40 protein-coding genes, 1 tRNA gene and 1 pseudogene (1 of these 42 running past the window's edge) are annotated in these 44,742 nt (G+C 57.4%); 21 read left to right on the top strand and 21 right to left on the bottom strand.

The genetic code is table 11. The annotated features are described in order from the left end of the window. Positions 1-114: 114 nt before the first annotated feature. The 10 genes from ACJ5NV_RS16230 to ACJ5NV_RS16185 all read right to left on the bottom strand — a co-directional run bounded on the left by ACJ5NV_RS16230 (position 115) and on the right by ACJ5NV_RS16185 (position 10,189). Positions 115-885 (bottom strand): SDR family oxidoreductase, encoded by a 771-nt coding sequence (locus tag ACJ5NV_RS16230; protein ID WP_411645372.1) that lies wholly within the window; start codon positions 883-885, stop codon positions 115-117. A 3-nt stretch (positions 886-888) separates the two neighbouring features. Further along, on the bottom strand, positions 889-2,130 hold the full coding sequence (locus ACJ5NV_RS16225; protein WP_411645379.1) for an acyl-CoA dehydrogenase family protein: 1,242 nt from the start codon (positions 2,128-2,130) through the stop codon (positions 889-891). A gap of 273 nt (positions 2,131-2,403) precedes the next feature. After that, complete coding sequence (locus ACJ5NV_RS16220; protein WP_411645370.1) at positions 2,404-3,261, bottom strand: IclR family transcriptional regulator; 858 nt, start codon at positions 3,259-3,261, stop codon at positions 2,404-2,406. A gap of 258 nt (positions 3,262-3,519) precedes the next feature. Beyond that, on the bottom strand, positions 3,520-4,203 hold the full coding sequence (locus ACJ5NV_RS16215) for an ABC transporter ATP-binding protein (protein WP_411645369.1): 684 nt from the start codon (positions 4,201-4,203) through the stop codon (positions 3,520-3,522). Beyond that, entirely contained in the window at positions 4,196-5,464 is a 1,269-nt protein-coding gene (locus ACJ5NV_RS16210) for an ABC transporter permease (protein ID WP_411645367.1), read from the bottom strand. Before ACJ5NV_RS16210 ends, ACJ5NV_RS16215 begins: the two co-directional genes overlap by 8 nt. Before the next feature lie 174 nt (positions 5,465-5,638). Then, positions 5,639-6,247, bottom strand: coding sequence for a DUF2937 family protein (locus ACJ5NV_RS16205; RefSeq protein ID WP_411645366.1), 609 nt, complete (start codon positions 6,245-6,247; stop codon positions 5,639-5,641). Between the two features lie 193 nt (positions 6,248-6,440). After that, entirely contained in the window at positions 6,441-7,001 is a 561-nt protein-coding gene (locus tag ACJ5NV_RS16200; protein ID WP_411645364.1) for a peroxiredoxin, read from the bottom strand. After that, positions 6,998-8,338: a proline--tRNA ligase gene (proS, locus tag ACJ5NV_RS16195; RefSeq protein WP_411645362.1), complete on the bottom strand. Its 1,341-nt coding sequence runs from the start codon at positions 8,336-8,338 to the stop codon at positions 6,998-7,000. The genes ACJ5NV_RS16200 and proS overlap by 4 nt, the downstream gene beginning before the upstream one ends. 115 nt (positions 8,339-8,453) lie before the next feature. Beyond that, complete coding sequence (locus tag ACJ5NV_RS16190) at positions 8,454-9,557, bottom strand: sterol desaturase family protein (RefSeq protein WP_411645361.1); 1,104 nt, start codon at positions 9,555-9,557, stop codon at positions 8,454-8,456. Beyond that, positions 9,554-10,189, bottom strand: a complete 636-nt coding sequence (locus ACJ5NV_RS16185; RefSeq protein WP_411645360.1) for a phosphatase PAP2 family protein — start codon at positions 10,187-10,189, stop codon at positions 9,554-9,556. The genes ACJ5NV_RS16190 and ACJ5NV_RS16185 overlap by 4 nt, the downstream gene beginning before the upstream one ends. A 516-nt stretch (positions 10,190-10,705) precedes the next feature. On the opposite strand from ACJ5NV_RS16185, the gene ACJ5NV_RS16180 reads away from it, so the two are divergent. The 6 genes from ACJ5NV_RS16180 (at position 10,706) to ACJ5NV_RS16155 (ending at position 17,677) form a co-directional block, all read left to right on the top strand. Next, a complete protein-coding gene (locus tag ACJ5NV_RS16180) occupies positions 10,706-11,170 on the top strand; it encodes a hypothetical protein (protein ID WP_411645358.1) in 465 nt (154 codons plus the stop codon). Between the two features lie 130 nt (positions 11,171-11,300). Next, positions 11,301-11,876 carry a YceI family protein gene (locus tag ACJ5NV_RS16175; RefSeq protein WP_411645356.1) on the top strand — a complete coding sequence of 192 codons (576 nt, stop codon included), beginning with the start codon at positions 11,301-11,303 and terminating at the stop codon, positions 11,874-11,876. 275 nt (positions 11,877-12,151) lie between these two features. Then, the gene (locus ACJ5NV_RS16170; protein ID WP_411645355.1) at positions 12,152-13,213 is read left to right on the top strand and encodes an AI-2E family transporter; all 1,062 of its coding nucleotides are present in this window, start codon (positions 12,152-12,154) and stop codon (positions 13,211-13,213) included. 1 nt (position 13,214) lies between these two features. Then, positions 13,215-13,874, top strand: a complete 660-nt coding sequence (locus ACJ5NV_RS16165) for a P-loop NTPase family protein (protein WP_411645353.1) — start codon at positions 13,215-13,217, stop codon at positions 13,872-13,874. Between the two features lie 50 nt (positions 13,875-13,924). Continuing rightward, positions 13,925-16,093 carry an RNA degradosome polyphosphate kinase gene (locus ACJ5NV_RS16160; protein ID WP_411645352.1) on the top strand — a complete coding sequence of 723 codons (2,169 nt, stop codon included), beginning with the start codon at positions 13,925-13,927 and terminating at the stop codon, positions 16,091-16,093. Between the two features lie 36 nt (positions 16,094-16,129). Beyond that, entirely contained in the window at positions 16,130-17,677 is a 1,548-nt protein-coding gene (locus ACJ5NV_RS16155; protein ID WP_411645350.1) for a Ppx/GppA family phosphatase, read from the top strand. 110 nt (positions 17,678-17,787) lie between these two features. On the opposite strand, the gene ACJ5NV_RS16150 is transcribed toward ACJ5NV_RS16155, so the two are convergent. Beyond that, entirely contained in the window at positions 17,788-18,681 is an 894-nt protein-coding gene (locus ACJ5NV_RS16150) for an AraC family transcriptional regulator (RefSeq protein WP_411645348.1), read from the bottom strand. A gap of 296 nt (positions 18,682-18,977) precedes the next feature. Between ACJ5NV_RS16150 and ACJ5NV_RS16145 the strand changes: the two genes are divergently transcribed. Beyond that, positions 18,978-19,778 (top strand): SDR family NAD(P)-dependent oxidoreductase, encoded by an 801-nt coding sequence (locus tag ACJ5NV_RS16145; protein WP_411645346.1) that lies wholly within the window; start codon positions 18,978-18,980, stop codon positions 19,776-19,778. Between the two features lie 242 nt (positions 19,779-20,020). Here ACJ5NV_RS16145 and ACJ5NV_RS16140 read toward each other — a convergent pair whose 3' ends face one another. Continuing rightward, positions 20,021-22,150, bottom strand: a complete 2,130-nt coding sequence (locus ACJ5NV_RS16140) for a GumC family protein (RefSeq protein WP_411645344.1) — start codon at positions 22,148-22,150, stop codon at positions 20,021-20,023. 444 nt (positions 22,151-22,594) lie between these two features. Here ACJ5NV_RS16140 and ACJ5NV_RS16135 point away from each other — a divergent pair, with 444 nt between their 5' ends. Continuing rightward, positions 22,595-24,211 carry a polysaccharide biosynthesis protein gene (locus ACJ5NV_RS16135; protein WP_411645342.1) on the top strand — a complete coding sequence of 539 codons (1,617 nt, stop codon included), beginning with the start codon at positions 22,595-22,597 and terminating at the stop codon, positions 24,209-24,211. Position 24,212: 1 nt separating this feature from the next. Here the strand turns inward: ACJ5NV_RS16135 and ACJ5NV_RS16130 are convergent, their stop codons facing one another. Beyond that, positions 24,213-25,109 (bottom strand): metallophosphoesterase family protein, encoded by an 897-nt coding sequence (locus tag ACJ5NV_RS16130; protein WP_411645340.1) that lies wholly within the window; start codon positions 25,107-25,109, stop codon positions 24,213-24,215. Positions 25,110-25,146: 37 nt separating this feature from the next. On the opposite strand from ACJ5NV_RS16130, the gene ACJ5NV_RS16125 reads away from it, so the two are divergent. The 5 genes and pseudogenes from ACJ5NV_RS16125 to ACJ5NV_RS16105 all read left to right on the top strand — a co-directional run. Continuing rightward, positions 25,147-27,291 carry a YjbH domain-containing protein gene (locus ACJ5NV_RS16125; RefSeq protein ID WP_411645339.1) on the top strand — a complete coding sequence of 715 codons (2,145 nt, stop codon included), beginning with the start codon at positions 25,147-25,149 and terminating at the stop codon, positions 27,289-27,291. Continuing rightward, positions 27,288-27,917: a YjbF family lipoprotein gene (locus ACJ5NV_RS16120; RefSeq protein WP_411645338.1), complete on the top strand. Its 630-nt coding sequence runs from the start codon at positions 27,288-27,290 to the stop codon at positions 27,915-27,917. Before ACJ5NV_RS16125 ends, ACJ5NV_RS16120 begins: the two co-directional genes overlap by 4 nt. 133 nt (positions 27,918-28,050) lie before the next feature. After that, positions 28,051-28,260 carry a hypothetical protein gene (locus ACJ5NV_RS16115; protein ID WP_411645337.1) on the top strand — a complete coding sequence of 70 codons (210 nt, stop codon included), beginning with the start codon at positions 28,051-28,053 and terminating at the stop codon, positions 28,258-28,260. Between the two features lie 126 nt (positions 28,261-28,386). Continuing rightward, on the top strand, positions 28,387-29,733 hold the full coding sequence (locus ACJ5NV_RS16110) for a polysaccharide biosynthesis/export family protein (protein ID WP_411645335.1): 1,347 nt from the start codon (positions 28,387-28,389) through the stop codon (positions 29,731-29,733). A gap of 158 nt (positions 29,734-29,891) precedes the next feature. Continuing rightward, positions 29,892-30,068, top strand: a pseudogene (locus ACJ5NV_RS16105) (IS3 family transposase); the annotation flags it as partial. 57 nt (positions 30,069-30,125) lie between these two features. On the opposite strand, the gene ACJ5NV_RS16100 reads toward ACJ5NV_RS16105, so the two are convergent. Continuing rightward, positions 30,126-30,215, bottom strand: a tRNA-Ser gene (locus ACJ5NV_RS16100). Between the two features lie 245 nt (positions 30,216-30,460). Between ACJ5NV_RS16100 and ACJ5NV_RS16095 the strand changes: the two genes are divergently transcribed. From ACJ5NV_RS16095 to ACJ5NV_RS16065, 7 genes are all read left to right on the top strand, one after another. Further along, positions 30,461-31,375 carry an SPOR domain-containing protein gene (locus ACJ5NV_RS16095; protein WP_411645333.1) on the top strand — a complete coding sequence of 305 codons (915 nt, stop codon included), beginning with the start codon at positions 30,461-30,463 and terminating at the stop codon, positions 31,373-31,375. Between the two features lie 31 nt (positions 31,376-31,406). Beyond that, positions 31,407-32,594 (top strand): D-alanyl-D-alanine carboxypeptidase family protein, encoded by a 1,188-nt coding sequence (locus ACJ5NV_RS16090; protein ID WP_411645377.1) that lies wholly within the window; start codon positions 31,407-31,409, stop codon positions 32,592-32,594. Beyond that, positions 32,591-33,199 (top strand): dTMP kinase, encoded by a 609-nt coding sequence (tmk, locus tag ACJ5NV_RS16085; RefSeq protein WP_411645331.1) that lies wholly within the window; start codon positions 32,591-32,593, stop codon positions 33,197-33,199. Before ACJ5NV_RS16090 ends, tmk begins: the two co-directional genes overlap by 4 nt. After that, on the top strand, positions 33,196-34,302 hold the full coding sequence (locus ACJ5NV_RS16080; protein WP_411645329.1) for a DNA polymerase III subunit delta': 1,107 nt from the start codon (positions 33,196-33,198) through the stop codon (positions 34,300-34,302). Before tmk ends, ACJ5NV_RS16080 begins: the two co-directional genes overlap by 4 nt. 12 nt (positions 34,303-34,314) lie before the next feature. Further along, complete coding sequence (locus ACJ5NV_RS16075; RefSeq protein WP_411645328.1) at positions 34,315-35,103, top strand: TatD family hydrolase; 789 nt, start codon at positions 34,315-34,317, stop codon at positions 35,101-35,103. Beyond that, positions 35,100-35,903, top strand: a complete 804-nt coding sequence (locus tag ACJ5NV_RS16070) for an MBL fold metallo-hydrolase (RefSeq protein WP_411645326.1) — start codon at positions 35,100-35,102, stop codon at positions 35,901-35,903. The genes ACJ5NV_RS16075 and ACJ5NV_RS16070 overlap by 4 nt, the downstream gene beginning before the upstream one ends. A gap of 67 nt (positions 35,904-35,970) precedes the next feature. Continuing rightward, a complete protein-coding gene (locus ACJ5NV_RS16065; protein ID WP_411645324.1) occupies positions 35,971-36,900 on the top strand; it encodes an AEC family transporter in 930 nt (309 codons plus the stop codon). Positions 36,901-36,908: 8 nt separating this feature from the next. Here ACJ5NV_RS16065 and ACJ5NV_RS16060 read toward each other — a convergent pair whose 3' ends face one another. The 6 genes from ACJ5NV_RS16060 to ACJ5NV_RS16035 all read right to left on the bottom strand — a co-directional run bounded on the left by ACJ5NV_RS16060 (position 36,909) and on the right by ACJ5NV_RS16035 (position 43,554). Continuing rightward, the gene (locus tag ACJ5NV_RS16060) at positions 36,909-38,138 is read right to left on the bottom strand and encodes an ABC transporter permease (RefSeq protein WP_411645323.1); all 1,230 of its coding nucleotides are present in this window, start codon (positions 38,136-38,138) and stop codon (positions 36,909-36,911) included. Positions 38,139-38,142: 4 nt separating this feature from the next. Next, positions 38,143-39,807 (bottom strand): ABC transporter permease, encoded by a 1,665-nt coding sequence (locus tag ACJ5NV_RS16055; protein WP_411645321.1) that lies wholly within the window; start codon positions 39,805-39,807, stop codon positions 38,143-38,145. Continuing rightward, positions 39,804-40,097: a DUF1330 domain-containing protein gene (locus ACJ5NV_RS16050; protein WP_411645319.1), complete on the bottom strand. Its 294-nt coding sequence runs from the start codon at positions 40,095-40,097 to the stop codon at positions 39,804-39,806. Before ACJ5NV_RS16050 ends, ACJ5NV_RS16055 begins: the two co-directional genes overlap by 4 nt. Before the next feature lie 70 nt (positions 40,098-40,167). Next, positions 40,168-41,283, bottom strand: a complete 1,116-nt coding sequence (locus ACJ5NV_RS16045; protein ID WP_411645375.1) for an extracellular solute-binding protein — start codon at positions 41,281-41,283, stop codon at positions 40,168-40,170. A 79-nt stretch (positions 41,284-41,362) separates the two neighbouring features. Continuing rightward, positions 41,363-42,463, bottom strand: coding sequence for an ABC transporter ATP-binding protein (locus tag ACJ5NV_RS16040; RefSeq protein WP_411645317.1), 1,101 nt, complete (start codon positions 42,461-42,463; stop codon positions 41,363-41,365). Between the two features lie 368 nt (positions 42,464-42,831). Continuing rightward, the gene (locus ACJ5NV_RS16035) at positions 42,832-43,554 is read right to left on the bottom strand and encodes a hypothetical protein (protein WP_411645316.1); all 723 of its coding nucleotides are present in this window, start codon (positions 43,552-43,554) and stop codon (positions 42,832-42,834) included. A 148-nt stretch (positions 43,555-43,702) separates the two neighbouring features. On the opposite strand from ACJ5NV_RS16035, the gene hisB reads away from it, so the two are divergent. Further along, a complete protein-coding gene (hisB, locus tag ACJ5NV_RS16030; protein ID WP_411645314.1) occupies positions 43,703-44,290 on the top strand; it encodes an imidazoleglycerol-phosphate dehydratase HisB in 588 nt (195 codons plus the stop codon). 82 nt (positions 44,291-44,372) lie between these two features. On the opposite strand, the gene ACJ5NV_RS16025 is transcribed toward hisB, so the two are convergent. Next, positions 44,373-44,742: the 3' portion of a DUF2306 domain-containing protein gene (locus ACJ5NV_RS16025; RefSeq protein WP_411645312.1), read on the bottom strand. Its footprint extends 251 nt past the window's final position; the window shows 370 of its 621 coding nt (coding positions 252-621); the start codon falls outside the window, past its right edge; its stop codon occupies positions 44,373-44,375.

Below are 44,742 nucleotides of genomic sequence, written 5' to 3'. Positions count from 1 at the left end.
TATCTGCGCCAAGCATAGGGAATCACATCATACGTGATCTGGGAATCCTGAATCTGAAAACACGCGACACGCTCTAGAAAACGCAAAGGGTCGAGGGAGTGCCACTTTACTGCTCTATCGCGGATTGAACTGCCTGTTTAGCTTGCGCATCCCGCCAATCCAGCGGTCATAATCTTCGCCCTTTTTGCGGAAATAACCCAGCACCTCTGGATGCGGCAGGACAAGGAATGTGCCGTCGCGGATCGCCTGCACGCAAGCCTCTGCGACCGGTTCGGGTTCCAGCAGTCCATCAAGCGATGCGACGGAATCCCCCAGCCCGCGCGTCATCTCTGACCGGACCGCCTGCGGACAAAGAACCGACACGCCGATCCCGTCATCGCCGTGGGTCAGGGCCAGCCATTCCGCCAGCCCCACGGCGGCATGTTTGGTGACACTGTAAGGGGCAGACCCCACCTGGCTCAGCAATCCGGCAGCAGATGCGGTGTTCAGCAGATACCCCCCGCCCCGCGCGATCATCCGTGGCACCACATGGCGCGCAGCCCAGACATGGGCCATCACGTTGATATCCCAGATGCGTTGCCAGTCCGCGTCCGGCACCTCTGCCCCGCCCTGCACCATGATCCCCGCGTTAGAACAGAAAAGGTCGATGGGCCCGACGTCGGCCTCGACCTGAGTGATCAGCGCCGCGATTTCAGCCTCTACCGCCACATTGACCTGATAGGCTACGCCGCCGCAGGCCGTAGCGACCTCTTGTGCGCCCGCGCCGTTCAGATCGACGCAAACCACCTGCGCCACGCCTTCCTGCGCCAGCCGCAACGCAAGCGCGCGTCCGATGCCGCTGGCCGCCCCGGTGACGACGGCGATCTTGCCTGCCACATCGAACATAGCTCAGCGGCCCCGCGTATTTGACGCTTGAAACGCCTTCACCTCGGCACGGGCGACAACAGCGTGATGCACCTCATCCGGACCATCGGCAAAGCGCAGGGTGCGCTGATGAGCATACATTTCCGGCAGGTCCGTCCATTGCGACATGCCGGTCGCACCGTGTATCTGGATCGCCTGATCAATGATCTGGCAGGTTTTTTCCGGCACCATCGCCTTGACCATCGACACCCAAATCCGGGCCTCTTTATTACCCAATACATCCATTGCCTTGGCGGCCTTCAGCACCATCAGGCGCATCGCCTCAATCTCGATCCGGGCGCGGGACAGGGTTTCCATATTCTTGCCAAGGTCGATCAGGTCCTTGCCAAAGGCCTGCCGGTCCAACCCGCGCGCAATAAACATGTCAACGGCTTTTTCCGCCATACCGATCGAGCGCATGCAATGGTGAATACGGCCCGGTCCAAGCCGCAGCTGGCTGATCTCAAACCCGCGCCCTTCGCCCAGCAGGATATTGTCCTTGGGCACCCGCACATTGGTCAGACGCAGATGCATATGGCCATGCGGCGCGTGGTCGGCGCCAAACACAGTCATGGGGCCAACGATTTCCACCCCCGGCGTATCCATCGGCACAAGGATCTGCGATTGCTGGTGAAATGTGTCCGCATCGGGCGAGGTTTTCACCATACAAATCATAATCTTGCAGCGGCTGTCACCGGCACCCGAGATATAATATTTCTCGCCGTTGATGACCCATTCATCGCCCTCAAGCACTGCGCTGGTCTGAATATTGCGCGCATCCGATGACGCATGCTGCGGTTCGGTCATCGCAAAGCAGGACCGGATATCGCCGTTCAAGAGCGGCGTCAGCCACCGCTCTTTCTGCGCCGGCGTGCCGACCCGTTCCAGTACTTCCATATTGCCGGTATCCGGGGCAGAGCAGTTCAAGGTTTGCGATGCCAGCGGGTTTTTTCCCAGTTCAAAGGCGATATAGGCGTAATCAAGATTTGAAAGCCCCTCGCCCGTTTCAGCATTCGGCAAAAAGAAGTTCCACAACCCTGCATCCCGCGCTTTTTTCTGGGCCGCTGCCAGAAGCTCTGACTGGCGAGGTGAAAGCGACCAGCGGTCATCGCCGGAATTGGCGCTTGCCTCGAACTCTTCCGTGATCGGGTCGACATTTTCGGCGATATGCCGGACCACACCGGCCAGCAACGGCTTCGCTGCATCTGACATTTCCAGATTATTCATCCCGAAAGGGGTATCGCTCTGTGCCATGCGGGCTCCTTGCATATGCGTCTAGGTGGGACCTAAGCGACCGGATCAGGGTAAGGACACGCGCGCGCGGCCAGCTTCCGCCGGGTCCTGCATACGCTTTCTCCTCCCCGCAGGCACGAAGCGTCACCTGCAAATCCGGCACGCTTGATGCCCGATAGGAGGAGACTAGCCAGCGCTCAGGCCCTTGCCAATGCCGCTTTGCGAAATATTGTTTCGCGGCATTGCGACACCCGCGAGCATGCACCCCTATTTCGGCGGTTCAGCCTTATTCGCAGGGGTGGCTGCGGCACTGCGATAGGCGTCATGCGACAAGCGCCGCGTCGCATCAAGGATGCGGGGGCCATAGGCATCAATCAGTTCCGCAGGTTCCACCAGAAATGACGGGCCGCCCACATTCATCCCATAAATCCGGTCCCCGTTCAGCGAATACACCGGTGCTGCGATGCCATTCACCTCTGGCAGCCATTCCCCGAAAGAGGTGCAAAATCCGTAGGCAGCGTAATCCTCAAGCGCACGGCCAAGGCTATCATTCAGCCGCCCCCGGTCATTGGGCCGCTCGGATGTGGCAAGTTCGAACAGCCCATTGCGTTCGGCGACCGGCATCGTCGCCAGCATCACCCGCCCGATCGCACTGTGAAACAGCGGCAGACGGGCACCGATATTATTGCTGAGTGCGACCGCCTGTTTGCTGCGGCGCACAGCAGTATAGACCACCGACATGCGAAAACGCTCGCCCAATGATGCCGTCAGATGCGGGTTTGGACCGTCGCAAAGGTACAGCAGTTCATCGGCTGCACGCTCTGACATTTCCATTCCCGACAACACACCAAACCCCAGCGCGAGCACACCAGCACCCAACCGATAGGTCCCTGTACGTTCGGAATAAACAAGGTATTCGAGTTTGCACAGCGTATGGGTCAGCCGCGAGATCGTCGGCTTGGGCAGACCAGTCCGCAGGGCGATTTCCTGATTTGTCAGCGTCGTTTCATTCGGGCGAAAGGCACGCAGAATATCCAGTCCACGCGCCAGCGCGGACACGAATTTCCGGTCATCTGCATCATCCAAATCAGTCAATTCGCCAACCAACGTGCCACCCTCATCCACTCTTATACACTTAAAACAATCGGCTGATCGTTCACATCAGCCCAATCTATGCGCCCAATGAACAAAGGCCAATTGGTTTATGGAAGCCTTTCAGGAAATCGCCGGCACCACGCTCAGTATTTGTTTGATCTGGGTGCAGTCGGAAACGATACCGTGACCTTATGGCTTCCTAACACTGTTTATGTGTTGGTGAAGTTCGTAGTTAACAGGGATAATCACTGTAGATGTTCCAATAAATGCCGCGCCAGCCGTAAGAGGTCAAAGCGACTCTAAGACGCCGCCCGTCATGCGCACCTGCCGGTCCATCCGGGCGGCCAGTTCAAGGTTATGGGTCGCAATCACCGCCGCCAGCCCGGTATCGCGGACCAGCGTCATCAGCGCGTCGAACACCCGGTCAGAAGTGTCAGGGTCAAGGTTGCCGGTCGGTTCATCAGCCAACAGGAGGCTTGGTTCATTCGCCAGCGCCCTGCAAAAGGCAACCCGCTGCTGTTCGCCGCCAGACAGGGCAGCCGGTCGATGCGACGCGCGGTCTGCGACACCCACACGGTCCAGCAGGGCCATGGCGCGTGCCTCTGCCACCTGCGCCCCTGCACCGTTCGCCAGTTGCGGCAGCACAATATTTTCCAGCGCAGTAAATTCGGGCAGCAAATGGTGAAACTGGTAGATGAACCCGACCGTGGCCCGGCGCACAGCGGTGCGCCTGCGATCCGAAAGCCGCGTCATATCCTCGCCCGCAATGGCCACCGTGCCTGTGTCGGGCGTATCCAGCAGCCCGGCAATATGCAGCAAAGTCGATTTACCCGCGCCTGAGGGGGCGACTAAGGCAACGATTTCGCCCGGCTGCACGCGCAGCGATGCGCCTTGCAGCACTTGTACCTCATTTGGCAGGCCGGTGTTATAGGTCTTGGTCAGACCCGCGATATCCAGCGTTGGATTACTCATAGCGCAGCGCCTCCACCGGGTTCATGCGGGCAGCCCTGCGGGCCGGAAAGATGGTAATGATCCAGGACAGACCCAGCGACAAGGACATGGCCTTGACCACATCGGACAGATGCAATTCAGCAGGCACATTGTAAATGCCCCGGATCGACGGATCCCAGACACCTCCACCTGCGACATAATTCACAAGACTGAAAATCTGGTCGATGTAGATCGCAAAAAGACAGCCCAACACGACGCCGAACAGCGTGCCCAATGTCCCGATCCCGGCCCCGCAGATGAAAAAGATCCGCAGGATCGACCCTTCGGTCAGACCCATCGTGCGCAGGATACCCACGTCGCGGCCCTTGTTTTTGACCAGCATGATCAGCCCGCTGATGATGTTCATGGATGCCACCAGCACAAGGATCGACAAGATGATAAACATCACATTGTCCTCGATCGTCAGAGCGCGCAGGAAGCGGCCCACACGGTCCTGCCAGCTATAAGCCCAGAGCCCCGGCCCCGCGACATTCGCAATCGTCTGCTTGAGCGCTTCGGACTGGTTGATATCCTCCAGCCTGACCTCCAGCTCATCGGCCACACCGTCACGGTTAAAGACCAGCTGCGCCTCTTCAAACGGCAGATAGGCGCGGACCTCGTCGATCTGGAAACGGCCGGTGGAAAAGATAAACACCACATCATAGGCGTTGCGGCGCACCGACCGGCCCATCGGGCTCGCCGCGCCGCCACGAGTGGTGATGATTACGCGATCCCCCAGTGTCACACCCAGATTAGCGGCAAGGGCAGAGCCCAGCGCGATCCCAACAGGAAGTGCGTCAATATCCCCATAGGTCAGGTCACTGTCGACAATCGCATCAGAGGTTTTCAGATCATCCAGATGCACACCGTAAATATCGGCCAAAGCAATCAGCCCGCTATTGCCCTCGGCCATTGACTGACCCCGGATCAGAGGGGCGACGCTTTCGACGCCCTCCACAGTCAGGATACGCTCTGCCATTTCGGCGTAATCGGTGATCACTTCGCGCGGGGCAACGACGGACACATGGGCATTTGCGCCCACGATGGTGTCAATGAACTCTGCCCGGAACCCGGACCGAACGGCCAGCGTGGCGATCAGAGCGAACACGGCCAGCGTGACCCCGATCAGGCTGATCCAGGTCATGACGCTGACACCGCCTTCGGCGCGTTTGGCGCGGATATAGCGCCAGGCGATCATCCATTCGAACCCCGCAAACGGGCGGGTGTGCTTCACCGAGGCCATGGCGGCTCCTTCTTGCGATTTGGCGCAAACTGCGGCGCGGACTCTGCAAGGTCAAGCGCTGATCGCGCACAGCCCATCACGTAAGGGACAGATGGCATCAAGCCGCTCAACTGTCGCTTGGCGGGTCTTGTTTTGGGAAATCTAGCGGGCATTGCGCTTCCGCCGCGACGTTGCCTATCGCTTGGCCCCGGCCAGCCGTGGGACATGTGACGGCGTTTCCGCCACCAGCGTGGGGCGGGCCACTGGCGCGTCGCGGCGCAGCTCCGGCTCCCGCCGCTTGTCTTTCGCATGGGCGGGGCGGCGCATCCTGCGAAAAGGTGCAAAGATCAGTCCCAACAGCCCGGCCATCACAAGCCAGCCGCCGATGAACCCTGCCCCGGCAGAGGCCGCGCCCGCAACGCTGACCGGGACCGCCGGCGCAAACTCTGCCCATGTGGCGCGCAGCGTATCCGGATCGGCAAACCGCTGCGGCATCATCAGCCGTTCCAGCGGGCCGGCGGCACGTAGCGCCATCAGGTGGTCGCTCAGCCGCGCATGGCGGGCGAACATCGCCCGTTCATCTGCGTGATGACTATCCAGAAAAGGCGTGCCTTCGATCTGTTCCAACGCCTCTTCCCGGCCCAGACCTGCGGCAAGAGCAGAGGCGTCAAAGGCTTTCACCTCGACCGTCAGCGCATCCACCTGCCCGCCCAGACGCTGCTGGTATTGTTGTGAAAACTCAGGGAATTGCGACAGGGACACGGCCCCAACCACAGCACCCGCAAGCGAAAGCACCCTGATCATGATAGTATCCGTTCAGCGAAAATAGATGTCATCTGCTGCCTCATGACATTGGTCTTTTGCCAAAGGTTAACAGGTTTTCGGAAATGGGAATAGCGGACGATGGCGGTCACGGGCAAATCCGCCGATCACATATGCGCGCACATCACATTTTCCAGCACAGCACACGGGTCAGGTGTGAGGTCTTACGCTGCCCTCAGGCGTTCCCGCGCAACCATGCGATGACATTTTCCACATCCTGATCAGGCGGAAAGACCGGATAGAAAACCTTTTCGATTTCGCCATCCTTCACAATCATCGTCATGCGCTTCAACAGGCGCTGGCCATCAGCTTCCAGCACCGGCAGGTTCAGCGCATCGCCAAACGCACCATCCGCATCCGACAGCAAACGATAAGGCAGATGCAGCCGCTCTACCGCCTCTGCCTGATAAGCGCTGTCCTGCGTGGACAGGCCGAACAGATGATCGACGCCATAGCCATTCAACGCAGCCACGTGGTCGCGATAGGCGCAGGACTGGGGCGTGCAACCGCGCGCGCCGGGGATGTCATCCCAGCCATCAGGCAGATCGCGATCCGGGCGACCAGTCATCGGGTAGATATAGATCACTGACCAGCCGCGCAGGTTTCGCAGAGCGACTGTTTTCCCATCCGTCGCAGGCAGGCTGACATCCGGGAGAGAGGCGCCCTCCAGATGATCAGCCCCGCCATCATCGGCGGGCGCAGGGATCAGTGTCCAATCAACCTCGCTCAAGCTCATGCAATCCCTTCGTAAACAGCAGCAACGCGGGCCACGGCCTCTTCCGGGGGCAGTTCGATGCTTTCACCAGTGCGGCGGCGGGTCAATTCAACCACCCCATTTTTCAACCCACGCGGGCCAACGGTGATCCGCCACGGAAGGCCGATCATGTCCATAGTGCCAAATTTGGCACCCGCGCGCTCTTGGCGGTCATCATAAAGCGGCTCCAGATCAAAGCCGGTCAATGCAGTGTATAGGCTTTCGCAAGCGGCATCAGCCTCTGCGTCGCCCTGTTTCAGGTTCACGATCCCGCAGTGATACGGCGTCACGCCTTCGGGCCATATGATGCCCTTGTCATCATGGTTCGCCTCGATAATCGCGCCCAGCAGGCGGGACACGCCGATGCCGTGGCTGCCCATATGCACGGGCACCTTGTTGCCCTTGCCGTCATCGACATGCGCGCCCATGGTTTCCGAATATTTGGTGCCGAAATAGAAAATCTGGCCCACCTCAATCCCGCGCGCCACCTTGCGGCGGTCCTCTGGTACGGCGTCGAATATTGCCGCGTCATGGGTTTCGTCGGTGCGAGCATAGGGCGCGGTCCATTCGTCAAAGATCGCCTGGCATTCTTCGACATTGTCGTAATCAACCTCGCGGTCACCAAGATGCAGGTCGGTGACGATGCTATCATAGAACACCTCTGACTCGCCGGTTTCCGCCAGAACCAGAAACTCATGCGTGTCTTCGCCGCCAATCGGGCCGCTGTCGGCACGCATTGGAATAGCCTTCAGCCCCATCCGTTCATAGGTACGCAGATAGCTGACCAAATGGCGGTTATAGGCGTGCAGCGCGTCCTCTTTCGTCAGGTCGAAATTGTAACCATCTTTCATGAAAAACTCACGGCCGCGCATCACACCGAAACGGGGGCGGACCTCGTCACGAAATTTCCACTGGATGTGATAGAGCGTCAGCGGCAATTCTTTATAACTGGTCACATGGCTACGAAAGATATCAGTGATCATTTCCTCGTTGGTCGGCCCGTAAAGCATCTTGCGACCATGGCGGTCCACGACGCGCAGCATTTCAGGCCCATAAGAATTGTCACGCCCGGATTCTTCCCACAACTCGCCGGGCTGCAAGGTTGGCATCAACATTGGCAGATGCCCTGCACGTTGCTGTTCCTCGTGCACGATGTTTTCCAGCTTGCGCAGCACTTTAAAGCCCAGCGGCAGCCAAGAATAGATCCCGGCGGTCGCCTGTTTAATCATGCCAGCTTGCAGCATGTAGCGGTGGCTAACGATCTGCGCCTCGCGCGGTGTTTCTTTGAGAACTGGTAGGAAGTAGCGGCTCAGGCGCATGGAATACCCCATAAATCGGTTGTTGGGTCCGGTTTAGGGCGCAAGAGAAGCGGTGGCAAGCGCTCGTGCCGGGCAACAATCAGGCCTCGGCGCACAAACACAGCTTTTTACAATATCAGGCCGGCTCGCGTCCAAACCCCATCAAAAGCGATACGCTATGCAGCGTCAGGACACAGCAGGTCAGCAGCCAAACATAACCCGCCCCACCGCTGAGTGCATCAGCGACCAACAACACGCTCAACGCCACCCAACCGTAAAGCGCCCAGTGGCGCCCCTCACTGATCCCGCCCAATGCGATGGCCCCAAATGCAAGCAAGCTGAATGACGTCAGCTGGCTATACCCCAAGTCAGTATAGCCATAGCCGTAAATCCATACATATCCCGTGACGAGGCAGAACAGCAAAATGGTTCCCGCAAACACCATCGGCCCCTGCGCGCGATAGCGCGGTTGCGGCTTCACCGTGCCAACCTTCCACCGGAACACATAGCGCAAGACCGGATTATTGCTCGCAATCGCGGGGTTACGCGACGGCGAAGCACCTTTGACGCCATAGTCGAAATCCCCCTCGGGCAAGTCCGGGCGGTAGGTGCCGAAAAGCTTGTCCCAGATCACGAAGCTGCCCGCATAATTGCTGTCGGACCAGGCCCGGTCCGCCACATGGTGAATGCGGTGATGCGCTGGGGTGACCAGAATGCGCTCTAAAACCCCCAGATGCGGGGTTAGCGCGCTGTGGTTCATCAGTTGAATACCGTAATGCAGGACCGATACTGTGATGAACATCTCAAGCGGCACCCCAAGCAATGCCAGCGGGATGAAAAACGGGATCGACGCAAGCGAGGAATACCAGGAATTGCGCATCGCAAGGGACAGGTTGAAATGTTCACCCTCGTGATGGACCACATGCACAGCCCAGAGGATCGCAAACTTGTGGTGCAGACGGTGCAGCCAGTAAAAACAAAAATCCCACCCGATCACCGCTAACACCCATACGGCCACCGGGTGCCAGTTGCCGACGACGTCAAAGCTGGCATGTTCCGCGACCAGACCAAAAACCGCAAGCTCAAGCCCGCGGAACAACCACACCATGAGATGCCCGGAATTGAGGTTGAAGGCTACATCATGCCAATCCATCTCAATGCGACCCTGCCGGTTGATGATCACCATTTCCGCCAACACCAGAGCCAGCATCAAAAGGATGGGAAACGCGATAGCAGTCACGGCACCGGCTCCGACAAAACAAGGCCGGAGCGTTTCAGCAGCCCAGCTATGAAACACGCGAACAAGGCTAGGGCGAGTCCGGCCAGAAAATCCACGAATTGATGCCGGTATAACGGTAGGATCGAAATCGCGATAGCCACGGCCCAACTGCTCAGCAGAAGATTGCGCCAAGGATGCCCCACCTGCCACAGTGCACAGAGTGTCAGAAATGTCAGCGTTACATGCAGCGATGGCAAGCAATTGACGACAGCATCGTACCGCATCAACAGCTTGAGCGCCTCAGCACTGACACCTTGCTGGGTCACGGCAGGAAAATCCATTGTCGTCGGGAAAAAGCCGAAGACGACGGCAGCACAGGCCGCGCTGATCGCCATGACGCTGCTCAGCCACTTTACCCGCTGTGGTGAGGTGCAAAAATAACCTAAAGGCACGAATAGAAAGAAGGACATATAAATCCAGATCATGTCGGGATTGAAGCTGAACCAACGATCAATGGCCGTGGGAACAAGCCGGTGCGCCGTTTCCGCGCCGCGCTGACCGGAAATGGTATACACCACGCCAATCGCGCCCCATCCCATCGCCATGAATGCAAACCTTGACCAAAATGGCATCTCAGGGCGGCGTACGGTCATGACTGGTCCTTTGCGGCATGGGCCGGTCATACCGACTGTCAACGATGTGCCTTTGTCTACAATATGGCCCTCTGCCAAAAGGAAGTTGAATTAAAAGAGATTGTCAATCTGCTCAAGCCGCAATGACAATCACCTGTTGATACCACCGAGGTCCTGCACTTCGTCAAACACGCCAAGGTCAACAATACCTTTGGACGCGTGCGGACCGCGCATTATGCGTTTCAGGAAATCCATTGATTTGTCCCGCCGATGAACGCAAACTATAAGGACATTATTGAACGTATTGTGAAAGGGATTACGATGAAGGCTTATATTGCGGGCATTATGCTTACTGTTTCAGCTACCCATGCAGGGACCCCGATATCAAGCCCTGTGACATGCCCGATCGGCGGCGAAACCTTCGAAATAAAAGGAACTGCAAGCTGTTCCATGCTTGGGCGGTCAATGTCCATGCGCGGAATAACATCATGTGATTTCGTCACGCGCATTCCTGTCTGCCCATCAAACGGGTTGCCCATGTATCGGGAATTTAATGATGAAGAAGTGGAGACACTGGCGGCATTCATTCAAACGCCGGAATTCGCCGCCATAAAGCAAAAGCCGCCATATCAGCGGGCCTATGATGTGGCGCACCATCTGGGCGATACGATGTCGCCCGTTGGCTTTTCACTTTCGCTTAGCGCGTGGTGGTATGAAACAGACGCGTTTGTGGCGAATCCACGGATCCAAGACAGCTTTCTCAGAGAAGCCGAGGCTGAACTCGGACGATCTGACGCCGATGGCGCCCCTGTCTTGGCAGCTTTGACCGCCTTTGCAGCCGCACATGCCGGACGAGATGACTACGCACGCCGGTGGCTCGCCGAAGGTCGCAGCAGGCTTGGCGATAACCCACAGGGCATTGCCTATCTCGAAGCAGTGGCTGCATGTCTGGCGGATATCTCCGCCGCGGGCTGTGCGCCCGATGACAGATTTGAACCCTGATGCAGAACCGGCATTGGTGTGAACAAGCGCCCCTGCTTGCCTTGTGCAAACAGGGTACGATAATATTCAGGAATAAGTGACAGTGTTCGCGCGTAACTCCTGTAACATCACCCCAACAGGAGCCACCCCCATGATCCGCTTTATCACCGCCATTCTGCTATTGATCCCCGTCATCAGCTATGCCGCGCCAGTCAATTACAGCCTGCAGCCTGACCGGTCCGAGGTCGGCTTTGTCTATACCCTGCAAGGGGCACAGAACCGTGGGGCAATGCCCGTACGTTCGGCGCAGATCAGTATTGATCTCGACCGGTTCGAAGCCTCCGCCGTTGACGTCACCGTCGATGTCAGCCGGGCGCGTACCGGCCTGATTTTCGCGACAGAAGCGCTCAAAGCGCCCAGCGTTCTGGCCGCGCGGGATCATCCCACAATCCGTTTCCAATCCACCGCCATTCGCGCCAACGACCCGCGCAATCTGTCCGCAGGGGGGCAGATCGATGGGCTGCTAACCATTCGCGGCGTGACACGGCCCGTTACGCTAAACGCAGCGGTCTTCCGCCAGCACGGCACCGCCGAAGGCGACATGAGCCAGCTCAGCTTTCGGATCAGTGGCGCCGTGCAACGGTCCGCCTTTGGGGCGACCGGATATAGCGACATGGTCGCAGATGAAATCCAACTCGATATCGCCGCACGTGTGTCGTCGCGGTAGCTGATCCCCCCTTTAAATACCGCCAGCCGCAAGATCGGCGTGCCCAAAGCTAATGCACGCGCAAAGCTGTGGGCACGACAAGACTAGAGGTTTTGTATTTCGAAAAGCCCGACGGCAGATTTCATCAAAGTTGACGCGTTGCAGACGGGACGATGGCCATCCGGAACGGACAATCTATTGTCAGACCCGATGCGAAATTCAGCATCGATGAGCCCCTGCCCTTGCACATCACTGATCCATGTCGCATCTATCGAAACAGGCAATTCAGGTGACGTATGGCACTTCCGGTTAGTCAGCAGGCAAAATACTGGGGTATCGCAACCGCGATATTCCTCATTATTCTCTGGTTTCTGGGCGATGTAATTCTGCCTTTTGTACTAGGCGGCGCCATCGCTTATTGCCTTGACCCGCTTGCAGATCGGCTCGAACGGGCGGGCTGCAGCCGCACGGTGGCGGTCTCAATCATCACGCTGGTCGCGATGATGATCTTTATCCTGCTGATCCTGCTCGTCATTCCCACGCTGGTGCAGCAAACCTCGCAGCTGATCGACACCGCGCCAGAGCTTTTTGAACGGCTGCAAGCCTTTGTGACTGAACGGTTCCCCTCGCTCGGGGATGAGGACAGCACGATCCGGAAGCAGCTTTTGGCGATTGGCGAAACGATCCAATCCAAAGGGGGCGAGCTGGTCAATGGGTTGCTTAGCTCTGCTTTGGGGCTGATCAACGTGATTGTCTTGCTGGTCGTCGTGCCCGTCGTCGCCTTCTACCTGTTGCTCGACTGGGATAATATGACCGCCAAGGTCGATGACCTGCTGCCACGTGAACATACCACGACAATTCGCCGGATCGCGCGCGACATTGATCGGACGCTTGCGTCTTTCATTCGGGGGCAAGGCACGGTCTGCCTTGTGCTGGGCACCTATTACGCCATCGCACTGATGCTGGCCGGGTTGAATTTCGGGCTGGTAGTCGGCTTCATCGCCGGGCTGATCTCTTTCATCCCCTACGTTGGCGCATTGGTCGGCGGGGTGCTGGCCATCGGGCTGGCCGTATTCCAGTTCTGGGGTGAATGGGTCTCTATCGGGATTGTCGCAGGCATCTTCGCCTTGGGGCAATTTTTTGAGGGTAACATCCTGACACCAAAGCTGGTAGGCAACTCCATCGGGCTGCACCCGGTCTGGCTGATCTTTGCGCTATCCGTTTTTGGGTCGCTCTTTGGTTTCGTAGGGATGCTTGTGGCCGTGCCGGTGGCGGCGATCCTCGGCGTGCTGGCCCGCTATGCGATTGAACGCTACAAGGAAAGCCCCCTGTATCGCGGGCTTTCCACGGACGACTAACATGGCCAATCAGCTTTCCTTTGACTGGCCGACAGGTGTTGCACTCGGGCCGGATGACTTCTTTGTTTCGGCGGCCAATGCGCAGGCCTTTGCCATGATGCAAACGCCCGAAACATGGCCCGACCGCAAGCTGGTGATCGCGGGGCCACAAGGCTGCGGCAAAAGCCATATGGCCCGAATCTTTCAAAACCGCACCGATGCGCAGATCGTTGCGGCGGACACGATACCGCCCGACTTTCAGACTGACGCCGCCACGGTGATCGTGGAAGATATGGAACAGCTGCCACAATCCGCGGAAGAGGCGATGTTTCACATGCACAACCACCTACGTCACACGGGCGGGATACTGCTGATGACAGCGGAAACCGCGCCCAGCCGCTGGCCGATCACCCTGCCCGACCTCGCCAGCCGGATGCAGGCCACCACTTTGGCCGAGATCACAAACCCGGATGACGCGCTGCTGACCGCCCTGATCATGAAGCTTTTCGCTGACCGTCAGATCGCGCCGAAACCAGAACTGACCACTTATCTAGCGCAGCGGATCGAACGGTCCTTTGCAGCTGCGGCCGATATCGTGGCGCAACTTGATACGCAGGCACTAGCACAGGGCCGCAAGATCAATAAAAGGCTCGCAGCCGAGCTGCTGGACAAACCGGGCTGACACCACGATACTTGTCATTATTCCGCAACAATCGCGGTGCACAAGGCCCCATGACCACAGCAAACTTTCTTGAGGGGGACTTTCCGACCCCCACGCCGCTCGACATTGACCCCGCCACACCGGCGCGGTTCTTTAATCGTGAACTCAGCTGGATCGGCTTCAACTGGCGTGTGCTGGAAGAGGCGGAAAACCCGCGCGTGCCGCTGCTCGAACGGCTGCGCTTCCTGTCGATCTCGGCCACCAACCTTGATGAATTCTATACGGTGCGCGTCGCAGGTCTGCGCGAGCTTGTGCACGAAGGGAACAACACCCCCGCGCTTGACGGGATGACACCGTCCGAACAGCTTGTGGTCATTGACGCCGACGCAAGGCGGCTGATGTCGCGGCAGCAAGAGGTGTTCAACACCCTGCAGGCAGAAATGGCCGAGAAGGACATCCATATCCTGAGCCGCGACAAGCTGACCAAGGACGATATCAAATATCTCGAAGACGTGTTTATTGAACGTGTCTTTCCGGTGCTGTCACCGCTGGCCATCGACCCCGCGCACCCATTTCCCTTTTTGCCAAACGAAGGCTTCGCGCTGGCGCTGCAACTTGAGCGGCCCAGCGACAAACGACAGCTGCGCTCGCTTCTGCCGGTCCCTGCCCAGATCGACCGCTTTGTGCCGCTGCCCAGCGAAAACGGCCACCGCTTCCTGCCATTGGAGGAGCTGCTGCTTTTGCATATTTCACGGCTCTTCCCCGGCTATCAGATCAAAGGCTCCTGCGCGTTCAAGGTCCTGCGCGACAGCGATCTGGAACTTGAAGACGAAGCCGAGGATCTCGTACGCGAATTTGAGGTCGCCCTGAAACGTCGCCGCCGGGGGGAGGTCGTGCGTCTGAAGCTGTCCGCAGGCGCGCCTAACGCGCTCAAGACGCTGATCATGAATGAATTGCACGTCTCCGAAGACACAGTGATCGAGGTAGACGGGCTGATCGGCATTTCCGATCTGGGCGAGCTGGTGCTCGACAGCCGGCCTGATCTGCTCTGGCCATCGTTTTCGCCGCGCGTGCCCGAACGGGTGCAGGACCACGACGGCGACATGTTCGCCGCGATCCGGCAAAAGGACATGCTGTTGCATCATCCCTACGAAACCTTCGATATGGTCGTGCGGTTTCTTAAACAGGCGGCGCGCGATCCGAACGTGGTCGCCATCAAGCAGACGCTTTATCGCACCTCAAAAAAATCCCCCATTGTCGAGGCTCTGTGCGAAGCCGCAGAAGACGGTAAATCCGTCACCGCATTGGTCGAGCTCAAGGCGCGCTTCGACGAGGCCGCCAATATCCGGCAATCGCGACGACTGGAACGGGCGGGCGCGCATGTGGTCTACGGTTTCTTGCATTACAAAACCCACGCCAAAATCAGCACCGTGGTCCGGCGCGAAGGCGACAAGCTGGTGACCTACACCCATTTCGGGACCGGCAATTACCACCCGATCACTGCGCGGATCTATACCGATCTCAGCCTGTTCACCTGCGACGCAAAGCTTGGGCGGGATGCGACCAAGGTCTTCAACTATATCTCTGGCTATGCGCAGCCGGAAAACCTCGACCATCTGGCGATCTCACCGCTGACGCTGAAACAAAGCCTGCTCGACCGGATCGCGGCAGAGGCAGACAATGCGCGCGCAGGCAAGCCCGCCGTCATCTGGGCCAAGATGAATGCGCTGATCGAAAGCGACGTGATTGATGCGCTCTATGCGGCATCACAGGCCGGGGTGAAAATCAGCCTTGTGGTGCGCGGCATCTGCGGGCTGCGACCGGGGGTGGCGGGGCTTTCGGAAAACATTCGGGTAAAATCCATAGTCGGGCGTTTCCTCGAACATTCCCGGATTGTCTGTTTCGGCAATGGTAGCGAGCTGCCCAGCAAAAAAGCGCGGGTCTATATCAGCTCGGCCGACTGGATGGGGCGCAATCTGAACCGGCGGGTCGAAACACTGGTCGAAATCAAAAACGCCACCGTGAAGGCCCAGATCGTCAGTCAGGTGATGGCCGCGAACATGGCCGATGTGGCGCAAAGCTGGATCATGTCCGGCGATGGCAGCTTTACAAGGGCGGTCCTGCCCGAGGGCGAATTCGCATTCAATTGCCACCGGTTCTTCATGGAAAACCCATCGCTTTCAGGGCGGGGTTCCGCAGGGGCAGCCGACGTCCCCCAGTTGACGCATACGGATGATTGATTGATACAATCAGATTAACGCAACTGCGGAAAAGTCATGACTCAGCAACAAGACCCCGAAACCATCGACTGGGGGCCTTTCGGGCGTCCGCTTTTTGCAGATGCCGCAGCGCGCGGGTTGGACCGGGTCGGGGTGATCGATGTAGGCTCGAACTCTGTCCGGCTTGTTGTTTTTGACGGGGCCGCACGCTCACCAGCCTATTTCTACAATGAAAAAATCATGTGTGCCCTGGGGGCGGGCCTGTCGGAAACCGGGCATCTGAACCCCGAAGGCCGGGTGCGGGCCATCCGGGCAATCCGGCGTTTTGCCGCACTGGCGCAGGGCATGGGCTTGCCGCCGCTCACCGCCGTCGCTACCGCCGCCGTGCGCGAGGCAAGCGACGGTGCCGACTTTAGGGATGAGGTGCTCCGCGAAACCGGTATCAAGCTTTGGGTGATCGACGGCAAGGAAGAGGCGCGGCTTTCAGCGCAAGGCGTCCTTCTGGGCTGGCCCGGCAGCTATGGGCTGGTCTGCGATATCGGCGGGTCCTCCATGGAGTTGGCCGATCTGGCCGATGGGCGCGTGGGGCAACGTGTGACCTCTGCGCTTGGGCCTTTAAAGCTGCGCGAAATCAAGGGCGGCAAGAAGGCGATCAAGGCCTACGTGCGTGAAACCATGCAGCGGTTGCATGATGAAATGGGCAATAAAACGGGCATGCGGCTCTTCCTTGTAGGCGGCTCTTGGCGGGCCATCGCGCGGGTTGATATGGAGCGGCGCAATTACCCCCTGACCGTGCTGCACGAATACCGGATGACCTCGCGCCGGATCGCCAACACCCATGACTATATCAGCAAATCCGACCTGCAAGAGCTGCGCGGACGCTGCAATATATCGGACAGCCGGATGTCGCTGGTGCCGTATGCCTCAATCGTCCTGAAAGAACTGATGCGGATATTCAAACCCAAGGATGTGACTGTTTCCTCTTACGGCATCCGCGAAGGGATGCTGTTCGAGCAGATGCCGCGTGAGCTGCGCGAGCGGGACCCGCTTATAGAGGCTTGCCGCTTTGCCGAAGCCAAAGACGCGCGCCTGCCCGGCTTTGGCCGCCTGCTCTATGATTTCGTGAAACCGCTCTTTGCCCGCGCCAACTGGCAGCGCAAGCGGATCATCAAGGCCGCCTGCCTGCTGCATGACGTCAGCTGGCGCGCGCACCCCGATTACCGGGCCGAGGTCACATTCGACAACGCCACCCGCGCCAATCTGGGCGGGCTGAAACATTATGAACGGGTCTTGCTGGGGCTCGCGCTGATGAACCGCTACACCAACAAAATCGACAGCGCGCGTTTCTCTGACCTGCTGTCAATGCTGACACCCGAACAAATCAAAGAGGCAGAGGTACTCGGCAAAGCCATGCGACTTGGCGCGATGCTGTGGATCAACGCGGACGAAATGCCTGGCACGCTGAAATTCAGCCCCAAATCTGGCGAGCTAACGCTGACGCTGACCGAACACGCGCGCCCGCTATTCGGCGAAGTGGCCGAAGCGCGCCTCAATGCGCTCGCCAACGCGCTGAACGGGCAGCCGGTGGTGAAATTCAAAGGGTAAGGTGGATCGGGATCCACCTTACGGCGTGGCGTCTGCCCTGCCAGAAAGAAAGCTCAGACGCACCGTATCAATGCCAAAAGTCAGTGCTTGCTGGGTGAAACCAATATCCGTCATGCCATTCTGACGGCGGGTTGTTGGGTATCGCGCCATTGCCGCGGCGATTGGCCGTACATGCGCTTGAACTCTCGGCTGAACTGGGACGGGCTCACGTAACCCACATCCATGGCCGCTTCGTTCACGGTAATACCGCCAGCGATCCTCATGGCAGCGGTGTTAAGGCGCATCGACTTTACAAATTGGATGGGCGACATCGTTGTGGCTTGCTTGAACTTACGGTGAAATGCGGCGCGGCTCATCCCCGCGCGCGTGGCCATTTCATCAATCGAGATCGGTGCGTCCAGATTGGACGACACATGCGCGATGGATCGCGCAATAGCATTGCCAACACTGAACGCCTGTCTTGCAAAATATCCTGCCTCACCCTTCAGGATCGCGTAGTAAAGCTCGCGTAGCCGTGCCTCGCCGAGAACCGCAATATCCGTCTCGTTACCACGCAATTGCAACAGCCTTAACAGCGCATCGGTAAACGCGGCATCCCACTGCGCAAACCTGATCCCCTGTGAAAGCGGCGCTTGCTTGCCTGATCGGATAGCGCCCCCTGCGTTTTCCATTTCCATGGCCAGTTCGGTCATCATGCGCGGGTCCAGTGCAATATAAACGCCACAAAGCGGATTTTCCGGCGACGCAGTAGGCGTCCCTGCCTTCACCGGCATTGACGTCGGACAACACATGTACCGGCTGTGGTCGTACTCATATCGCGCACCGTCCAGCACCGCCTCTTTAGTCCCGCTGACGATGGCAATCACGCTGGGTTCATATACAGCAGGAGCGCAGGGCACAGCAGTCGTGGCCCGAAACAGCCTGACGCCCGGAATGCCGGTTTCAATCAGGCCGCCTTGACAAAGCCTGCTTTCGATAAAGTGCTTGATCTGTTGCTTACACATATGGACAGCCTATGCCCATTTCCGCAGTCACGACAACGGGCGTGATACAATCAGGCAAGTATTCGCGACGATGTCATCTGTTTTGCAAGAGGTATGAGAGCTATTTACTCGATCAAGACTGGAAACCGCAAATACCGCGGCATGTGGCCGTCTCTAACGGAGTATAAAATGAAAGACACCCAATTCGGGCCTAAGGGCTGGACACCAGAACGCCTCGGCTCACTTGCAGGCAAGACCTATATTATGCGGGCTTTCAGGCGGCGCGTATCCTGCTAACCAAAGGTGCGAAGGTGGTGATGCTGAACCGCAGCGCAGAACGGTCCACCGCCGCCATCGCAGCGCTGAAAGAAGAATTTGGCGCAGGCGCTGACGTGAGCTTTGTGCGCATGGAGCTGGCCGATCTTGCGAGCGTGCGCGAGGCGGCGACAGATGTGTTGAAGACTGCGCCCCGGATCGACGCGCTGATCTGCAATGCTGCCATCGCACAGGTGCCGACCCGAAAGCTTACCAAAGACGGGTTCGAAAGCCAGCTTGGCACCAACCATTATGGTCACTTTGTTCTGTCGGGAATACTGTTTGATCGCATCGCAGAATCCGAAGGGCGGATCGTGGTCGTCGCAAGCCTTGGCGACAAGATGGGGCTACGGACGATCCAGTTTGATGACATGAACTGGGACAATAACTACAGCGCCAACCCCGCCTACAGCCAAAGCAAACTGGCGCAGATGATGTTTGCCTACGAACTGCACGACAGGGTCAAAGCAGCGGGCAAGAACGTCGCGGTATATGTCTGCCATCCGGGCTCTTCCGCGACCTCACTCATCAGCACCAGTGGCGGTCTTCTGACGCGGATTGTCTGGTGGCTGATGACCAAATCACCAATGGTTCAAACCGCCGAAAAAGGTGCATATCCCGAAGTCATGTGCGCCACCGAAAACGGTCTGGAAGAGCGCGCGCTTTATGGCCCCACGGGTCGCATGGAATTCGTCGGCCCGGTCGGGAAAGGCACGCTGGAGCCTTACGCCTACGACAAGACTGTAATGGCTAAATTGTGGGATGTGTCGGAACAGGCAACGGGTTTCAGCTGGGAGCTATGACGGACACGCAGGCGCGGCGTCGCTCCTTCTGAGCACTCACGCAGGCTGCCATACCGCCCTCTGCCTGCTCCAAAACACACATGCTCTGCGCATCGCGAAATTTGCTGATCCTCATCCGAATTCTCCTCGGCCAGCGTGAGGGCAGTATGTAGTTATGAACCCAGATAGGTTACCGGGAAAATACATCCGACGCCCCCATCCAGCAATGACATTATTGATAGCTGCGAAGGCGCTTCAGCCCGTTAGTTTCTATAGTAGGATTGATAGCCACCGTAGCTATTGTCATACCCATATCGTTTCATTCCCTGCGCCGAAATTTGTCCCAGCACCAGTCCGGCGACTTTCACATTCACCTGCTCTAACGCTTTCAAACCGCTAACGACTTGCCGATGCGAGGTCTGATCCCAGCGGACTGTGTAAATTGTCGTATCAACCCACCGCCCGATGATACGTGCATCGGTGACGGCAAGGACAGGCGGCGTATCGATAATGACAAAGTCATATTCGGCCCGCAGCGTGTCAAGAAATGTGCCAAAGCGTTCTGAAGAGAAAATATCTGCCGCGTTCGTTTGTGACGTTTCGCCCACCAGGACATCGAATTTCATATCCGGCACCGTCGTAACGGCCTCAGCCAGCGAAATTTCGTCTAAGATGACACTGAGAAAACCGTATTTCTTAGGAATATCAAAATATTCAGTCATGACACGGCGTCGAATATCGCCCTCGACTAACAGAACTTTCTTGCCAAGTCCGGCCAGATTCAGCGCCAAAGCGATGGACTGTGTGGTCTTGCCTTCACCAGGTACCGAAGAGGTCGACATGATCACTTTTGGTGACCTATCCAAATTCGCCAGCAGCAAAGACGTACGCAGATTACGGATCGCTTCGGCGGCTGCGGAATTGGGTTTATCATGCAGGTATTGCACCACATTTTTTCGTTTTCGCGCAGGAATCTTTGGCACTTGCCCGATAACATCATACCCGGTTTTTGCCTCAAGATCCTCTGCCAGCCGAAAGGTGTTTTGTGAAAACTCTCGCAAGAGAACCATTACAGACCCGCCAAACAAGCCGAGCAGCAGTGAGAGTATGAAAATAAGGGACATTCTGGGCGATGATGGTCCGACGGGCACAATTGCAGACGATAAAATTCGGCTCTCTGCCTGCTGTAGCCCCTGCTGAACGGAGGTTTCCTTGAGCCTGTTCAGGAAGAACTCATAAATCAAGCGGCTCGCCTCTGCCTCGCGTTGCAGCTGCTGCAAAGCGACCAGTTCATCCGATTGAATGTCGATGCTCCTCTCTAGCTCAACAACAGAAAGGTTTACAGCGGCGCGTTGCGTCTGGGCGCGTGACCGCTCCAGCTCGGCGTCGGAAACCAGTGCCGCATATTGACTACGAAAGAGGTCTTGTGTCGCCACAGTATTGGCATTGGCCAGCAGAAGCGCGAATTCAGGGGTATCTGCGGCTTCTGCCATGCGCGCCAAGTCGCCAGTTTCTTGGGCTGTCTTCAATCGGCTCACACGTGCGTCCAACCTTGCAAATGTGCCCGTCAAATCCGTCAGCCGTTCGCGCATGTCTTTAAGTTGGCGGTTTAACGCGACAAGGCCCTCTGGACTGATCAGATTGGTGTTATTGCTAAACTCTTTCAACTCGCTTTCGCTTGTCTCAAGTGAGATCTGCAACTCCGCGACACGATCCGTCAACCACTCTGTCGCTTCTGCGGTTTTTTCAAACTTCAACGCAATCTGATCTTCGACATATAACTCAGCCAATCGGTTGGCGATCTGCGCTGATTTTTCAGGGCTTTCACTGAAAGCGGATATATGAAACACATAGCTTTGGCGGACGTTTGATACAGATATTTGGTCCAAAAGATTATTGATAACCGAATCTGTAATCGTTTGATCAGAGTAAGTACGGGGTATCACCGTCTGGCCCAAGATATCCTCCTTGACGGCACCTGTGATCCCATCGAGTGACACCCAAGATGGCGTGCGAAGCGTGTGATTGAACTCCGGATCTTGCGTTAGGTTCAAATCGGCAACGACTTTGCCAATCAGCCTGCGTGACCGCAACACCTCTACCTCTGTGTTGATCGCGACCTGGTCGCCAGAAATGCCGGACACCACACTCTCAATATCAACGACTTGGTTTTGACGGCTTTCTAAAGCCACCGTCGCATGTGTCGTGTAGATTGGCGTCGCAAGGCCGACTGCATAGTAGATCCCGGCGCAAAGCGCCAAGGCTCCGCATAATACAATCCAGAGTTTACCGCGCCACAAAATGCCAAACAACTTTGCCAGATCGATTTCGCCGCCCATCGCGGTAGCGTCGGTGGCAAGCGTGCCTTGTGAAATAATAGAGGCGCGGTTCATATGTATGTCCTGTCAATCGGCTTGTACTTGCTTCCCACAGGCAGCGCAGGAAGGCAATCTACACGGCTGTGAAAATCCACTTAAGGGATCTTTAAGAATCATTTAAACAATGTAAAGTTGTCCTTAACTTGATGAAGAGAAGTTAAATAAGCATTTGTTATTTATACCCTAGGTGGAGTGTGACCTTTGATAGCGCATCTTTTGTCGATGTCGCGGACCAAGAAAAAACTCGTTTTTCTGGCTGCTGACTGTCTCATCGTTCTGATCAGCTATTACTCTGCAGTTGCCTTGCGTTACGGAAATTTCTGGCCATTTTCCTCTCCGAATGTGTCGGTGTCTCTATTGCCGGTCGTTGTCTTGGTCAGCCCCGCAGTTATTCTTTTGTTCGGCCTGCATCGTGCCAAACTGCACACGATTGAAAGCGATGCGACGGTCCGGATCGCGATGGCCGCTGCGATGTTATCGCTGGCCGGGATTGCTGCAAGTTACCTACTGAACCTATCCGGCCCGAGATCTGTACCGCTCATTTTTGGCATTATTTTCTTTGTTCTGGCGTTGTCGACGCGTATATTTGGCCTTTATGCGCTACGTCATATCAGTCAGAATAAAAGTACTTGCTTGCCAGTCATCATCTATGGTGCCGGTGCTGCTGGTATCCAACTGGCCGCCGCATTGCGCCAATCAGTCGAGGCGCGGCCTATACTGTTTGTTGATGATAATCCCACGCTGCACAGGGTCGTCGTCGCGGGGCTGGAAGTCCGACCGCCGAGTGAATTGCCGCATCTGATTGAGAAATACGGCATTGCCCGTATTCTGCTGGCGATCCCGTCACTGTCGGAGCAAAGCCGCAATGAACTTTATGCCCGGCTGACAAAACTTCCGGTTGAAGTGCAAGTTCTTCCTTCCTTTATTGATCTGATGTCAGGGCGCAGTCTCCAGACATCTTTACGCCCTGTGTCACCCGATGAATTGCTTGATCGCGATAAGGTCGAACTTGATAGCCCGGAAATTGCCAAAGCCTACGCCGGACGCGTCGTCATGGTCACGGGTGCAGGGGGCTCCATTGGGTCCGAATTGTGTCGGCAATTGATAAACTGCAGACCGACCTGCATCGTGCTATTTGAACAATGTGAATACGCGCTATACGCGATTGAACTCGAACTTTCGGAATTGACAGCACAGACAGATATTACAGTTCTCCCGCGCCTCGGTTCGGTGAAAAACCGAGGATGCGTCGCGCGTGTCGTGGCAGAAGAGAATGTCGATATCATCCTTCATGCGGCTGCGTACAAGCATGTGCCCCTCGTCGAACACAACGAAATCGAGGCGGCATCAAACAACGTCATTGGCACAAAAATCGTCGCCGATGTGGCAAACCAGGCTGGCATCGAACGCTTCATCCTTGTTTCAACAGACAAAGCCGTGCGGCCAACCAGCATCATGGGCGCAACGAAACGTATGGCAGAGCTTGTCGTGCAGGACATTCAGACGCGCGCACCAAAAACACGTTACGCAATGGTCCGTTTCGGCAACGTGCTGGGCTCATCCGGGTCGGTTCTCCCTCTTTTCCAGAAACAGATTGCATCAGGAGGACCCTTAACCGTCACACACCCTGACGTGACGCGGTTCTTTATGACTATTCCAGAGGCCGCACGGCTTGTGTTGCTGGCGGGTGCCTACGCACAAGGTGGTGATGTTTTTGTGCTTGATATGGGGCGGCCACAAAAGATCATCGATGTCGCAAAGCGTATGATCGCTTTGTCGGGCCGCACACTGAAGGAAACTGACGATTCACCCGGCGATATCAAGATAGAGATCACTGGCTTGCGTCCGGGTGAAAAGCTTTATGAAGAGCTGCTCATTACAGAAAACTTGTCTACAACACCGCACGCAAAAATCCTGCGCGCGGAAGAAGTCCCGCTGAGCGAGATTGAGGTTGCCTCCTTGCTTCGCAGCACAGAGGCTGCAATTGCGAGCGCCGATCCTGCAGCGCTACGGCGCATTATTGAAGGCCGGGTCGAAGGCTATCACGTGCCTATGCATGCAAGCGCATTGGCCTGATTTATGTACTTATGAACTCGCAGGATTCCTGCGATACATAAGCCGCAGTCAGACGACCCGTCATATATGCGCCCGTATCAACGGAGATCCTGCTGTCTCGATTTGATGGGTTTTGCACAACCGTATGGCCATGTACGACACAATTGCCGTCCTGCCGGCGTTGGCCAAGGAACGCCTTATGCCCCCAAAGCAGCGTTCTTGATCGCTGCATGTCAGGCGCACGTTCAGGGTCCATCGCGGCATGAACGCACCAAACATTACCGCTGTTCCAAGACAATGGCATTGCGCGAAGCCAAGGCAGAATTGGTGATGGCAGGGCAGCTTCAAGCGCGTCACATGCCTCTAACAATTCGTCAGAGCTCGGCGTTACCGGAATATCAATTCCATAGCTGGCAAGCGTTTCTCGGCCACCAAATTGAGACCATCTGGCGCCCCGACCCAGTGGGTCGTCGATGAAGTCGCACATCATTTTCTCATGGTTGCCCAGCAAACAAGTGACTTTGCCGGGGCGACGATGCGATAGATCATAAAGTGCCTTGAGCGTCGCCGCGGAATCTGGCCCGCGGTCGATATAATCACCAAGAAATACAATCTGTTCGTCCGCAGCCCTGCCGATCTGGCCTAACAATACCTGCAAAAGATCAACGCACCCATGAATATCGCCAACAGCATAAAATGGGGCGTCAGGACGCAAAGAATTCTCTGTCGAAGTGTTGTACGCCGCTGCGTCGGAACGCTTTCCTGCTAAGATCTTGAGGAATTGTCGCAATAACTTTCTCCCATGTTCTTCAGACTCGCAAGTTTTACAATAGATGTGTTTGGCGGGTGTTACGCCACCTTGCAATCCCCCACAGGTTGTTGTTGTGATGGGCCGAAAGATTGTAGTGACCTGTGTCAATTTGTACCTTGATAGAAGTATCCCAGTAGGGGGAAGAATGTCGTCAGACGCAGCAAAATGCTATGATAAGCTTTGGGCTCTTGTCTGCTGCGCTTGTCTGCCTTGGCAAGTACACGCGCAACAAGACGACAAAAATAGGCCATATGTCTATAACCTATATGGCACGCCCGGTTTGATCGATATGCCGACGGCGCAAAGCGCTGCTGATGCGGAATTGGCCGCAACCTATGGATACTTTGCAGGAACCACTCGCACGACCCTTAGCTTCCAGATCAGTCCGCGTCTTTCGGGCAGCTTTCGCTATTCGCAAATTCAGGACTGGGTGATCGCGACTGGCGAAGATACCTTTGATCGCTCTTTTGATCTACGTTACCGACTGGTCGATGAAGGTGCATTGCGCCCGGCAATCGCCATCGGTCTGCAGGATATGGTCGGAACCGGTATTTACTCTGGCGAATACATCGTCGCGACGAAGCGTCTGACACCCGCGATCGCTGTAACCGGGGGAATTGGGTGGGGCCGCATTGGGTCTTACAGGGGATTTGAAAACCCTCTCGGTGCTTTCGACAAGAGCCTCAATGATCGCCCCATCGAGATATCAGGTATCGGTGGTCAGTTAGAAAATGGTGAATGGTTTCGGGGGGATGCTGCGCTGTTCGGCGGCGTTTCTTGGCGGGCGACCGACGATCTGACCTTGCTGGCTGAGTATTCATCTGACGCCTACATCCTTGAAACGGATGCCGGACGCGACCTTTTTGAGCGAAATTCACCCCTGAATTTTGGGCTGTCTTATGCCATATCAGACGATGTTTCTTTGCAAGCCTATTACCTGTATGGCAGCGAAGTGGGTGCGACAATGAGCTTCCGTCTCAACCCGAAAGAACCCGCTGTCTATGGCAGCACAAACTTGCGCCCCTCCCCTGTCGTGCCACGCGCTCCCGGCGTGGCGCCTGATCTGGCATGGACCCAACAAGCCGATGCGCCGCGCATCCTGCGCGACAATGTGGACCGGTTGCTTGCATTTGAAGGTATGACGCTTGAGGCGATGACTATCGCACCAACCGCTGTGACCGTCTTGTTTCGCAATGACAGATACATGGCAGGACCAGAAGCCGTGGGCCGTGTCGCCCGCATCCTGACACGTGCAATGCCTGCATCGGTGGAGGTTTTTACCATTGTACCAGTCAATGACGGCATCAATGCAGCAGCAATACAGCTACGCCGGAGTGACATTGAAGAGCTTGAATTTGCTCCTGATAACGCATGGCAGTCCTATGCGCGGGCGCAAATTCGCGACGCCTCTAATGCAAATGAAGGGGCAACCTATACCGACGGTCTCTATCCCTTTTTGCAATGGCGTCTTGGGCCATATGTGAGCACGTCTTTCTTCGACCCGGACAGCCCGATCCGCGCTGACGTCGGTCTTGAGCTATCGGCGCGCTATGACATCGCACCTGGCCTGATCCTCGACGGCGCACTGCGCAAACGTATCGGTGGAAACCGCGATGACGGGCGCGAATCCACATCTGCCATCCAGCGGGTGCGCACGGACGGTCCGATCTATGCTGCCCAAGGCGATCCATCGATCAATCGCCTGACTGCGGTTTATCAATTCAATCTCGCGCCTGATTATTACGGCCGGGTGACGGGCGGCTATCTGGAACCCATGTTTGGCGGGCTTTCAACCGAGGTGCTTTGGAAACCTGTTAACAGCCGATTAGCGCTGGGCACAGAACTGAACTATGTAAAGCAACGTGATTTCGACCAGTTGTTTGGGTTTCAAGACTACGATGTCGTGACAGGTCACATTTCTGCTTATTATGCGTTCGAAAACAACTTGCATCTCCAACTAGATGTAGGCCGTTATCTGGCCGGAGATTACGGTGCGACGATCTCTCTGGATCGCGAATTTGACAACGGGTGGCGCATTGGTGCTTTCGCCACGCGTACAGACATCTCGGCAAAGGATTTTGGCGAAGGGTCCTTTGACAAAGGATTACGGCTTTCGATCCCCTTGGAGTACGTCCTTGGCACACCCAGCCGCCGCGTTGAAACTGTCACAATGCGTCCACTCACACGTGATGGGGGCGCGCGCCTGATTGTTGACGGCCGGCTTTATGAAACCGTGCGCGGGTATCATGATGATGCCATGCGCGGAAATTGGGGACGGTTCTGGCGATGATTTTCCTTAAACTTCGTTGGTTTCTGGCGGGTGCACTTGCATTGTCAGGCTGTGGGAACACGGCAAATGATGAGCTGATCAAGGGGCTTTGGCAGCGTTTCACCTCACCTGATAAAACGACAGCCACAGCCGATATTGATGCCCTGCGCGCGGCCGTCACGCCGCAGGCACTTGCGCAAATTGATGGGCCGGTTCTTCTGGCGCAGGTGCCTGCTTTGCAGGGCGCTGCTATTTTAGTCTTGGGCGGACGCAACGCTGGGGTGGAAACATTTCTCACACCTGATGGGGTCAGCATCAGCACAGAAAACGGGATGCTGGTCGCAACCCGCGGCTTTGGCTATGACCTGATGACAGCGGATGTTGCGGAACCACTCAGCGCGATAACCGACGCACGGCCAAGAGCGGTGCGAATCCATCGCTATCTAAATGGTGAAAATCAGCTAGTGCCGCAGAGCTTTGTTTGTCGTTACGTCGCATTAACGCCAACACAGATAAATGAATCTTGTCAGTCATCCTCAGATTCATTTGAGAATAGCTATACCACGAATTCAAAAGGACAAATTGTGATGTCGCGCCAGTGGATATCACCTCAACTCGGTTACATCACGACAGAGCGCCTAAAGTAGCCTCACTAACGCGGCGAATGATCCGCTTAGGCTCCAGACACCATTTACAACCATTGGTTAAGTGGATATGATTCATTAACAACTGAATGAATATGCAGAACGTACGACGTTAACGAACCTAAAGGAAATTCCGATGAAGTTTTTCGCTCCTCTCGCAATCACCGCTGCACTTGCAGCTGCACCTTTGGCTGCGCAAGAAGTTGTTCCTATTGATCCTGTGACAGGGATCCAAGGCTTCGGCGCATTGGGCGCGACGACCACGCTTACAATTATTGCGGGCGTTATTACCATTGCAGTTCTCATTGCAGACGGCGATGGTTCGTCATCTGGCACCACTGACTAGCTTAGCAATTAGGCTAAGTGTGAAATCGAAGGCAGGCCCTAAGCGCCTGCCTTTGTCTATTAACTGCGCTGACATAACTTGCCCTTCCGGGCAGGCCAGCCCAAGATAATGCGCTTGAAAGAACATATGAAAAAGTGGATTTTCGGGGTGTTTATTGCCGTTTCTCTTAGCGCATGTGGCGTGGCATATATTTCCCCACAAGTAAGCGCCGCAGACGGAAAAGTGCGTGTCATTCCACTGACCACGGATAGCGTTCTTGTGGCAAACCGTAATACCTATACCCCGCGGCAAATCCCCAATGAATTTTTCCAGAATGCCGGCAGTGGTTCATTTTTGCGCGGCACTGGTACGACACCTCAGCCAAGCCTGTCTGAACAGCAGCGCCCCGCAACCCTGTTCACGCGGCTTCCGCCTGAAATAAACCCTGGCCCTTATCGGATCGGTGTTGGTGACGTTGTTCTACTTGCAATCAAATCGACCAGTAACTCAGTAGAGGAACTTAGCGGCCTGCTTGCCGCTCAAAATAGCCGTCAAGGTTATACGGTCCAAGACGATGGGGCGATTGCAGTCCCCGATGTCGGCCGCATCGCCATTGATGGCCTAACATTGGAAGAGGCAGAGGCGCAGCTTTTCGAAAGACTTGTGCAGAGCCGGATCGAGCCCACCTTTAGCCTTGAAGTAGCAGAGTTCAACTCGCAGCGCATTTCTTTGGGTGGCGCGGTCGCGACGCCCAAAATCGTGCCCGTTACTTTGACACCGCTACATCTGGAAGAGGCACTTGTGCGCGCAGGCGGCATTACGACCGCCGATGTGGATTTCGCATCTATCCGCATCTACCGTGACGGCATACTTTATCAAATCCCCCTGACCCGATACCTTAGCGAACCTGACCTGCAAAAGACCCGTCTTGCCGCTGGCGACAACGTCTTTGTAGATACTGCTTTTGAGCTTGAAAAAGCCCAGGCATATTTCGCCGAACAGATCACCCTTGCAGAATTTAACCTGCAAAAACGTACACAGGCTTTGATGCAGCTAAGCACCGAAATAGCGTTGCGGCGCGAGACCCTGACCGAAGCACGCGGAAACTTTCAAGAACGGATCTCCCTTGATGCGGTAGACCGCGACTTTGTTTATTTGACCGGAGAGGTCACGAAACCGGGGCGCTTTGCTATGCCATTCGGGCGACAAACCACTTTGGCCGATGCACTCTATGCCGATGGTGGTTTTTCGGCAGAGACAGGCAATCCGGCGCAAATATATGTACTACGCAGCGCCGAGGGCGATTTTGGCGCTGTGAGCGCCTGGCATCTGAACGCACGCGATGTCACCAATTTGCTTCTCGCGACGCGGATGAACCTTTTGCCGAACGACATTGTCTTCATAGCTGAACAGCCCGTTACAAGATGGAACCGCGTCGTCCAGCAACTAATCCCGTCACTCATCACATCCGGCGCCGCGTTGGCTAGCAACTGACTTGGCAACACCAACAGTTCACTGCCTCTCTTGGCTGCAAGATATCCCATGCCCGCGGATACTCATTAAGGCCTAAAGCGCCGGCTTAAAGCTTGAATCGTTGTGAATCTTACTGGTGTTTCATCCCGTTTGGGAGAATGCTTCATGTCAGGTGTTTGACGTTGAACCGCGTGTCCGACAGCTTCGACATCTCGCGGAAGTGCCGGATTTTGGCTGTGATCGACGGTATCACGCGGGAATGCTTGTGCTTCATGACGGACACGAGCCTGTCATCAGGCGCCCGGGTTGCCAGACAGTTCAGCACGCTGATCCGGGTCTATGGCAAGCAGCCAGGACCAATGCCAACACCTGACATGCTTTATAAATGAAAACAAATGTATGACGGCCATCTATGGCGGAGGAGGTGGGATTCGAACCCACGGTAGACTTTCACCTACGTCGGTTTTCAAGACCGGTGCATTCAACCACTCTGCCACTCCTCCGACCGCGCCCTGTTAGCGATGAAATTCTGATTCGGAAAGGTGCTTTCCACAGCGGGGATTTTCGCCGACATTTCAGGCCACAGCCTTCCAATACGGTCCGCGCAGCGCTATCGTGCCGTAAAGACGTGGGTCAAGGACGTTGTCGGTGGCGCCGGACATGCCGATGCCGTACAAGACAACCAATGATCCCGGATCGACAATAAGGCGTGTGCGGTGAACGAGTGCGCAAGACACAGGGGCGGAAAATGACAGGCAAAACAAACATGATACGCGGCAGATTTGCGATCTTGCTTACCACGGTGGCCGTGACGGCGCTGACGGCTTGTGAGGACACAGGCGCACAAACCGGCGACGCCCCTGCCCCTGCGGTGAATGCGGCGCAAGAGCCCGGCACGCGCGATGTCGAACGCCCGGACGTGTTCGAGGTCACGGATCGCGGGCTTTGGGACGGTCGCCCGTCACTGGGTGGCGTCTGGGTCGCGCACCCTGATGTGAAAGACCCCGAGCGGGTGATCATCCGCAACCCGGCGAATGGACAATCTGTCACGGGTGCCCTGTTCCGCCGCGAACGTGAAAACCCCGGCCCGCTGCTGCAAGTGTCGTCCGATGCGGCAGAGCAGTTGGGCCTGCTGGCCGGTGCGCCAAGTGAATTGAATGTGGTCGTGCTGCGCCGCGAAGAGGTTGAGGTCGAAGAAACACCCGAACTCAACCCCGTGGTCGCTGATCTGGATGCGCCTGTAGCGGTGGCATCCACACCGCTTGCCCCGGTGGCTGGCGCCGCTGCAGCAGCGATTGACGCCGCTGATGCGGCCGTCCCTGCAGACCGGGTCGATGTAGTGTTGCCCCCTGCCCCGAATGCAGACGCCACTGCCGCAGATACAGCGCCGGAAGCAGAAGCCGCCGTTGCCGCCCCTGCGGTCGACCTGCCGGACGGGCCGCTGATCCAGATTGGTGTGTTCAGCGTGCAGGCCAATGCGGATGGCGCGGCACAGCAGATCAGCACCGCCGGGATCGAAAGTGTGGTCGTGCCGGAAGAGGCCAGCGGTCGCACGGTCTGGCGCGTGGTCGCCGGGGCCGGGCTGGATAAAGAGGCGCGCGATGCCGCCGTTGTGCAGGTTCAAGGTCTGGGCTTTGTTGATGCCTTTGTGACAGAAGGCTAGATTGGCCACACCAAAGCGGAGCATGACACCTATGAAATTCCTCGCCGTTCACCTTGCAGCGCTTGTTGTGTTCCTGACCGGAACGGCCGTGAGCGCACAAAGCTTCGACACTCGCGCCACGGCGGCCTATGTGTTTGATCAGTCGACGAATACCGTTCTTCTGGCCGAAAACGAAAATACCCCGTTGCCCCCGGCCTCTATGTCCAAATTGATGACCGTCTACATGACGTTCGAGGCGATTGCCGATGGCCGTCTGGCCATAGATCAGGTCCTGCCCGTGTCGACCCATGCGGCCAGCTATGGCGGGTCGTCGATGTTCCTTGATACCACTGATCGCGTATCGGTCGAGGATTTGCTGCGTGGTGTCATCATCGTATCTGGCAATGATGCCAGCACCGTGCTGGCCGAGGCCTTGTCCCCCGATGGGACAGAGGCGGGTTTTGCCCGAATGATGACCCAACGTGCGCAGCAGATGGGCATGATGAATTCCACCTTTGCCAATGCGAATGGCTGGCCTGCCGCCGGGCACCGCATGTCGATGAAAGATCTAGGCATCCTTGCCGATCATCTGATTCGGGATTTCCCCACCTTTTACCCGCTCTTCTCGGAAGAAGAGTTTCCTTTTGACGGGCGTGTCCCGTCGAATTCCAGAAACCGCAACCCGCTGCTGTCGCTGGGCATCGGTGCGGATGGGCTCAAGACGGGTCACACGCAAGAAGCAGGTTACGGGCTGGTGGGCTCTGCCAAGCAGGGCGACCGCCGCGTCATATTTGTGATCACCGGGCTCGACTCTCAGGCGCAGCGCGCGGAAGAGGCAGAGCGGCTGGTCAACTGGGCCTTTCTGCAATTCGCGGAAAAAGAGGTCGCGCGCAGCGGCACCAGCATCGCCCGCGCGGACGTCTGGATGGGCGACGCCCCGACCATTGGGCTGACTGTGGCAGAGGATCTGAACCTTCTGGTGCCGGTCCTGAACCAAGGCAGCGTCGATGCCGAGGTGATTTATTCCGGCCCGATTGAAGCCCCGATCAGCGCAGGCCAGAAGCTGGGTGAACTGGTCATCAATTTCGAAGGTCTGCCTGAAAAACGGGTCGATCTGGTGGCCGATGCAGAGGTGAACCGGGGCGGCTTTGCCACACGGGTGCGCACCGCCGCTTTGGTGCTCTGGCAGAAATACGGGCCGCAAGCGGATGCCGAAGACGCCCCCGCCGAGGAGGCATGAGCAAACCGCGCTTTATCACCTTTGAAGGTATTGACGGTTCCGGCAAATCCACCCAATCCCGGCGCTTTGCCGAGCATCTGCAAACGCAGGGGGCCGATATCATCCTGACCCGTGAACCGGGCGGCAGCCCGGGGGCCGAGGAAATTCGCCAACTTGTGCTGACAGGCGATCCAGAGCGTTGGTCAGCTGAAACCGAAATCCTGCTGTTTACCGCCGCCCGTCGCGACCATTTGGAAAAGACGATCCAACCGGCACTGGCCGCAGGCAAGACCGTGATCTGCGACCGTTTTGCTGACAGCACCCGCGTCTATCAGGGGGCCACGCGTGGCGATCTACGGATGATGGTCGATCAGCTGCACAGCCTGATGATCGAACGCGAACCCGACCTGACATTCATCATCGACATGGACCCGGCCATAGCACTGGAACGTGGCCTTGCCCGCAAATCCGGCGAAGACCGGTTTGAAGACTTCGGCCTGTCTTTTCAGGAAACCCTGCGCCACGGATTTCTGGCGCTGGCCCATGCCGATCCGAAACGCTGCGTGCTAATCGACGGAAACCGGACGCCAGACCAGATCGCCTCTGAAATCGCGGCCTACGCATGAGCGATGACACGCTCCCAGAACCAGACCGGATCGAAGGCGCGCCGCACCCCCGCGAAACGCCGACCCTTTACGGGCAGGCGCGGGCAGAGGACGCTTTTCTGGATGCCTTCACCTCTGGCCGGTTACATTCGGGCTGGTTGATCACCGGGCCGCGCGGCGTGGGCAAGGCGACACTGGCGTGGAAAATCGCAACCTTCCTGCTGGCAAACCCAGAGGTCGGCTTGTTTGGCGATCCGTCCCTTGCCGTTGATCCCGATCACCCTGACGCCCGGCTGATCCTGTCGGGCGCGCACCCCGGTCTGTCACTGATCCGGCGGCCCTGGGATGACAAGACCAAGAAGCTGCGGGCGGAAATCACCGTGGATGCGGTGCGTAACCTCAAAACATTCTTTCACATGTCCGCCACCGACGGCGGACGCCGCGTTGTGATTGTCGATGCGGCGGATGAATTGAACCGCAATGCCGCCAATGCGATTCTCAAGGAACTTGAAGAACCACCCGCGAACTCAACGATCCTGCTGATCGCGCATCAGCCCTCGCGCCTGCTGCCGACGATCCGGTCGCGCTGCCGCGAGCTGCGGTGCAGCCCGCTGGCCGCAGATGACCTGCAACGCGCGCTGGCGCAGGCAGGCCACCCGACCGATCACGGCGAAAGCCTGAGCACGCTGGCGGGCGGGTCAGCGGGTGATGCAATCCGATTGCTGAACCATGACGGCCTGCCGCTTTATGCGGAAATCGTGCGGATCTTCGACGGTCTGCCCCATATTGACCGGCCTGCCGCGCTCAAACTGGCCGATAGCTGCGCCGGACGCGGGGCTGATGTGCGGTTTGGCATGACGCTGGACCTGATCGACCTGTTCCTGTCGCGCGCCGCCCATGCCGGCCTGATGGGAGAGCCGCAAAGCCAGGGCGCACCCGGTGAAGCACGGCTGCTCGCGCGGCTGTCACCTGACGATCACGCCGCTCGCCGCTGGGCGCAGTTACAGCAGGATCTATCCGAGCGGTCCCGCCACGGGCGGGCGGTGAACCTTGACCCTGCGGCGCTGATCCTTGATATGGTTTTCAAGATCGAAGAGACGGCGCAATCGGTCGCCGCAGCGTGAAGGCAGGCTAAGGTGACACAAGCAAAAATCGTCGATAGCCACTGCCATCTGGATTTTCCCGATTTTGACGCAGAACGCCCCGATGTGATCCAGCGCGCGTTGGATGCAGGCGTGGAACGGATGGTGACGATCTGCACCAAACTGCGTCTTGAACCGCAAGTCCGCGCCATTGCCGAACGCTTTGATCCGGTCTTCTACGCCGCTGGTACCCACCCGATGAGCGCGGCAGATGAACCACTGGCCACGCTTGATGAACTGGTCGCGCTGGCCGATCATCCGAAATTCGTGGGCATCGGCGAAACCGGGCTGGATTATCACTATACTGCCGACAGCGCGCAGGTGCAAAAAGACAGCCTGCGGGTCCATATCGCGGCGGCGCGGGACACCAAACTGCCCCTGATCATCCATGCCCGCGCGGCGGATGACGACATGGCCCGGATCTTGGCCGAGGAATATGCCAATGGTGCCTATTCCTGCGTCATGCATTGCTTTTCCAGCAGTGCGGAGCTGGCCAAGGCCGCGCTTGATCTGGGGTTCTATCTGTCGATGTCAGGCATCGCGGCTTTCCCCAAAAGCCAGGAACTTCGCGACATCTTTTCCAATGCCCCGGTGGATCGCATATTGGTCGAAACCGACAGCCCCTATCTGGCCCCCCCGCCCTATCGCGGCAAACGGAACGAGCCTGCATACACCGCCCATACCGCCAAGGTCGGGGCAGAGGTGTTCGGGCTGAGCTACGAAGACTTTGCCGCGCAGACCACCGCCAATTTTGACCGGCTGTTCTGGAAAGCCGCCGCATGACCGACACGCTCCGCTTCACCATTCTGGGCTGCGGCTCTTCCGGTGGGGTGCCGCGGCTGGGCGGGCTGTGGGGCGACTGTGATCCGACCAACCCCAAGAACACCCGCCGCCGCTGTTCCCTGCTGGTGGAACGTCTCAGCGGCGATCAGATCACCCGCGTGCTAATTGACACAACGCCGGACCTGCGCAGCCAGCTTCTTGATGCGGGTATCGGCACGCTGGATGCGGTGATCTACACCCATTCCCACGCCGATCATGTGCATGGGATCGACGATCTGCGGATGATCGTTTTCAACACCCGCGCACAATTACAGGTCTGGGCAGATGGGGACACAGGCGATGCGCTGCTGTCGCGCTTTGGCTATATCTTTGTGCAGCCCAAAGGCTCTGCCTATCCGCCGATCTGCGAACTGAACACGATTGACGGGGATGTCACCATTGAAGGTGCCGGCGGGCCAATCTGCCTGACGCCGTTTCAGGTAGAACACGGGTCTATTGACGCGCTTGGGTTCCGGATCGGTGATGTGGCTTACCTGCCTGATGTGTCAGACATTCCCGATCCGATCTGGCCTGCGCTTGCCGGGCTGGACTGCTGGATCGTCGACGCCCTGCGCCGCGCGCCGCATCCGACCCATGCGCATCTGGACAAGACGTTGGGCTGGATCGACCGCGTCAAGCCCGGCCAAGCGGTGCTAACCAATATGCATAACGATTTGGATTACGACACGGTCAAAGCCGAGACGGCAGACCATATTCATCCGGCCTATGACGGCATGACACTGGCCTTTCCGGTCGGTTAAGCCACCCAGCCCGGCCGGGGCAAAGCGATAACATGCGGCGCTGCCGCAGCGATTGAAAGTACCGACCTTGGCCGCCCTGATTAATATTATCCTGCCCGTCTTCCTTGTTATCGGTTTTGGCTATCTGGCGGTCTGGAAGGGATATTTCAGCGATGATGCCGTGAACGGGCTGATGAAATTCGCCCAAGGCTTTGCGATCCCCTGCCTGCTATTCCGCGCCATCTCTACCCTTGATCTCAAGCAGGATTTCGACCTTTCGCTTCTGGTGACCTTCTATGCCGGAGCACTCGCCGGGTTCGTGACCGGGCTGCTGGGTGCGCGCTACCTGTTTGGCCGTGACTGGGAAGACAGCGTCGCCATCGGGTTCTGCTGTCTTTTCTCCAACTCGCTTTTGCTAGGGCTGCCCATCACTGAACGGGCGTATGGTGCGACGGCGCTTGAAGCGAATTATGCGATCATCGCGATCCATGCACCATTTTGTTTTGCGATCGGGATCACCGCGATGGAAATCGCACGCAACCGTGGCGGCAGTCTGACGCAGTTGGCGGGCAAGGTGCTGAACGGCATGTTCCGCAACGCGCTGATCGTCGGGATCACGCTGGGGTTCATCGTTAATCTGGGCGGCATCCCGATGCCCGGCGTGCTGACAGATGCGCTGGACCTGATCATTCGCGCAGCCTTGCCTGCCGCGCTCTTTGGGCTTGGTGGCGTGCTGTACCGTTACCGGCCCGAGGGCGACATGCGTGCGATCCTCTTCGTTGTCGCGATCTCACTGGGGATGCATCCGATGATCGTCTGGGGGCTGTCGCATTGGTTCGGCCTGACAGTCAACGAAATCCGTTCCGCCATCCTGACCTCGGCGATGGCGCCGGGGATCAATGCTTATCTCTTTGCGAATATGTACGGCAAGGCGCGCCGGGTTGCCGCCTCTGCCGTGCTGATCGGGACCGGCCTCTCCATTCTGTCGATCTGGTGCTGGCTGTACGTGCTACCGTAACAAGCGCATCAGGTCGGCGACATGCCCCGCATCCGCTCGGACCGGCGGCGCAGCAGCTCAATCGTCGCCAGCAGCAGGATTGAGACACCGACAAGCACCGTTGCCACCGCCAGAATGGTCGGGCTGATCTGTTCCCGCAGGCCCGTGAACATCTGCCACGGCAACGTCTTTTGCGCAGCAGCGCCTACGAACAGCACCACGACCACCTCATCAAACGACGTGATAAAGGCAAAGAGCCCGCCAGAGATCACACCGGGCAGGATCAGCGGCATTTGTACCCGAAAGAACGTGACCGTCGGTGTCGCGCCCATATTCGCCGCAGCCCGTGTCAGCGATTTGTCAAAGCCCACCAGCGTCGCCGTCACCGTGATGATGACAAAAGGGATACCCAAGGCCGCATGGGCGAGGATCACCTTGATATAGCCGGTCAGTGATTTCGACATGCCGAACGTGTCTTCCATCCACAGACCCATCTGGCTGTAGAAAAAGAACATGCCCGTGGCCGAAATAATCAGCGGCACGATCATTGGCGAAATCAGGATCGCCATGATCCCCCGCCGGAATGGCACGTGGCTTTGGCTGAGCCCGATGGCGGCCAACGTCCCAAGCGAGACCGAAATGACCGTCGCAAAGGGCGCAATGATCAGCGAGTTTTTGAGCGGGCGCGTCCAGTCAGGATTGCCAAAGAAGTCGCGATAATGGCGCAGCGAATAGCCTTCGGGGTCCAGCGCCAGCATTTCAGGGGTATAGGTAAAGAAGTTCTCGGCGTTGAAAGACAGCGGGATGATGATCAGGATTGGTACGATCAGGAAAAAGAAAATCGCGCCGCAGATCAGTTTGAAACTGTTATGCCACAGCACTTGCCCTGTCGTCGCATAGGGGGGAACACCCTTGCGATAGGTCCCATCGGCCAGCCAATAAGCGCACCAGCCGATCAGCGCGCCCATCAATAGCCCCGCCAGCAAACCAGCCACGCCGCCCAGCAGCAGCCCAAGGATGCCGCAAACGCCGATGGCCACCAAGCGCCCGGTCCGATGCGGCAACATCCGCACCAGCACAAAGGCCAGGATCGCGGCCAGTACGGCCCCGGCAACCAGCCCTGCCAAGACGCCAAGCCCCGCCGCCTTGCCCACCAACACACCGATTACACCGCCAAGCAAGGCCGTGAACGGAATGGTAAAGCTAATCAGATTGTCGTCTTCCAAGGCTTTTGCCTGCGGTGTCAGTGTCGCGCTCATTGGCTCAGCCCCCCAGTTTCACATTATCGATGCCGACGATCCGGTCGTAGAGCCAGTATAGCCCCAGCACCACCGCCAGAAGGATCGCGCCCAGCGCAGCCGCCAGCCCCCAGTTAAGCGAGGACGAGATGTGATAGGCAATCCGGTTGGAAATAAAGACACCTTTGGTCCCGCCGACGATTTCCGGCGTGATGTAGTAACCGATCGACATGATAAAGACGAGGATCGACCCCGCGCCGATGCCCGGCACCGATTGCGGGAAATAGACCCGCCAGAAGGCGGTCCAATTCGTCGCCCCCAGCGATTTCGCCGCGCGCAGATAGCTGGGCGGGACAGTCTTGAGCACGGAATAAAGCGGCAGGATCATGAACGGCAGCAGGATATGCGTCATCGCGATGATCGTGCCGGTGGCGTTGTTGATCAGCACCAGACGGTTCGCATCGCCCACAATCCCGATCCAGACCAGCAATTCATTGATCACCCCCTGTTGCTGCAACAGCACCTTCCACGCGGACGTCCGTACCAAAAGCGAGGTCCAGAACGGCAGCAGCACAAGGATCATCAGCAGGTTGGCCTTGCTGGCGGGCAGGTTGGCAAGCAACCACGCCACCGGATAGCCCAGCAGGATACAGCTGACAGTGATCGCCAGCGACATGACCATGGTGCGCCAAAAGAGCGTCAGATAGATCTGTTCATCCTCGGACTGCCAAGCCACGCCATCGGGGGTTTTCTCAAGGTCGATCGCATTCAGGAAATAGCCGCTGGTAAAGGGCGGGCTATAGGTTTGGATGGTCTGCCAGACATCCACGGAAAGCCAATCTTCGTCGATCTCTTCGAAAGCGGCGGTATAGCTCTGCGCTGGCAGATCACCGATGCTGGCGAATGCCGCTTGTAATTCCTCTGCGCCGGGGCCGGTGTAGTCACCGATCCGCGTCGCCGCACCTGATGCGCGCAGATCATCGGCGAGTGCGGCATAAATCGATTCCCACGGGTCCTCTTCCGCGACGATGTCCTCGTCGAAGTTGACCGTATACAACGCCCAATCAGTATATTGCTGCGTGGTCAGCGGCAGCGCTTGCGCAATGTCCGCACGCGGGGCAAAGCCGATATCGCTGTTCACGGATTCACCGGTCAGCCGGGCCATCAGCCCGCGCTGTTGCTGCAACACGCTTTCGGCAACGGTGTCATCCGCGCCTGCGTTCATCATCGCATACCAGAAAGCACCTTCGCCCCAGATGTCATTCTGGTCTTCCAGAACGTCCTGATACGCATCGCCCAGATCATCTAGGCCACGGCCCGATTTACGAAAGAGCGATGAAATCCCGGCCTGTTCGTAGTTCAGACGCGATCCAAGGCGGGTGTGTTCCTTGGCTTCTGCAGCAAGAAACAAATCATAATAAAGCGCGCGGAAAACGGTCTCATTCGGTGGCTCTCCGGTTTCGGCGGTCCAACTATCTAGCTGCGCCACCGTCCGGGGGATCGTGTCGCCGACAATCTGGTTTTCGACAGACCGGAACAGCATTTGTCCGATGGGAATAATAAAGGTTAGCAAGATGAAAAACAAAAGTGGCGCAATCAACAAGAGCGCCCGGATCTTCTGCCGGCGCAACGCCCGGTTCAGGCTCGCCTTTAGCGGGCGGCCATCTGCGGCCAGCATCGGTTCACTCATGGATCAACCCCTTCGACCAGTACAATCTGGCTGGTCGCATTCTTGCGCCGGATTTCGGCGACTTCTTGGTATTCTGGCGAATGATAAAGCGCCTTGGCGCTTTCAAAATCCGGAAATTCAAAGATAACGTGACGCTCGAACGCCGTGCCTTCGGGCGTGTCGCTTGTGCCACCGCGCACGATGGGCGTGCCGCCATAGGCCGCGATCATGGGCGTGTCGCGGGTGATATATTCCTGATAGGCCTCGGCATCGTTCACTGTGATGTGGCCGATAATATATCCCTTGGGCATCGCTGACCCCCCGTCCGCTGATATCGTGGTTGGTAGGATGGATGAGACCACCCATCCTACACTTTGTCGCTTACTGGGCCAGCCAGCTTTGGAACTTGGCGTCCAGATCGTCGCGGTAATCAGCCCACCATTCGTAGTTATACAGGAAGGTGTTTGTCGCGTTGGCCGGATCGGTTGGCATATGTGGTGCCATTTCGATACCCAGCTCTGCGTGCTGACCAACCAGCGGTGCGGAAGATGCGCGTGCAGGACCGTAAGAGATGTATTTAGCCTGATCTGCCAGACGCTGCGTGTCTGTCGCAAAGCGGATGAAGTCCAGCGCGCGCGCTTTACGCTCATCGCTCAGGCCTTCGGGAATGATCCAACCGTCAAGGTCAAACACCTGCGCGTCCCACAGCATGGCGACGGGCTGGTCCTGCTCTTCGATCAGGCTGAACAGACGACCGTTATAGGTCGAACCCAGCACGACTTCACCATCGGCAAGCAGCTGTGGCGTATCGGCACCGGCAGACCACCAGACAACGCTGTCTTTGATCGTGTCGAGCTTGGCAAATGCCCGGTCCTGGCCTTCTTCGGTTTCCAGAACGTCATAGACGTCTTCCTTGGCCACACCGTCACAAAGCAGCGCCCATTCCAGGTTGTTGATCGGACGGCGTTCCAGCGAACGCTGGCCGGGGAATGTTTCAAGGTCGAACACCGCGCAGACGTCTTCTGGTGTCGCGCCATTCCATTCAGCAACATCGGTGCGATAACCGAATGTGGTCGAATAAACGATCTGCGGGATAAAGCAGTCAGAGACCAGCAGGTCGCCGAAATCGTCAGACGCGCTTGATCCGTCGTCGCCGTCAGCCAGCATTTCGTCAGCGTCGATTTCCATCGCCAGACCTTCGTCGCACAGGCGGATGGCGTCAGATGCAACCACATCGACCACGTCCCAGGTGACGTTGCCGGCTTCGTTCATGGCGCGCAGTTTGGCCACAGCCTCGTTCGAGGATTCGTCCCAAACGGCGGTCACACCGTCGTTCATTTCCAGATATGGCTGCAGATAGGCGTTGTCCTGGCTGGCTTGGTAAGCACCACCCCAGCTGACAAGTGTCATATCGCTGGCCATATGACCGTCGGCAGACACCGCGGCACCTGCCACTGTCAGCGCCGTTGAGGCCATAAGTGTTTTGGTCAGTTTCATCATCGTAACTCCCGTTATCATACCCGTTTTAAGTTTGGTTTTCGGGCCACCAACCGGGTGATGGTGGCCGCCTGAACCGCTACGCGTCAAGCGCGCGGCAATCCTCTGCCAGCCAACCGATTTCGATCTGCTGGCCCGGCTTCAAACGCACCTGATCTGGCGCGTTGCGTGTCTTGATGATGAAATCATCAATACCGGCCACGCGCAGCCGAGTGCGGAAGATATCGCCCATATAGATGAACTCCAGCACTTCGGCTTTGAGCGTATGGGCATCGTCATGCAGGCGTGACTTGTCGAATTCGACCCGTTCAGGCCGGATCGACACTTTGGTGCGTTCGCCCACTTTGGACACGTTCACTGGGATCGCATCAATCACGTCGCCGCTGTCGAGCTTGACAATACAGGTATTGCCTTTGATTTCCTGCACCACGCCTTCCAGCGTGTTATTTTCGCCAATGAACTGGGCCACAAAGCTGTTTTGCGGCGCCTCGTAAAGCTCATCCGGCGGGGCAAGTTGTTGAATCCGGCCATCATCAAAGACAGCTACCCTGTCCGACATGGTCAGCGCTTCGGTCTGGTCGTGGGTCACATAGACCACGGTGATCCCCAGCTCATGTGCCAGATTGGTGATTTCGAATTGCAGAGTCTCGCGCAGCTGTTTGTCCAACGCGCCCAGTGGTTCATCCATCAGCACCAGTTCCGGTTCAAACACCAGCGCACGCGCCAATGCGATCCGCTGCTGCTGACCACCCGAAAGCTGTGCGGGCCGACGGCCTGCGAAATCCTGCATCTGGACCATGCCCAGCGCGCGCATCACCTTCTTTTCCCGATCAGATTTGCCCATCTTGCGGACTTCCAGCGGGAAGGACAGGTTTTCAGCCACGGTCATATGCGGGAACAGCGCGTAGTTCTGGAACACCATCCCGATGCCACGCTTGTGCGGCGGAATATTGTTGATCGAGACACCATCAAGCCGGATATCGCCGTGGGTGGCTGTCTCAAACCCTGCGAGCATCATCAGGCAGGTGGTCTTGCCCGATCCTGACGGCCCAAGCATGGTCAAAAATTCGCCTTTGGGCATAGAGAGGTTAAGGTCTTTGACCACCAGGGTCTCGCCGTCATAGCTCTTCTGAACACGTTCAAACGCGACAAACGCATTGTCGTTATCAATTTGCGACAACAATATCTCCCTGGCCGTAAGCCGATTTTTCTATTTGCCCCAATAGAGCGTTGCTGAGGCTGATTTGCAAACACTATCCAGAAATCAACCGTATCGGCGGGTCAGAGACTGTGCATTTGCGCAGGGATTAAGCAGTTTTTTAAGGGGTTGTGCGCCAGCGAAGCGAATGTGCCCTGACACTGTGGCAAAGGTTGCATCCCGGCGACCACCATCGCGATATGGGGGTATTTTGTGCCCTGTGACTCTTTGTGATTCTTAATGCTTTTTGGGGGCGGCGCGCGGATTTCCTGATTTGGAAACACCCCCGCGCCGCTCACTGCTCTTTGGACCCCGCACGGAGCAGTCGGGCATTGCGACGTTGTCGTATTTTAGCGAAAGCTGGCCCTCGCAGATCGCATCTGTTCAATGACATGTAGCTGCGCCAGATGGATCGACTCTGTCGTTACCGTTGGGGCCATCACCCGCGGCGCACGAAAGGGCCGAAACTCTGACCGGGCGCTAAACGCCACGGCGTCATCGTCAAGATCCGGTTCCGCCAGTTCCGGCACACCGCGCACTGCGTCTTCGTAAGTGGGAATATCAAGCGGTGCTTCGGGTGCGGGGCTGCAATCGGGCGTGTCCGTCGTATCACCCTCTGCCGCAATTGCGGCCTCAAACACAGGATCATCCTCTAGCGCGGCCTCTGCGGCGTCGGCTTCGGCCCCACGTCTGACCCGCGCAGCGACGGCTGCGTATCCGGCCACGGCAGAAGCGACGAGCTGTTGCATGAATTGCGGCTGCGCGTCCCGTCCGATCAGCGCGTAGGTGCTGGGGATCAAATCGAACAGCTCATCCGTTTCCTCAGCCGGTCGATCGGTCACAAGAATAGTGCTGACCGCAGGCGCGCGTTGTTCCGCCAAAAGTGCCAGCGCATGGGTCAGCTGACCTGCGATCCGTTCGTCCACGATCAGCAGATCAAAATGGTTGGACCGGGCCATCGCAGTCGCGGTATGCAGGGTTTCGACACAGAGGACATGAAACCCCTGATCCATAAGAATTTGAGCATCATGTGCGGCAGTATCCGCATCATCGCGCAGAACAAGGGCTTTCATCGGATTCTCCTGATGTTTGGCACCAACTGCGTCGACCATACGAATCCAACCCTTAAAAATTTCTGAAAAGCTTAAACATGCGCAGCAGGCTTGGCCCCTGCCCCGGATTTCCCTATAGAGCATTGAAAGAAAACAAAGGGCACGCGCCATGCGGACAGCGACGATCACCCGTCAAACAGCCGAGACGGATATCTCTGTGACCATTAACCTTGATGGCACCGGGCAATACGACAACCAGACCGGGGTCGGTTTTTTCGACCACATGCTGGACCAGCTGTCGCGCCATGCGCTGATCGACATGACCGTGCGTGCCACGGGCGATCTGCATATCGACGATCACCACACGGTAGAGGATGTGGGCATCGCCCTTGGTCAGGCGCTGTCGCAGGCCTTGGGCGATAAAAAGGGCATCCGCCGCTATGGGTCCTGCCATTTGGCAATGGACGACGCGCAGGTGCGTTGCGCGCTGGATCTGTCCGCCCGCCCCTATCTGATCTGCAATCTGGATCTGCCCTTTGGCAAGATCGGCACGTTTGATACCGAACTGGTGCGCGAATTCTTTCAGGCGCTCAGCACCCATGGCGGCATCACCTTGCATATCGACAAGCTGCACGGTTTCAACGCGCATCACATCGCCGAGGCAGCGTTCAAATCCGTCGCACGGGCGCTGCGCGAAGCGGTCGAAACCGACCCGCGCAAGGCGGATGCGATCCCATCCACCAAGGGCGCGCTTTAAGCGCGTTGCGATGTTAACATAAGATTTAGGCATCACCAATCGCGTTTGCGCCATTGGTGATGCCAGTAGAGAGCAAAATGCGCTATGCGCGCACCCTTGCCGGGCGGCGTTCAAGCAGCACCCATTCGGCGATAATCAGGTTTGGCACCCAGCTAATCCAGCCCAGAAGCGGATAGAAGCTGTTAAAATCCAGCCCCGCAGCCAGTGCCCCGATCAGGTAAATTCGTAACGTGACGGCCCCAAATGTCAGCGCGGCAGAGCGGATCATCCACCGCCTGTGATCTGCAAATGCGCGGGCACGGGCCGCGAACAACCCCTGCAGTGTGCACCAGATCCATACCACGGCGAGCAACCCAAATCCCCAGGCCGCCACCAGCCCGGCCTGCGTACCGACTGCCAGCCACAACCCACAAAGCCCCCCAATGATGCAGCTTGCAACATAGATGCGCCCA

The sequence above is a fragment of the Loktanella agnita genome (assembly GCF_046640325.1).
Taxonomy (GTDB): Bacteria; Pseudomonadota; Alphaproteobacteria; order Rhodobacterales; family Rhodobacteraceae; genus Yoonia; species Yoonia agnita.
The sequence above is the reverse complement of the archived record's forward strand: the minus strand, read 5'-3'. Positions and strand labels throughout refer to the sequence as shown.

Coding starts and splice junctions, on each gene's coding strand:
- ACJ5NV_RS16120 (WP_411645338.1), top strand. CDS start 27,288: ATGATTTTCCTTAAACTTCGTTGGTTTCTGGCGGGTGCACTTGCATTG.
- ACJ5NV_RS16215 (WP_411645369.1), bottom strand. CDS start 4,203: ATGAGTAATCCAACGCTGGATATCGCGGGTCTGACCAAGACCTATAAC.
- ACJ5NV_RS16035 (WP_411645316.1), bottom strand. CDS start 43,554: ATGAAAGCCCTTGTTCTGCGCGATGATGCGGATACTGCCGCACATGAT.
- ACJ5NV_RS16185 (WP_411645360.1), bottom strand. CDS start 10,189: ATGACCGTACGCCGCCCTGAGATGCCATTTTGGTCAAGGTTTGCATTC.
- proS (WP_411645362.1), bottom strand. CDS start 8,338: ATGCGCCTGAGCCGCTACTTCCTACCAGTTCTCAAAGAAACACCGCGC.
- ACJ5NV_RS16050 (WP_411645319.1), bottom strand. CDS start 40,097: ATGCCCAAGGGATATATTATCGGCCACATCACAGTGAACGATGCCGAG.
- ACJ5NV_RS16080 (WP_411645329.1), top strand. CDS start 33,196: ATGAGCGATGACACGCTCCCAGAACCAGACCGGATCGAAGGCGCGCCG.
- ACJ5NV_RS16090 (WP_411645377.1), top strand. CDS start 31,407: ATGAAATTCCTCGCCGTTCACCTTGCAGCGCTTGTTGTGTTCCTGACC.
- ACJ5NV_RS16155 (WP_411645350.1), top strand. CDS start 16,130: ATGACTCAGCAACAAGACCCCGAAACCATCGACTGGGGGCCTTTCGGG.
- ACJ5NV_RS16110 (WP_411645335.1), top strand. CDS start 28,387: ATGAAAAAGTGGATTTTCGGGGTGTTTATTGCCGTTTCTCTTAGCGCA.
- ACJ5NV_RS16135 (WP_411645342.1), top strand. CDS start 22,595: ATGGCCGCTGCGATGTTATCGCTGGCCGGGATTGCTGCAAGTTACCTA.
- tmk (WP_411645331.1), top strand. CDS start 32,591: ATGAGCAAACCGCGCTTTATCACCTTTGAAGGTATTGACGGTTCCGGC.
- ACJ5NV_RS16125 (WP_411645339.1), top strand. CDS start 25,147: ATGTCGTCAGACGCAGCAAAATGCTATGATAAGCTTTGGGCTCTTGTC.
- ACJ5NV_RS16055 (WP_411645321.1), bottom strand. CDS start 39,807: ATGAGTGAACCGATGCTGGCCGCAGATGGCCGCCCGCTAAAGGCGAGC.
- ACJ5NV_RS16095 (WP_411645333.1), top strand. CDS start 30,461: ATGACAGGCAAAACAAACATGATACGCGGCAGATTTGCGATCTTGCTT.
- ACJ5NV_RS16170 (WP_411645355.1), top strand. CDS start 12,152: ATGGCACTTCCGGTTAGTCAGCAGGCAAAATACTGGGGTATCGCAACC.
- ACJ5NV_RS16140 (WP_411645344.1), bottom strand. CDS start 22,150: ATGAACCGCGCCTCTATTATTTCACAAGGCACGCTTGCCACCGACGCT.
- hisB (WP_411645314.1), top strand. CDS start 43,703: ATGCGGACAGCGACGATCACCCGTCAAACAGCCGAGACGGATATCTCT.
- ACJ5NV_RS16115 (WP_411645337.1), top strand. CDS start 28,051: ATGAAGTTTTTCGCTCCTCTCGCAATCACCGCTGCACTTGCAGCTGCA.
- ACJ5NV_RS16205 (WP_411645366.1), bottom strand. CDS start 6,247: ATGATCAGGGTGCTTTCGCTTGCGGGTGCTGTGGTTGGGGCCGTGTCC.
- ACJ5NV_RS16175 (WP_411645356.1), top strand. CDS start 11,301: ATGATCCGCTTTATCACCGCCATTCTGCTATTGATCCCCGTCATCAGC.
- ACJ5NV_RS16200 (WP_411645364.1), bottom strand. CDS start 7,001: ATGAGCTTGAGCGAGGTTGATTGGACACTGATCCCTGCGCCCGCCGAT.
- ACJ5NV_RS16045 (WP_411645375.1), bottom strand. CDS start 41,283: ATGAAACTGACCAAAACACTTATGGCCTCAACGGCGCTGACAGTGGCA.
- ACJ5NV_RS16150 (WP_411645348.1), bottom strand. CDS start 18,681: ATGTGTAAGCAACAGATCAAGCACTTTATCGAAAGCAGGCTTTGTCAA.
- ACJ5NV_RS16210 (WP_411645367.1), bottom strand. CDS start 5,464: ATGGCCTCGGTGAAGCACACCCGCCCGTTTGCGGGGTTCGAATGGATG.
- ACJ5NV_RS16225 (WP_411645379.1), bottom strand. CDS start 2,130: ATGAATAATCTGGAAATGTCAGATGCAGCGAAGCCGTTGCTGGCCGGT.
- ACJ5NV_RS16160 (WP_411645352.1), top strand. CDS start 13,925: ATGACCACAGCAAACTTTCTTGAGGGGGACTTTCCGACCCCCACGCCG.
- ACJ5NV_RS16070 (WP_411645326.1), top strand. CDS start 35,100: ATGACCGACACGCTCCGCTTCACCATTCTGGGCTGCGGCTCTTCCGGT.
- ACJ5NV_RS16145 (WP_411645346.1), top strand. CDS start 18,978: ATGCTGAACCGCAGCGCAGAACGGTCCACCGCCGCCATCGCAGCGCTG.
- ACJ5NV_RS16060 (WP_411645323.1), bottom strand. CDS start 38,138: ATGAGCGCGACACTGACACCGCAGGCAAAAGCCTTGGAAGACGACAAT.
- ACJ5NV_RS16165 (WP_411645353.1), top strand. CDS start 13,215: ATGGCCAATCAGCTTTCCTTTGACTGGCCGACAGGTGTTGCACTCGGG.
- ACJ5NV_RS16180 (WP_411645358.1), top strand. CDS start 10,706: ATGTATCGGGAATTTAATGATGAAGAAGTGGAGACACTGGCGGCATTC.
- ACJ5NV_RS16230 (WP_411645372.1), bottom strand. CDS start 885: ATGTTCGATGTGGCAGGCAAGATCGCCGTCGTCACCGGGGCGGCCAGC.